The sequence below is a fragment of the Pseudomonas inefficax genome, from assembly GCF_900277125.1.
GTDB classification, from domain to species: Bacteria; Pseudomonadota; Gammaproteobacteria; order Pseudomonadales; family Pseudomonadaceae; genus Aquipseudomonas; species Aquipseudomonas inefficax.
The window spans coordinates 1-55,478 of sequence record NZ_OPYN01000060.1; the positions used below are offsets into that span (position 1 = coordinate 1).

Sequence of the window (55,478 nt, forward strand, 5' to 3'; positions counted from 1 at the left end):
CAATACACCAGCCAGCGCTTCCAGTCCGAGCTGCTTGAGCATGGGATAACGCAGAGCATGAGCCGCAGGGGACAATGCTGGGACAACGCACCGACAGAGCGTTTCTTTGGGACGCTAAAGTCAGAATGGGTGCCGCCCAAGGGCTACAAGGAAGTTGAAGAGGCCAAGCAGGACATGACCAGCTTCTTCATGCGATACAACCGAATCAGGCTCCACAGCTACAACAACTACTTGTCGCCAATAGCTATGGAGCAGCAGGCGGCTTGATCACCGTAACTGGTGTCCGGAAATACTTGACCAGAACACCTTGTGTCGCGATGGGCTGCGCAGCAGCCCCGGGATGCCGGAACCGTGCGCATGCCGTTAAACTGTCATCTCCCCAGCAATGGACAGGAGATCCGGCGTGACCTCACCCCGCAGTTTCCCCAGTGACCTCTGCCTCGACAGCCCGCGTCTGCAATTGCGCCCCATGCGCCATGCCGATGCCGCGCAATGGCTGGCGATCATGGCCGATCCCGAGGTCATGCGCTATTGGCACCATGCCCCTTGGCAAAACCTGGCCGAAGCCGAAAGCGCCCTGGCTGCCGACCGCGAAGCCTATGCCAATGGCGACCAGCTCAAGCTCGGCATGTACCGCCGCGACAACGGCGAACTGATCGGCATGGTCCAGCTGTTCAATATCGACGATGTGTCCCGCCGTGGCGAGATCGGTTACTGCCTGGCCAGTGCAGTGCAAGGCAGGGGGTACATGGACGAAGCCTTGACCTGTTTCATCGATTACCTCGCCCATACCCTGCACATGCGCCGCCTGGAGGGCGAGATCGACCCGCGCAACCTCGGCTCGGCGCGCACCCTGGAGCGCCAAGGGTTCGTCCTCGAAGGCACTTTGCGCGCGCGCTGGTGCGTCGCCGGTGAGCTGTCTGACTCAGGCATCTACGGCCTGTTGCTGGAGCCGCCGGTTGCCTGATCGGCCTGCCACCCCATAGAAGGTTTGGAAGCGGGGCGAGGCCTGGGTTATGGTCGCAGCCTGTCCCGTTTCCCTCAGGAATCCCCTTTGCCCGTCTTCTACCTGAGCATCAGCCTGGCGCTGTACCTTTTCGCCCTGTTCTTCGACGGCGCGCTGATGAGCGGTGACCGCCACATGCCGGCCCTGCAGATGCTGCTGTACGGGCCATGGGGCATGCCCTTCGGCCTGTACCAGTGGTTCGCCAACCCGCTGCTGGCCCTGGCGATTCTGGCCCATCGACGCTTCCGGCGGCTAGCGTTGCTGGCTGGTTTGGTGGCGGTGTATCTGGCTGCCAGCAGTTTCGGAATCGACCGCTTGCCGGACAACCAGAGCTACGCGTTTCATGAGCTGACCGGCCTGGGTGCCGGTTTCTACCTGTGGCTTGCGGCGATGGTGGTGTTCTGCCTGGGGCAGGCCTGGCATTGCTGGAAGGCACGCAGCGCCGATGACATGCCCGGCTGGAGCTGGCTTGATGTGGTGCTGATTGCGGCGCTGGGTGTGGCGTTTTATGCGGCTACGCAGATGCCAGCGTTGCGCTTCGAGCCGGGCAACGTACTGATGCCGCCGGAGCCGCCGCAGACGCTTTGATATTCACCAAGGGAGCATGAACATGAGCAAGCGTTACCTGACCGGCCTGGGACTGGCCTTTGTACTGCCCTTGGCCATGGCGGAGGACTACACGCCGGGTTACCAGCAATGCATGGACCAGGCTTCGAGTACCGTGGCCATGGGTGGATGTATCAAGGCCGAGACACAAATGCAGGACCAGCGGCTGAACCGGGTTTACAAGCAACTGATTGGCAAGCTGGACGCCGCGCAGCAGAAGAGCCTGCGCGATGTGCAGCGCAAGTGGATTGCCTACCGCGATGGCAACTGCCAGTTCCAGGTGCAGGCCAGCGGCGGGACCATGGCGCAACTGGAAGGCGGGACATGCCTGATGAACATGACCCGCGACCGGGCTGCGGAGCTGGAGCGGGTGCTCAGCCCGGGGCAGTGAGTCCGCCTGATCCGGCCTCTTCGCGGGCTCGCCCGCTCCCACAGGTACTGCGCAGGTCTTGAGAGCAGCGCCGTCGGGGTGGGAGCTGGCTCGCCGGCGACGGGGCGCGAAGCGGCCCCTGTACTACTTGCGCGGTTCGCGCAGGGCCCGGGCCTTGAGATACTCGCGCACTTCCAGGGCATCCCCGGCAAACTCGATGCGTTCTGCCTTCGCGGCCCGCTGGTAGGCATACATCGGGTCGTAGTACTCGTTCAACAACCCTTCGATCCAGCCCCGATGCAGGTCCACCGCACCACTGCGCTGCTGCTCTTCCAGCGCCTCGCGCAGGATCTCCGACAAGCGCTGATAACGCTCGCCCCCCAAGCGCTTGTAGATATTGGCCATGCTCTGCAACATGCGCTCGGCAAACAACCGGCGGCCATCCTCCTCGCCATGCACGCTGACAAACTCGGCACTCAGGTTGACCACGTAGTCGCGCAGGATGCGCTCCACCCGGTTGGCGAAGCTGTCTTCCAGCCACACCAACGGGTAATGCTGCATCCCCTGATACAGCTCCAGCGGCACCGTGCAACTGCCCACGATGCGGCCTTCATCCTCCAGCACGAACTGCTCGATGCCACGGGCGCGCTTCTTCAATACGTCAATGGCCAGCTGGTTCTCGAAATCGATCTGCGCCGGCTGCGCGGTGGCGCGCTTGCCGAAGCTGGAACCGCGATGATTGGCATGGCCTTCCAGGTCCAGCACGTTATCCAGCTGGTGCAGCACGTCGGTCTTGCCGGTGCCGGTCAGGCCGCCCACCAACACGAAATCGCATTGCTCCACAGCCTGCTCGGTGGTCTCCAGCAGGAAGGTACGCATGGCCTTGTAGCCACCTTTGACGCGCGGGTACTGGATACCCGCTTCGTCGCGCAGCCAGGCCTGCACGATCTGCGAGCGCAGGCCGCCACGGAAGCAGTACAGGTAGCCTTCCGGGTGAGTCTGGGCGAACGCTGCCCAGGCCTCCAGGCGTGCCTGCTTGGTGGCGCCGCTGACCAATTGGTGGCCAAGGGCGATAGCGGCGGCCTGACCCTTCTGCTTGTAGCAGGTGCCGACCCTCTGCCGCTCCTGGTCATTCATCAGCGGCAGGTTGACGGCACCGGGAAAGGCGCCCTTGGCAAATTCGACAGGTGCACGCATGTCCATCATCGGCACGTCGTCGAGGAACAACTGGCGGAAGTCGGTGCAGTCGGGGCGCATCAGATCACCTCGACCGCGTGGCTCTGTCGCTCGACCAGCTTGCCGATCGGCGCCAGTTGCAGGCCCAGTTCGGCGGCCACCGCCAGGAACTCGGCTTCACCCTCCGGAGTAACCGCCACCAGCAGGCCGCCGCTGGTCTGTGGGTCGCACAGCAGGTGCTTCTGGTCGTCGCTCAGGGCGCCGATCTTGTGGCCGTAGCTGTCGAAGTTGCGCAGGGTGCCGCCAGGGATGCAGCCCTCGGCCAGGTAATGGTCGACGCTGGGCAGGCGCGGAACGGCGGCATGGTCCAGGTGCGCGGTAAGGCCACTGCCTTCGGCCAGTTCCACCAGGTGGCCGAGCAGGCCGAAACCGGTGACGTCGGTCATGGCCTTGACCCCGTCGAGCTTGCCGAAGCGGCTGCCGGGGGTGTTGAGGGTGCACATCCAGTCGCGGGCCAGGCCCTGGTCCTGCGGGCGCAGCTTGGCCTTTTTCTCGGCGGTGGTGAGGATGCCGATGCCAAGTGGCTTTGTCAGGTACAGGCGGCAGCCTGCGCTGGCGGTGTCGTTGCGCTTGAGGTGGCGCTTGCTGACCACACCTGTGACGGCCAGGCCGAAGATCGGCTCGGGGGCGTCGATCGAATGGCCACCGGCCAGCGGGATGCCGGCTTCGGCGCACACCGCTCGGCCACCGCGGATCACTTCGCGGGCCACTTCCGGCGGCAGCACGTTGACCGGCCAGCCGAGGATGGCAATGGCCATCAGCGGATCGCCGCCCATGGCGTAGATGTCGCTGATGGCGTTGGTGGCGGCGATGCGGCCGAAGTCGTACGGGTCATCGACGATCGGCATGAAGAAGTCGGTGGTCGAGACCACGCCGCGCTCGTCGTCCAGCGCGTACACTGCAGCGTCGTCACGCGAGGCGTTACCCACCCACAGTTTCGGGTCCAGGGCCTGGGTGCCGCTTTCAGCGAGGATCACATCCAGCACCTTGGGGGATATCTTGCAGCCACAGCCGGCACCATGGCTGTACTGGGTCAGGCGAATCGGCTCGCTCATAAGTACCTCAGCAGGTCAAATTGTCGCGCGATTGTAGCAAAGCTGGCCTTTGCGCCTGCGCCTCTTATAATTCCCGTCGTCGGCCCATAGGCCGACCTTTCCCCGCTATTGAACCGGAGAACACCCATGCTCAAACGCCCTCTGGCGCTCGCCGCCGGCCTCGTGCTGTCTTGCTGTGCCGTTGTCACCCAGGCCGCCGACACCCTGCGGGTCAGCGCCATCCCTGACGAAGCGCCGACCGAACTGCAGCGCAAGTTCAAACCGTTGGGCGAGTACCTGGCCAAACAGCTGGGCATGGAGGTGAAGTTCGTGCCGGTGGCCGATTACCCGGCAGTAGTCGAATCGCTGGCTTCCAACCGCCTGGACATGGCCTGGCTGGGGGGCTTCACCTTCGTGCAGGTGCACTTGAAGGACCCTGCCGCCACGCCGCTGGTGCAGCGTGAACAGGATGCGCAGTTCACTTCCAAGTTCATTACCGCCAACCCCGACGTGAAGAGCCTGGCCGACCTCAAGGGCAAGTCGTTTGCCTTCGGTTCCATTTCGTCCACCTCGGGCAGCCTGATGCCGCGTTACTTCATGCTCAAGCAGGACAACATCAAGCCTGAAGACTACTTCGGCCGTGTTGCCTACTCCGGCGCCCACGATGCCACCGTGGCCTGGGTGCAGGCCGGCAAGGTCGATGGCGGCGTGCTCAACGCCAGCGTGTGGCAGAAGCTGGTGGATGCCGGCAAGGTCGATACCGCCAAGGTGAAGGTGTTCGCCACCACGCCGACCTACTTCGACTACAACTGGACCGTGCGCGGCAACATGGACCCGGCGCTGAAAGAGAAGATCAAGAAAGCCTTCCTCGGCCTCGACCCGGCCAACCCGGAGCACAAGGCGATCCTCGACCTGCAGGCAGCCAGCCGTTTCATCGAGACCAAACCTGAGAACTACGTGGGCACCGAGCAGGCTGCACGCGAGGCCGGCCTGCTCAAGTGACATCGACAGTGGCTTCCAACGTGGCTATCCATCTGCACGGTGCCGGGCTGCGCCATGGCCAGGTGCGTGCACTTGATGACGTAAGCCTGAGCATCGGCCAGGGCGAACGCGTCGCCATCATCGGGCCGTCGGGAGCGGGCAAGTCCAGCTTGCTGCACCTGATGGCGACCGCCGTCCAGCCCAGCAGCGGGCGCCTGGAGCTGCTCGGCGAGCAGCCCTGGGCGTTGTCCGCCAGGGCCCGCCAGCGCCTGCGTGCGCGGGTAGGCCTGGTGCACCAGGCTCCGCCCTTGCCGCCGCGCCAGCGGGTGGTGACGGCGGTGCTGGCCGGCCGCCTGGGGCAGTGGGGCGTGCTGCGCGGTCTGCTCAATCTGCTGTACCCAAGTGATGTGCCGGGGGCGCGCCAGGCACTGGCCGAGCTGGGGCTGGCCGACAAGCTGTTCGTGCAGTGCGGGCAATTGTCCGGTGGCCAGTTGCAACGGGTGGGTATTGCCCGCGTGCTGTACCAGCGGCCGCAGGTGTTGCTGACCGATGAGCCGGTTTCGGCCATGGACCCGGTGCTGGCCGACCACAGCCTGGCCTTGCTCAACCGCCACGCTCAGGCCAATGGCGTGACCCTGGTGGCGAGCCTGCATGCCGTGGACCTGGCGCTGGCGCACTTCCCCCGGGTGATTGGTATCCGCGAAGGGCAGGTGGCGTTCGACTGCCCGGCGCAAGCGGTGACCGAGCAGCTGTTGGACGCGCTGTACGCCAACGAACAACTGGCTTCACCACCGAGCCAGGGGGCGGCCCTGACCGTGCAGATTCCGCGATGCTGAAGCTTGATGCCCGCGACCCGGCGCTGCTGCCGCGGCTGCTGCTGACCCTGCTGGCGGTGGCGGTGTTGTGGCCTGGCATCCGCTTGAGCGAACTGAACCCCGCGGTGCTGCTGAAGGCGGAGAACCGCCAGCAGATCGCCAGTTTTACCAGCGCTTTCTGGCCGCCGGCACACGATGCCGACTTCCTTTCGCTGCTGTATGAAGCCACCTTGCAGACCTTGGCCGTGGCTACGGTCGGCATGGCGTTGGCGTTGCTGCTGGCGGTCCCTGCCGGGTTACTGGCCAGCCGTGCCTTGTCGTTGCGCGCCGCCTCCCGTGGCGGTCGCGCCGGTTTGTGGTCGCGCCTGCTGCGCCTGCCGGTACGCTGGTTGCTGATTTTCCTGCGCAGTGTGCCGGAAATCGTCTGGGCGTTGTTGTTCGTGCGGGCCGTAGGGCTGGGGCCGACGGCGGGCGTGCTGGCCATTGCCATCACCTACAGTGGCATGCTCGGCAAGGTCTATGCCGAGATTTTCGAGTCGGTCGACCAGCGCCCGGCCCATGCATTGCTGCAGGCGGGTAGTGGCCGCCTGGCTGCATTTCTCTACGGCATCCTGCCCAGTGCGGTGTCCGAAGTGGTGTCCTACACCGTGTACCGCTGGGAGTGCGCGATACGCGCCTCGGTGGTGATGGGCTTTGTCGGTGCTGGTGGGCTGGGGCAGCAGATCGACCTGTCGATGCGTATGTTCGCGGGAGCGGAAGTGGCAAGCATGCTGCTGACGTTCCTGGTGCTGGTGATGCTGGCCGACCTGCTCAGCCGCTTCCTGCGTTGGAGGCTGGCATGAACCGGGTCATCAATTGGCTGGTACTGGGCGCTATCGTGGCTGCGGTGATGGCCTCGTTCGCTTACCTGGAGCTGGACTTGCAGGCGCTGGTCGGCAACGGCGGGCTGGGGCAGATGGGCGAATATGCCGGGCGTTTCCTGCACCCGGACCTGTCTGCCGGGCACTTGCGCGCGGTTGCGCACGGGGCGCTGGAAACCCTGGCCATGTCGGGCCTGGGCACCTTGCTGGCCATGCTGTTGGGCATGCTGCTGGCGCTGCCGGCCGCTGGCCGGTTCGGTTGGCCGTTGCAGGCCTGCGCGAGGTTGTTGCTGAATGCCCTGCGGGCCATCCCGGAACTGGTATGGGCCGCGCTGACGGTACTGGCGGCCGGACTTGGGCCGAATGCCGGTACTCTGGCATTGGCGCTGCATACCGCTGGCGTGCTGGGGCGGCTGTTTGCCGAGGCGCTGGAGAACGCACCGCCGGAGCCGGCGGCAGCCATCCGCTTGCAGGGTGGTAGCCAGGTTGCGGCATTCTGCTTCGGCACCTTGCCCAATCTGTGGCCGCAACTGTTGGCCTACAGCCTGTATCGGTGGGAGAACAACATCCGCATGGCCAGCGTGCTGGGTTTTGTCGGGGCTGGCGGGCTGGGCCAGATGCTGTACACCACCTTGAGCCTGTTCCAGGAGGCCCAGGCCAGTACCGTGATCATGGGGATGCTGGTGCTGGTGTTGCTGGTGGATGCATTGAGTGATGTGTTGCGCCAGCGTTATGTGCGGGCCTGACAGATAGCCGGGGCCGCCTTGCGGCCCTAACGCGACACAAGGCCGCTCCTACAGGCGAAGCGCCGCTTGGATGCTTGCGCGGTCCTTGTAGGAGCGGCCTTGTGTCGCGATAGGGCTGCAACGCAGCCCCCGAATCCCTCAGGCACCAACAACGTCCGCGCACTGCGCCTCCCGCTGCATCGACTCCAGGTTCCGCTCGATCGTCTCGCAAATGCTGTCCATCTGGATCTGGTGCTCACTGAAGCGAAACGGGCTCTGCAAATCGGTCCCGATCCGCTCGATGGCCAGCAGCATGAAGCCCACCACCGTCGATGCCAGCGGCGTGAACCAGCCCAGCGATTCCACCAGCCCCACCGGCACGATCAGGCAGAACAGGGTGATGAACAGCCGTGGAAAGTACACGTAAGGGTAGGGCAGCGGCGTATTGGCGATCCGCTCCATGCCACCCTGGGCATTGGACAGGTCGACCAGTGTCGACTCCAGCCTTGCCAGGCGAATGCTGTCCAGCCGCCCGGCCTGGTATTCCCGCGCCAGCAGCGCCGCCGACCCACTCAGAATGTCGTTGGCGAAGTTGTTCGAGCGGTTGCGTCGCTCGAATTCCGCCGGCGGGATGAACGCCATCAGTTCATCCGGGCAACGCTCACCCTTCAGGTGTGCCGCCAGGCAGTTCACATAGGCGATGTGCCGGCGCAGCAGGGTGGCCTTGACCGGGTTGAGGCCGTCACCCGGGTCATCGATCAGGGTCAGTGTCTGCCGTGCGAAGCTGCGCGAGCTGTTCACCAATGCCCCCCACAACGTGCGCGCCTCCCACCAGCGGTTGTAGGCGCTGCTGTTGCGAAAGCTCACCAGCACCACCAGCGCCGAGCCGAGCAGGGTCAATGGAATCAGCGGCAGGCTGAACTTGCTGTTGAAGAACAGCATGAAATCGATGGTAACCAGCACATCCCAGATCAGCAGCCAGAACAGCGACCAGCCGATATAGCCGATGGTTTTCACAGCCAGGCGGTACTTGCGGGTGATGATGTCTTTCACATGGGGTACCTCGAAACGCGGGGGATGCAGGATCGGACGTCGAGGGATGGGCATGGTTCGGTGTGGTTCGTCAGGGGTTGTTACTAGACATGTTCACAGAAAGCCCGAGCGTGCGGCGCTCACCCAGTAGCGACGTCTGGCAGTGACGCTTGCAGGTCACTGCCGCCGTGATCTTACGGAGATTGACGCCTAGCAGAAGCTACTGCACCGGATCACTCACCGGCTTGGCAAAGATGGCCTTGAGTTCGCTGGTCATCGGGAACTCCAGGTTCAGGCCTTTAGGCGGAATCGGCTGTTCGAACCAGCGCTGGTAGATCCCGTTGATTTCCCCTGAGCTATACAGCTCGCCCAGCGACGCGTTCACCAGGGCGAGGAACTGCGGGTCATCCTTGCGCACCATGCAGCTGTAGATTTCCCGCGATTGCTCCTCCCCGACCACCACCCAGTTGTGCGGATCACGGGCCTTGGCGCGTTCTCCGTAGAGCAGCGCATCGTCCATGTAGAACGCCGCCGCTCGGCCGGATTGCAACATCTGGAAGGCTTCACCGTGGTCCTTGGCGCTGATCACGTACATGTCCATCTTGTTATCGACGTTGTAGCTTTTCAGATAGCGTTCGTTGGTGGTGCCAGCGGTGGTTACCACGTTCTTGCCGCGCAGGTCGGTGAAACTCTTGATCCCGCTGTCTTTGGCCGTCAGCAATTGGCCTTTGACATAGATGAACCCGTAGGAAAACGCCACCTGCTTCTGTCGCTCTGCGGTAACGCCGGTCGAGCCGCACTCCAGGTCAACGGTACCGTTCTGTACCAGCGGAATGCGGGTTTGCGATGTCACCAGGTTGTACTTCACCTTGAGCTGCGGCAACGCCAGCTTCTGCCGCACGCGCTCGACGATCCTGCTCGCCAGGTCTACCGAGTAACCCATGGGTTGGCCGGAGTGGTCGCCCACGTAGGAGAACGGCACCGAAGCATCGCGATAGCCCAGGGTGATGCTGTTGGCTTTGGCGATCTTGCTTAATGTTGGGCCCAGCGCTGCTTCATCGGCATGGGCCTGAGTAGCCAGTAAAAGGGCAAGGGTGCAGCCGATCAACGTGATTTTTTGCATTGTTGTTCTCCGTTGTGGGTAAGGGGTGCAGCGACATGTCGGTAATCAAGGATATTTCCAGGCTGAGGGGTCAGGCCGCGCGGGGCGTGAAACCCTGCAGGTCGATGGAGGGGCGGCGCTGGCTGATCAGTTCACTGAGCAAGCGTGCGCTGGCGCAGGCCAGGGTGAAGCCAAGCGCACCATGGCCGAGGTTGAGCCACAGGTTGCGATAGGCCGTTGCGCCCAGCAGCGGCACGCCGCTCGGGGTGGCCGGACGCATGCCGGCCCATTCGATGGCATGGTCGTAGTCACCGGCATTGGCGAAGGTTTCGCGTGCCTGGCGTTTGAGCAGCGCCAGGCGCTTGGGGGCCAGCGACGCATCGAAGCCAACGATGTCGACCATCGCTGCCACGCGCAACTGCTCACCGATACGGGCATAGACGATCTTGCGGTCGTAATCGGTGATGCTCAGGTCCGGCGCCCGGTGTTGCGTGCCGATCGGTACTGTCAGGCTGTAACCCTTGAGCGGATACAGCGGCAGGTCGATGCCCGGCAGTGCCAGCATCGTACTGCGATGGCCGGCGGCAACCACCAGTTGCTCCACCGGCAGCACTTCGTCGCCCAGTTCGATTGCATTCACCACGCCATGCGCGTGGCGAATACCGGTCACGGCCTGGCCCAGGCGGAATTCGCAACGCCCCGACGCCCGCAAGCGCGCGGCCAGTTGCTGGCAAAAAGCGTGGCAATCACCCACTTCTTCATCCGGGGTATGGATGGCGCCGACAAAGGGCGCCTGCGCCAGGGCCGGGTCGAGGCGGGCGCAGTCTGCGTGCGACAGCACCTGTTGTTGCTGGGGGGCAGCAAGGTTCTTGCGCGCATGGTCGAAGCTGCTGGCCTGACGGAAGGTGACCAGCTTGCCATTGCGCCGCCAGTGGAAACCCTCCAGGCCATCTTCTTCACGCCAAGCCTGCAAGGTGGCCTGGCTCAACAGCGCCAAGCGCAACAGGTGGCCCGCATTGGCGCGGTTGACCGAGGAGCGGCAAGCAGCGATGAAAGCAGCCATCCAGCGCCACTGCGCAGGGTCGAAGCGCGGGCGCAATTTCAGTGGCGAGTCACCGCGCAGCATCCAGCCTATGGCTTGCAGCGGCACACCGGCGTCGGCCAACGGCGCCACGTAGCGATAGGACAACTGGCCACCGTTGGCGAAGCTGGTTTCATTGCCCAGCGCGTCGCGAGCCTCGATCAGGGTCACATCGAAGCCGTCGCGCACCAACGCATAAGCCGTTGCCAGGCCAATGACGCCGCCACCGATGATGCTTGCATGCTGAGCCATGTCAGTCCTTGAATCGTTGTTGGAACGAGCCTGAGGTTAGGGCCAGGTGACAGGTGGCGAAAAATGAATAAAGATCGCTGAGCCATAAACAAAGGTTATGGACTTGCCATGCGTCTTCGCCATATCGAGATTTTCCAGGCTATCCGCCAGACCGGCTCGGTCAGCGGTGCCGCGCAGTTGCTGCACGTTTCCCAGCCTGCGGTGACCAAGGTGCTGCAACACGCCGAGCAGCAACTGGGTTTCCCATTGTTTCTGCGAGTGCGCGGCAAGTTGCAGCCCACGCCCGAAGCGCTGGAGCTGGAGCGTGAGGTGGACAAGGTCACCGAGAGCCTGCAAGGGGTGCGACGCCTGGCGCAAAGCCTGCGCCGCAAGCCGGGCCACAGCCTGCGCATCGGTGCGACCCCGGCACTGGCCCTGTCGCTGCTGCCGCCGGCGATTCACGAGTGGGTCCAGCGTTATCCGGACATCGCCTGCGAGCTGTCCAGTGCTCACAGCCGCGAACTGGTGCAGAACCTGCTGATGCGCGAGATTGATGTTGCCCTGACCCTGCAACAACCCGATCACCCCGCGCTCAGCGCCCAGGCGCTGGCCAGCGGGGTGTTGGTGGCGTTGGCACCGGCAGGCTACTGGCCGTTGGAAGATGAAGGCAAGCCGCTGTCGTTGACGGCCTTGGCCGATGCGCCCTTGATCGGGCTGTCCAGCGCCGACCCGCTGTCGGTCCGCCTCGACAGCTACCTCAAGGCGGTCGAGCCGCCGCCACGGGTCAGCATTGCGGTGCAGACCTATTCACTGGCTCGGGCGATGGTCGAATCCGGTGCAGGGCTGGCGGTCATCGACCCGTTCACCGCGCTTGGCGCATCGCCCGCGGCCACCACCATTCGGCCCCTGGCCCCGGCGCTGCCGATCACCTTGTATGCGGTGACCCGCACTGCCGAACCGCCACCGCATACCCTGCGTGAGCTGCTTAGCCTGTTCAGCAGCCGTGCGCAGGGGCAGCTGGATCGTTGGTGCTACTGATGGACATGACAGAAAAGTTGACGCGATCCCTGTAGGAGCGGCCTTGTGTCGCGAAAGGGCCGCAACGCGGCCCCAGGATTGATGCGCAAAAATTGGAATTGCTGGGGCTGCTTTGCAGCCCTTTCGCGACACAAGGCCGCTCCTACATGGCTGGGCGCGGCCAGATCGTAGGCGAAAAAAAACCGACCATAAGGTCGGTTTTTTCCGGATCTTGGTGCCCGAGGGAGACTCAAATTCTGTGCTCTAGGCTATGAAAAATGCGGTATTGGTTAGGGTTCTTCGTATGTCTACTCACAGTTCTACTCACAATTTGCTGAGTGACCGGTCTCCTCACATTTGAGGAGACCCTATAATCCTGGTGAAACTCATGGAATTCATCACGGACGGAAATCATGGCTGAGCAGGAAAGCTGGATAAGCGCGGTACTGGGTTTTGGGGGAATGCTTGCCACCTTCGTGACGGCCGTTGCCACCATATTCTTGTGGCGGGTGACCAAACTACTTGCCAAAGAAACCACCCGGATGGCAGAAGCGTCTGATCAGCCCCATGTGGTCGCGACCCTCAGCCCAAATCGCTGGTCTCTGCGGCACTTCGACTTGGTTGTGGATAACACTGGAAATGCTACGGCCTACGACATCAAAATTCAGTTTGATCCCCCGCTTCAAAATGGAGAGGCCCGCAGGGAGGATACGAAAATTCCTTTTGAGCGCGTTAGCGTTTTGAAGCCAGGTCAGGGCTTGCGAAGCTACCTTGCCGACATCAGCGTCTTAGAGGGCAAAGCTTTCAATGTCTCGATTTCGTGGCGCCGAGGCGATAAGGAGAAGCCGAGGGAGTCCAATGTGTACACATTGACCATGGCGGATTACATGGGGACAAGCGAACTTGGACGAGACCCTCTGATCGACATGGCACGTAGCCTTCAAAAGGTGGAAAAAAGTCTAGGATCCATGGTGCGTTCAAAGCACCTGAAGGTCGATGTCTATACGTCCGCTGATCGTATGCAGGAGCGGCAAGATACGCTTGATACCCTTGAACGGATGGACGCAAGGCGATCCTCTGAAAAGCCCAGGCCGACGTTGAATGATAAATCTATACCACGAGCTGATTTGTAGAGCGTGACCGCACCTAGTCACGCTGTTTAGGTGTCCTATATGGAATTCTGGGATATATGCGAAGAATAGTGGTCGACACAAATTTTTTGGAGAGGCCGGAGCTTCGAAGCTACCTTAAAAGGAACCCGCAAAACTATGCGGTGATTGCGGATTATACAGCGATAGAGATGTATAAGTGCGGAGAGCTGACGGCACTTAGTAAGCGGGTTTCGATTATTCGTGACTATGATTCGCAAATAGGAATAATTAAAAGCACTTATCATGCCTGTGCAGTGCGTGGCCGCAGAGCTGGTTTGCAGAATCGTTTAATAGATGGCTTTCAAACATCCATTTTTCCTGAATTCATCAGGTTGCTTGACTCCGCTATAGCAGGGGATGTTCAGACCCTGGATGCGTTTGGCGAGCATGTGAAAGCTGCCAAAACCCAGATGCAGAGTCTGCTTGCGGGATCTGAAATCGTAATAAATGGTATGGTTGAGATGTACAGCAATTTCTCAACGGCAGACCTGCAAAAAATTAGGGCCGGTCGGGGAATTGATGTGGCCCTATCTGCTCGGGGTACTAGCGATATACTTGCGATGGCTTACAGTTTCTTTAGCGGTCATCCCAATGTTCGCGTCATTCCAAACGCTACTGAGCTGCCATACACCTATTTGTTTAGAGTGGCAGTTTCCGCGTACTTTTATACATTAGACAGAGCAAAAGATGGCATAGCATCAAACCTGTCACCTGCGAAGGTTCGTAATGACATGATAGACATTTACACCCTGGCCTACGGAACGCTTTTTGATGGTTTATTCTCGGGGGATGAACGAGCAAGCAGAGTGTTTCGATTAGTCAAAAAATATCTTGAAATCCGTAAAGTCGTTTGATGACTTGGTGTCCTTAGATCTAGCCTTCCTTATTAGCTTGCGCACGGCGCTATTTAGATGGAATTTTTATGAGTCAGAACTTAACTGGACTGTTCTTGGGCGCGGGCGCTTCGTTCGATGTTGGAATGCCTCTTGTTTGGGATCTGACTAAAAAAACAAAAAACTGGCTGACGCCAGAAAAATTGCGCAGATTCAATGAAGGCTGGAAAAGGCAAGGTGGTGGGGTTTCAAATTCGATTATTGAGGAATTGATAGGTGTTATGTCGAGGGAAGACTTGCATTATGAGAGTGTTCTCGGATATCTAGAGGTTCAATCTAAACGACACGGTGGTGACTCTGCAGGGTACCACACGATGTATTCGTGGATGGTGGAGATGGTTTATATGCAGCTGTATTTACAGCATGTAAATGGATCTCAATTTATTATAGATCATCTTGATCTCTATAGAGGGATAAATGCCCTTTATGAAAATAACACACCGTTATGGGTGTTTTCACTAAATCACGACTCCATTGTGGAGATGATTGCCAAAAATCTCTCTATTCCGTTGTATTCAGGTTTTACAGACGCATTGGTTGAGCTACCTCGACGGAACGCCGCAGGGGAAATAATTGGTACTCTTTTGGCTGAATCAATCTCTAAAAATGAGTTGGATAACGGATGTATGCGGTTCCCCAATCCGCCGGAGCCTGGGATATACTTGCTCAAGCTTCACGGATCTCTTGATATATTTGTCCATAATGACAATTCTGATTTGGTAAAAATTCTTCCCCAAGGTGATACACCTGAGGCTGTCATTGACTCTCTGCGGGCCGCTAACGAAGAGTTGGTTTATGTAGATCAGCGTGCGCCTGGCGGTAAAGCCAAAGTGCTAAACGAGATAGCCTACGCTGACTTTGATGGAGAAATGCAATTTCTCCGCAGAACCCTACTTTCTGGAGCTCAGAAATTTAATGAGCGGTCTTCTCAGGTTCTTCCTAAGTCGATGCTAAAGCACTTCAGAAGTAATATAAATTTCGTCCGCGAGTTGATTTGTGTTGGTTACGGATTTGGTGATCTGCACATTAATGAGATTATGAAATCTTGGTTGGAGTTTTCTGCGGATAGGACTATCAAAATCGTAAGTCCAGGCGCGAGGTCGATTCCGTCCTTTCTCTTGCATCTTGCTCCGCAGGTTGAGTTAGTTTCGAGCGGGGCTACGGAATTTTTTGATGAAATAGCGGGAATAAAGAGGTCTGAAAAAGAGTTGCTAGCGAAAAGAATTTTCCTGGCGACTCGTAGACTTGGACCTCTCAAAAGTGCGGAAGCGCTTAAGTTTTTTGAGGCGAGTGAGCGCGATAGGCATCTCGCTGCCGTCGCGGAAATGGTGTTATCGATTAAAGACGGAGAAGATCCGGAAAGCATTTTAAAGAGAACTGAAGACGTCGTAGTTTCGGAAATCGAATCGAGTCGACGTTTTTTAGAACATCTTGAATCTCTGTCCTGAGTCACACGGGGGTGTACTCAAAAGTGAGGCCACCCTACTTACCCGGGATTTGGGGTGTTTACAGGTGACTCAGGCTCACATCAAGCCTTGTCCTGCGCCACGATTGAAGCCGAGATGATAGCCCCGCCCCAGCGGCGATGGCCGATGCAGATCGGTACCGGTAGACCGCTAGCTGTAGTGTTTTTGGCACTGCCAAAGGCGTAGCTCGCCAGGTTCTCGGGCGAGCCGCTATGGCTTAGCCCGCTGGCTTGTGGGCTGAGCATCTGCAGCACTCCACCGGCCACGTTAGCAATACCAGCGCCCATCAAACCGGCAGCGAGGCCGCCCGAGGCGAACGAAGCGGCGACGATCAGAGCCGCGCCGAGAACGGTTTGCAGCAGTCCGCTACGCTTGCTGCCGTGAATGACTGGGACAAACCAGAGCTCACGTGCCCCGCCTCGATCCAGATCACCCTCACCAATATTTTTGCCATTCTTGAAGACGGCGAAGCGCAGGCCCCGGCCTTCTGCATCGGTCAGGTCCCGGGCGAAGCCTGGATAGTTTGCATCCAGCGCTTTGGCGGCCTCTTTCGCATCACCGCGCTCCAGCAAGAAGTGGTGATGCTTGCCGTACTTCTTACCCAAGAAGCCGCCCAGGCGGATCTTGGTCTTTGGTGCGTAATCAATCGCGGTTGCAGCCATTACACGGCCTCCTGTGGGATAGCCAGGTGGACGCCCAGGCGCCGGGCAAGCATCTCGCGACACTGCAACGCCTCCAGGCGGATGGCGGCTTCACGGCCAGGATCAGGGTTCCAGTTGGGCGCATAGCTGCACATGGAAGCGCGAGCGCCGCGCAGGGTGCCACGCAGCAAGTCGGCGGATATCCGCGCCTCCTCCTCGGTGAAGAACACGCCATCGAGCTTCACCCTTTGGCCGGCCTGGACATGATCGACTTCCCAAAGCAAATAGCAGGGGCCGCCTTTGTCCAGGGTGAACGTGGCCACATCACAGGCTCGTGCGAAACGCTCTTGAAAGGTGAGTGGAGCTGGTTGAATGGTCATCAGCGGTAAGCCTCCAGGTGTTAACTCGTCGGTGTTAAAGCGTTAACTTTTCGAGGTTAAAGCTGTTAACCCGGTTAACATCCGCCAGAGGGCCCTATCGCCGTCTATGTCGCTGTTTCCGTGGCTTACAGCCCCATGCACGTTCGGCATGGGTGTTAACGTCGCTTTAACATTTTTTGTTAAAGGGGGAAAAAATCTGCACGTGGGGTCGGAGGCGGTCTAGGTCAGCGAACCTTCTAGACTTTCGACCCGCCCCCCTCAGTAGTCCGGCGCTTTGTACGGCGGCGCCGACCGGATCTGTTCCAGCGCTTCTGCTGCGCTCAGGCCGCTGGCCAACAGTCGATCGATCTCTTTGCTCAACCGCTCACGCTCCTCCATCTGGCGCAGCAGGGCGCGGCTGTGGGCGATCTGGTTGAGGGCTCGTTGAACTGGCTTGGGTAGATGGGTATGGCTCATGGTCTTCTCCGGTGCGAATGAAAAGGCCCGCGAGTGCGGGCCAGTGTCGAATCACCCCACAAAGGAAAGAAGGGCTCCGACTGCTGCGGTTATGGGTTACGTGGCACTCACAGCTAACCCACGCTTACACTTACGGAGTCGGTGCGCCGGTCAGCGTCACCAGGCGGGTGGCAGTAGGAGCGAACACCGCGAGGCCGGCGCGCAGCTCTGCCAGGATGGTCACCATGTTGCGGCGGAAGTTGTCACCGTCGTGGCGGCTCGCCTCCACGGTCACTTCCTGACGGTCTAGCAACGCGGCCACGCTGGTATCGAGAATCAGCGCCTCGCCTTGCGGCATGCCGTTGGTGACGACCACAGGTGTGCCCCACAGGCTGGGTGGCGCTGGGTCGCGGGGGGTGCCAATCACATACTGGCCGTCGCCATCCTCGGCACGTTCGCTTTCAATGGCGAACCAGTCACGCGGGTTCATCACGATAACGTTTGGGTTCCAACCTTCGGCCTTGAGGTCAGTGAGGGCAGCGCCGATGCGGTCAGCCGGTTTGCCGGTGGTGATGCCGGCAGTGGTGGCCTGCTTCTTGAACCCGAGGATTTCACCGGCGCCGCCGTCGCCGTTGATGAGTTCGGCTTCCAACTTCTGGCGCACGCCCACGCTCATCAGCGTGTTGATCTGTCCCTCAAGCTGGTCATTGTCCTGCAGCACCTGGAGGCTCGCCGGAATCCAGGTGGCGATGGTGGCGATTTCCGCCCGCTCCATTTTGGTGGGCATCGACCCTTCGGCCTTCTCCTCGCCTTCCTCTTTCTGGTAAGCCGCGCCGTTGATGTAGCCGTCCAGGCGAACGAACTCGTAGGTGGCGCTGGTGACCGGCACGATCGGCAGCACATCCAGCAAGCTCAGCCGCGGCTGCGGGATGCCACGGATGCCAGCGCCATCACGCTGTGGGGCAGTTGGGTAGCTGGTCGAGCCAGTGACGCCCTTGTTGGGATTGGTGATCGCTGCACGCACGCCGACTTTGCAACTGATTTGGCCAGTGGACTTCATCCCGGCCCTGAAGCCGGTGATGCCATCAGCGGCGACGACCTGGGCGGTCACCACATTGGAGTCGGTGGAGTCGTCATTGGCGCCTCGGCGGGCGCTGACATTCACCATCTTCTGCTCGATTTCTTGAAGGCGGGCGCCGAACTCGGTTTGTTTCTCTGCAGAGGAGGATTTGAAGTCAGCGATCTGCGTGCCGATGTTCTGCAGCGTTTGATTCAGCTGGGTCATGTCCTGCTGATAGGGATCTGGCATAGGGTTCTCCGGGGTGTGTAAACGATGCCGTCTACCCTATGCGCGCACGCACACCCCGGTCAGCGGTTAACTTCGACGTCCTCAGTCGGTATCCGTCGCAAAGCGCACTATGTCGGCTATTTTGTAGAACCGCCGATTGCCACGGCGCACGAATGGCAGCGGTGAACGACCCTCTGCAGCCAGGCGGCGCAGGTAGCTGGGGGCATATCCCAATAGGTCTGCCGTGGCTGGCTCGGGCACCAGGCCACCAATCAGCGGGGTGATGCCGGCCTGGGCCAGCCGCTCGGTAACGTCCTGTTCAACGTCCACCATGATTTACATGCTCCTCTGTGATGCATCCGGGTTTTCGCTAGAGGCCCCGTGGTCTGTGGCCTGTGTCGGATTTTGTGGGATTGCGTATCTCGGGTATGTCTCGCCTGTGAGTGCGCTCAACCCAAGCCCGTCTAAATGGTCGTGCCAGCGCTCCAGTGCTTGGCGCTTGAGGGCTTCGGCGGTGGTGTGGATGTAGGTCGCGTCCATGTTGCGCAGGGCGTGGTTCACCAGCATCTCGCCCACCAGGTAATCCACACCCAGGTCCATCCAGCAGGTGCGGGCGACCTTGCGCACATCGTGGCTGGTCCACTGGCGGTCGCTCAGTTCGGCAAATACCTGGCTTGCTACCGTCGCGCTAAGGGGGCCGCGCCGGCTGGCTGGGAACAGGTAGGCGCCGTGATAGCCCTGGGCGGTTTGCTGGGCTTGATAGCGGCTCAACAGTGCACAGGCTTGGCGGGTCAGCGGCAGGGTGTGGTTCTGCTTGGTCTTGGTGTCGTCGGCGGGGATGAACCACTGGCCGGCCTGCAGATCGACGTTGCGCCACAGCGCGCTGCGCGTCTCGCCCAGGCGGGTGCCGTGACACAGCATCATCAGCGCCAGCAGGGCGTCACCGGGCCGGGTATTGCTCCAGCTCGCCAGCTTGGCCAGCAGATCGGGCAAGTCTCGCTCCCGCAGCCGTGACGACTTCGGCTTGATCCGCACTCCGACGAAATCCCCAAAGCGCAGCGAGCCCATGGGGTTCTGCTCGATCATCCCAAGCCGATGTGCCTTGCGCATGGCCACCGCCAGCACGTTGAACACCAGGCGCACGAACGACAGGGCATAGCGCTCTTGCAGTGGCCACATGAGCCGCTGATCGAGCGTGGCCTTGCTCACCTCGGCCAGTGGCAAATCATGCAGCCGTGGCGTTAGGTGGCAGGTGATGGCCGACTTCGCGCCGGCCTTGCGCTTGGCCGACAAATTGCGGTCGCGCAGCATCCGATCCAGGTACCAGTCCAGCAGCTCACCGGTACTGCTCCAGGTGCTGGTCAGCGAGGTGGCCTCGGCGTCTGCGGCGCGGCGCCCTAGGATGGCCGGCAGCGCGGTCAGCATGGCCTTGGTGGTCAAGCTGGGAAAGTCGCCGGCCTTGCCCCACTTGCCCCTGACAACAACGTGCCAGGCGCCCCGGGTGCGGTCGACGGTGGAATAGCGGAATCGCAGTTCGGGATAGCGCGGGTCACGCAATTGGCGCACCGGCTGGCCGGCCTGCTTGCGGATCTCGGCGTCAGTGAATGTGATGTGTTTGGTGGTCATGCTATGTCCTCAAACTGAGGGTGTCGGTTCACCGAACGAGGCCAGATGATCCGAATCGGACCAAATGAGCCGATTCGGCTCAGGGCGCCACTGTGTAGAAAGCAACAGACCGTGGCGTTTCCTACACAGTGGCGAACGTGGTCGGGCGATCCGGTACGGTGGGGAAATCCCTTGTTTTGCCAAAGCGCGAATTCCCGCCCACCTCGTCGAGCGCTCGCCGATTGCTCGTCTAGGTGTTCACCGAGCCTTGTCACGGTCCTACCTCCGCACCTGGCCAGCGCACACGAACGTCGGCCAGCGCTTCGTCGCGGGTGATCGGCTCACTGATCATGGTGAACGGTCGGCACCCAGGCACCAGCACCGTCCAGTTGCAGCGGCGTTCCAGACCGTCATTCGCGGCTAGTTCGGCCAGTAGTGCCAGCCGGTTAGCTTTGACGTACTTGCGCACATCGTCGGTCAGCTTTGATGCGGGGGAGATCCGCACCCGCATACCTTGCTTCTTTGCGGAAAATCCGCGTTCCAGCAGGTAGTCGAGCGCGGCCATCACAGGTCCTCCGCGTCATCATCCAGCGATGGCAAGGACGTAGCATCCGGCAGATGAACATCGAGTGGCACTGGTGCCCTTTCGTCCATTCGTGCCCTTTTTTCCCATTCGTGCCTTTGTTCTTTCTCCGGCACGAATGGGGCACCAGTGGGCACGAATGGCGCAAACGCCGAAAATGCGCCTTCGGCTTGAGGTAGGGACCAGAGGGTTCGAATCTCCTTCCCAAAGCCCTCGCGAACGGTTACGACGGATAATTTTTCGCGTGCGGTGCGAGTCTGCTTCGCGCTGTATCCGTTTTCCGTCATTAGGCTTTTGGCCTGCTTTCCTACCATCGGGCCGTCTTTGAGGATTCGCCGAAGTGCCTCTGACGGATCATCATCACTCAGGCGCGTGTCATCCTCAGTGCTCTCAACGTCGCCTAGGATCTCCCTGGCCGAACCTTCGATTAGGTCGCCCCAGGCAACGCGGGTGGTCGTAATTTCCCCGTCGATGGTGAAAGTCTCAATGGTGTATGAGACGCCACCTTCATCTGTGCCGATATTCGACTTTGCCCGCGCCAGTACACGCAGGTCTGAATCTTCCTGCTTGGCTGCCACTAACACCGTACGTGCCAGCGCCGAGAAAGCCTGAGAACCGATAACGCGGTCAGTCGGTGACGAGCCGGCGCCACCTTTGGCGAAATGAGAAATTCCCACGATGGCGCAAAGGTTCTGCTCAGCAAAGTCCACCACGCTCTGCAGCGCCCGACGCACGTCATTGGCCTTGTGCATGTCACCCTTCACAGCGCTGACGATGGGGTCGAGCATCAGAAGGGAGACGCCACCAATGTCGCTGGCTGTTTCTCGCAGCAGACCAATGTCGTTGGCCGGGTCGAATGGATCTGTGTCGCCCTGGGCGTTAGTCCGCCCCTGGATGATGTAGACCCGGCTCATGTCAGCGCCAGCAGCGGTCAAACGGGGAATTAGCGTATCGGCGGGGTCATCTTCGCTCGACCAGATCAGGGCATTTCCTGGCTCGCTGCAGCGACTTCCATCAGGCCAGCATCCGCCAGTAGTGATGGTGGCGATCAGGCCAATCAGCAGAGTCGTTTTCCCGGTGCCCCCAGCGCCGGCGAGGATGTGCAGCTTTCCTTTGGCCAGCCAACCAGGCCACAGCCAGCGGATAGGGACGGCCTTGATTGTCGACGCCTTAACCGCATTGACGCGCCATAGGGGTGTGACGTTTTCACGATTGATGGGGCTAAGTGGCTCGGTCCATTCTTGTGCGAAACGATCTGTAGTCATTTGACCCCCAGGCGCTGCTTGGCGAGGTTGAAGCGCACCAGGTCATCACCTGCCAAGCTCCCTCGCTGCTGGAGTGATTGGCCTATCCGAAACACCATGCGCTCATGTTCAATTGCAGCCTTACTTGGCCCGCGCCGAGGCTGCTTGTCGCCAGGGAACAAGTCCCGCAACTCCAGGCCAATTGCCGAGACAATCTCTTTAGTTGAGCAACCGGCCCAGCACTTGAGTAAAACAACGCCCTGCGAGGTCTCAGTAATTGCCAGAGTCGGGTGTTTGTCATCATGTGCAGGACAGCAAGCTTTCCACTTGTTGGCGCCAGCAGACTTAACTTTGTCCAATCGGTTAAGCAGTTTATCCAGGCAAGCCGATCCCATCGGCGCAAGTGCACCGTTTTGAATGTTCATGGTTAGGCTCCGGGTTTAACTTCGGATAAATGGTAAGTCGCGGCAGCGCCAGTGTCGGACAAGTTGCCGACTAGACTGCCCAGGCTTTCGAGAAGCCAGCCTATATCAGTGACCGCCGCAGGGCTCAGACCGGTTTCACCGTTCGATGCTGTACAAGCCAACAAGTGGCCTATGCCTGATATCCCATGTGCGAGCACCGACACACAGCTTTCAGTTGCCTGCTCTGTCGCTTTCAGCTGACCGGGAGTCATGTTCTTCAGCGCTTCGTGGCGTGGCAGGAGATCGCTCCAGTAGCTCATCGAACACCCCCGACTTCGTTTGCGCCGTAGCTATAGCCGATATACCGGTGCCGCCAGCAAAAGTTCTGCGAACCGAGTTTGACGTTATCGAGCTGCGCGTAAAGGTCTTTCGAGATCGGATGCTGCTGCCCAAGAGCCGGGATAATCATCGCAGTGAGGATACGTTCGAGCTTTTTGAACGCCTCCCTTGCCTGGTTTTGATGATGGCATTCGAAATCGGCGAGAACGGCCGGCTCCAGCAGGGTTTGCTCAGGACCGCGAATCATTGCTCACCCCCTTGGGCTTCCAGGGTGCGGGCTTGATCCATGTGGTGGTTGTAGCGCTTCAAGCGGACAGAGAGAGACGAGTTTGCGCGGAGGGCGCAGAGGGCTATCTTGCGGTGAGCAAGGGCGCGGATTTTGGACGGAATGAGGGCGTGCATGGGTGTAGCTCCTATACCTGTTGAGGAGCTGCCACGTTTCGTCGCCAAACGAATTAGGGTGGCAGCTGTACGCAGGTTGGCGAACCGGGGGTATAGGAACCCGGCAGACCCGAAGGTCTCCCACGCACAGCCGCCATAACGCGAATCTGCGGGCACAAAAAAAGCGCCTGCAAACGTAATAGGGGCGCTGTTGCGCCTACACCCAATCGGGTCGCCAAACCCGGTCGCTGAATTTGCAGCGACAGGCGAACGATAGCCGCGAAGCTCATCGCAAGCAACCGATTTCTTCATTCGTGCCCATTGGTGCCCCATTCGTGCCGGGCAAGAAACAAGGGCACGAATGGAAAAAAAGGGCACGAATGGGCGAAAGGGCATGAATGGGGCGACAAGGATCATCACGCCACCTCGCCACGGCTGGCTGCGATCTGCTCATCGCACCAGGTGTGAATCTCGGCCTCGATCCACACGACGCACTTCGGGCCGAGGGTGATTTGCTTGGGGAAAGCGCCAGCGGCGATACGGCGGTAAATCTCGGTGCAGGACAGGCCGGTGATCGACTCAACGTCCTGGCGCTTGATGAAGCGGCGAGCGGGCGGGGTGGTGTTGGTAAGAGTAGCCATCGTCTGCGCCTCCTTGGGCATGGTTGGATGGCTATGGATTTAATAGGTAACCAAACTAGTTTTCGATCCAAATACTGACCATCAAAATGTTCCGGAATTTATTGGAAGTGAATTTATTCCGGATCTTTTAATTAGCCAAAATCCTCCGCAGCAAAAGGTTTCAAGCCGTCGATCAACGAATTTAGGTCCGAAGCCAGTGGCTTCACGGTTTTCCGCAGACGGTCTTCGCCGAACGTATCAGCGGAGACTGCATTTGCCATCACTCGGTCTGGGATGTGGTTGTCAGTCTCCAAAGACCACAAGTAAAGGTCCAGGTAAGGCAACAAACCGTAATCACCCCACCAGTCAAATGCTGGTTTTTTCGGGGCGCTTGCACCTTTCGGGCAATTGGTTCTTTCTTTTTTCAGCCATTCTTTGAATGATTTAAGAATGGCAGCGTCCGGCGCGTTAAGGTCAACAGTAATTGCTGGGCTATGCCACTTCCCGTTAATTTTCCTATCGATTTTTATCTCGATATGTGGCGTGCGTGAGAAAAGATCGTATTTGTCTTCCCTGGAAAGCAGCTCCGTCAATGTATTGCTTTGACTTTCCTCGTCTGATTTCAAGTCGATTTCATTTTCTGGATATGCGGACAGTTCCCCATTTTCAAGATAATCCCATAGGGTTAGGGTTGAACTATCCACATCGCCATCTTCAACAGAAAATTGATCAGATATTTTTTGGCGCAGCATGTCGTATAGCGTGAGCGGCTTTATGGCTTGTTGATCGGCAAGGTCGTCACTGGAAATAGAGCGGCATGCTGAATCCCAGTAGAAGTTACCAGGCAGGTAGCAATCGATAGGGTTGTCGCGAACTTGATTGAGAACGTCCACCATGTCGAGAATGTACATGGCTTCCGTAGAACCTGATTTTCTCAGCTCTCGAAGCTTTGGTATAGCCGTTAGATAATCAAGCTTGAGCATGGGCAGCATGGGGAACATGGGGAACATGGTTGCTCGTAACTGAATGTGAAACAACCAATCTTTTGCCGAAAACTCAGACGTCGCCTTGTAGTTGTTCAAGTCGAACCAAGTCGGTAAATCTTTTACGGTGTCAATCTTAGCCATGTCTTATACCTCGTCTGAAGGTTAGGCTGATCGGCCTATGCAGATAACGTTGGCATTCGCGCATAGTGCGTCGATCGCGTCAGCCCATGCCTGCATCATCACGCGTCGTTGATCCAGATAGTGTGCATGGTTGTAGGTGTCGCGGATCGAGTCTTGATCGCCATGGGCCAGTTGCCGCTCAATCCAGTCGCGGTTGTAGCCTCGGGTGTTGAGGCTGGTGCTCAATAAATGACGGAAGCCGTGGCCGGTCTGGCGCCCCTCATAACCCATTGTCGAAAGTGCCTTGTTTACCGTGTTCTCGCTCATTGGCCTGGATCGATCATTGCGCCCAGGGAAGGCGAGGGGATAGGTGCCGGTCAGTTCATGCAGGGTACGCAGCAGGACCACGGCCTGGCGTGGTAGTGGGACGATATGAGGGCGCCGTGCCTTCATCCTTGCTGCAGGGATCGTCCAGGTAGCTGACTCCAGGTCGAACTCGTCCCAGGGCGCCAGTCGCAGCTCGCCGGGCCGCACCGCGGTCAGCAGCAGCAGGCGAATGGCGATCTTGCTGGTGATATCGCACTGGGCCGCGTCCAGTTTCTCCAGCAGCTCAGGCAACTCGCCTTCTGATACGTGCGGATGGTGGCGAGTGCGCGGGGCGTGCGCGGCTACCACGTCCAGATCGGTGGCGGGGTTGCCAGGAACCACGCCCTTGGCCAACCCGAAACGGAATATCTGGCTCAGCCACTGGCGAACCTTGCGGGCGACGTTGAATGCCTCGCGCCGCTCGATCTTGCGCACCAGGTCGACCAGCTCAGGGCGTTGCACCTCGGCAGCGGGCCGTTTGCCAATCACCGGGAAGATGTCCGACTCCAGATACTGCAGCGCTTTCGATGCGGTGGCTGGCGCCCATCGTGGCTGGTTGTAGTCGTACCATTCCCGCGCTAGCACCTCGAGCGTCAGCACCTGGGCGGCAGCAGCGGCCTTTTCCTGCTGTTTATGTGCACTTGGGTCTATGTCCTGTGCCAGCAACTTTCGCGCAGCATCCCGGCGCTCGCGGGCTTGGGCAAGTGTGACGGCGGGGTAGGCGCCCAGGCCTAGCATCTTGGCCTTGCCCTCGAATCGGTAGCGAAGGCGCCAGAGCTTCCCGCCAGCGGTCGTCACCTCAAGGCAAAGGCCCTGGGCGTCAGCGAGGCGATAGAGCTTGTCGCGGGGTTTGGCGGTGCGGATGGCGGTATCTGTGAGCGCCACGGCTATTCCCTTGCAGTGCCGAACCGCGCTGGATTGCGGTCGGTGTGTGAGTAGGATTCTGGACCGAACTCGTCCTACTCACAAATCTACTCACATACTTTGGGGCTTACAAGGGAATCACTGGGAACGATTGGCACAAAAAAACCGGCTCAGTGGCCGGTTTCTCTGGTGTTCCGGGTCTGGTAGGGACCGCTTGGAACTATGTGATGGTGCCCCGAGGGAGACTCGAACTCCCACTCCTTTCGAAAACGGATTTTGAATCCGCCGCGTCTACCAATTCCGCCATCAGGGCATGTGGCGCGCAGTATAGAGAGCCACCGCTGGTCGGTCAATCGGCTTTCATGGTCAATTTTCACACATTGGGCTAAACTTCCCGGCCCTGCCGAACCGAACATCATCATGCGCGTCGCCGATTTTTCCTTCGAACTCCCCGATTCCCTGATCGCCCGCCACCCGTTGGCCGAGCGCCATGGCAGCCGTCTGCTGGTGCTCGATGGGCCAACCGGCGCGCTGGCGCACCGGCAATTTCCCGATCTGCTCGAGTACCTGCGCCCGGGCGACCTGATGGTGTTCAACAACACCCGGGTCATCCCGGCGCGCCTGTTCGGCCAGAAAGCCTCCGGCGGCAAGCTGGAAGTGCTGGTCGAGCGTGTGCTCGATAGCCACCGGGTGCTGGCCCATGTGCGTGCCAGCAAGGCGCCGAAAGAAGGCGCGGTGATCCTCATCGATGGCGGCGGCGAGGCCGAAATGGTCGCGCGCCATGACACGCTGTTCGAGCTGCGCTTCACCGAAGAGGTGCTGCCATTGCTCGACCGTGTCGGCCATATGCCGTTGCCGCCTTACATCGACCGCCCGGACGAGGGCGCCGACCGTGAGCGCTACCAGACCGTGTACGCCGAACGCGCGGGGGCGGTCGCCGCGCCCACCGCTGGCCTGCACTTCGACGAGGCGCTGCTGGAAAAGATCGCCGCCAAAGGCGTCGAGCGCGCTTTCGTCACCTTGCACGTGGGCGCGGGCACCTTCCAGCCAGTGCGGGTCGACAAGATCGAAGACCACCACATGCATAAAGAGTGGCTCGAAGTGGGCCAGGATGTGGTCGATGCCATCGAAGCCTGCCGCGCCCGCGGCGGCCGGGTTGTCGCGGTGGGCACCACCAGCGTGCGCTCGCTGGAGAGCGCGGCGCGCGATGGCGTGCTCAAGGCCTTCAGCGGCGACACTGACATCTTCATCTACCCGGGCCGGCCGTTCCATGTGGTCGACGCGCTGGTCACCAATTTCCACCTGCCGGAGTCCACGCTGCTGATGCTGGTCTCGGCCTTCGCCGGCTACCCCGAGACCATGGCCGCCTACGCGGCAGCGGTCGAGCAGGGGTACCGCTTCTTCAGTTACGGTGATGCCATGTTCATCACCCGCAATCCGGCGCCACGCGGGCCCGAGGATCAAGCATGAGTCGCACCTGTCGAATGTCCTTCGAACTGCTGGCCACCGACGGCAAGGCCCGTCGTGGCCGCATCACCTTCCCACGTGGCACCGTGGAAACCCCGGCGTTCATGCCGGTGGGCACCTATGGCACGGTCAAGGGCATGCTGCCGCGCGACATCGAGGCCATCGGCGCCGAGATGATCCTGGGCAACACCTTCCACCTGTGGCTGCGCCCGGGCACCGAGGTGATCAAGAAGCACAACGGCCTGCACGACTTCATGCAATGGAAAGGCCCGATCCTCACCGACTCCGGTGGCTTCCAGGTGTTCAGCCTGGGCGCCATGCGCAAGATCAAGGAAGAGGGCGTGACCTTCGCCTCGCCGGTCGATGGCGCCAAGGTGTTCATGGGCCCGGAAGAGTCGATGCAGGTGCAGCGTGACCTGGGCTCGGACGTGGTGATGATCTTCGACGAGTGCACGCCGTACCCGGCCGAGCACGATGTGGCGCGCGCATCCATGCAGCTGTCACTGCGCTGGGCCCAGCGCTCGAAGAACGCCCACGCCGACAACACCGCGGCGCTGTTCGGTATCGTCCAGGGCGGCATGTACCAGGACTTGCGCATGCGTTCGCTGGAGGGCCTGGAAAACATCGGCTTCGACGGCCTGGCCATCGGTGGCCTGTCGGTGGGCGAGCCCAAGCACGAAATGATCAAGGTGCTGGATTACCTGCCGGGCCAGATGCCTGCTGACAAACCTCGTTACCTTATGGGGGTAGGCAAACCGGAAGATCTCGTTGAGGGTGTGCGCCGCGGCGTCGACATGTTCGACTGCGTGATGCCGACGCGTAACGCGCGCAACGGTCATCTGTTCGTCGATACAGGGGTGATCAAGATCCGCAATGCGTTCCATCGCCACGATGATTCGCCGCTGGATCCGACCTGTGACTGCTACACCTGCACCAACTTCTCCCGCGCCTATCTCCATCACCTGGACAAGTGCGGCGAAATGCTGAGCAGCATGCTGAATACCATCCACAACTTGCGCCATTACCAGCGCTTGATGGCCGGTTTACGCGAGGCTATTCAACAGGGTAAATTGGCCGCCTTTGTCGACGCCTTCTACGCCAAGCGCGGGCTTCCTGTGCCGCCTTTGGACTGACTGTCCGCATTCATTATTAGAAAATTACATTAGGAGTGCCCAATGAGCTTCTTGATCCCCGCCGCATACGCGGACGCTGCTGCACCTGCCGCCGGCCCAGCCGGTACCGGCTTCGAGTGGATTTTCCTGGTCGGTTTCCTGGTCATCTTCTACCTGATGATCTGGCGCCCGCAGGCCAAGCGTGCAAAAGAGCAGAAGAACCTGCTGAGCAACTTGCAGAAGGGTGACGAAGTTGTCACCAACGGCGGCATCGCCGGCAAGATCATCAAGGTTTCCGATGATTTCGTGGTACTGGAAGTTTCCGACAACGTCGAGCTGAAGTTCCAGAAGGGTGCCATCGCGGCCACCCTGCCAAAAGGTACGCTCAAGGCTATCTGAGTTACCGGTTTTTCTTTCCAGTCGGGGCGCGCAACGCGCCCCGCGTCTTGAACGGGCGGCGTGATGCTGAACAAATATCCTCTGTGGAAATATGCACTGATCGTGCTGGTACTGGTGGTCGGTTTCATTTATTCCGCTCCCAACCTCTACCCGGATGATCCGGCGGTACAGATCAGTGGTGCCAGCTCGGCGCTGCAGGTGAACCAGGCCGACCTCGACCGCGTCAGCAAGGCGCTGGGCGATGCCAACATCGCCGTCAAGGGCGCCAGCCTGGGTGAGAAGGGCAGCGGGCTGATCCGCCTGACCAATCAGGAAGACCAGCTGCCAGCCAAGGATGTAGTGCGCAAGGCACTGGGCGATGATTACGTCGTGGCCCTGAACCTGGCCCAGACTACCCCGCAATGGCTGCGCAACCTGGGCGCAAGCCCGATGAAGCTGGGCCTGGACCTGTCCGGTGGTGTGCACTTCCTGCTGGAAGTGGACATGGACAAGGCCATGAGCGCCCGCATGAAAGTCTACGAAGGCGAGGTCAAGACCTTGCTGCGCAAAGAGCGCGTCCGCTACCGCAGCCTGCCTCAGCAGGATGGCGGCATCATGCTGGGCTTCGCTGACGATGCTACCCGCGAGCAGGCACGTGCCCTGATCCGCAAGAATTTCAATGATTTCGACCTGACCACCACCGAGCGTAACGAGCTGGCGGTGCTGCGTCTGGCGCTGACCCAGGCGAAAGTCGCCGAGATCCGCGAATACTCGATCAAGCAGAACCTCACCACCGTCCGCAACCGTGTCAACGAGCTGGGCGTGGCAGAGCCGCTGGTACAGCGCCAGGGCGCCAACCGCATCGTGGTCGAGCTGCCGGGCGTGCAGGACACTGCCGAGGCCAAGCGTATCCTGGGTAAAACCGCCAACCTGGAGTTCCGCTTCGGTGCCGAACCGGGCGCGTCCAAGGCCACTACCGAGGTGTTCGAGTTCCGTGAAGGTGGCCGTTCCGCTGCGGTCGAGCGCGGCCTGATCATCACTGGCGACCAGGTAACCGACGCCCAGGCGAGCTTCGACGAACAAGGCCGTCCGCAGGTGAACATCCGTCTGGATGGTCACGGTGGCGAGCTGATGACCCGTGCTACCCGCAGCAACGTGGGCCGCAGCATGGCGGTGATCTTCATCGAGCAGAAGCCGGTTACCCGCTACGTCAAGCAGACCGTCGACGGCGTCGAGAAGGACGTTGCCGTACAGAGCTTCCAGGAAGAGAAGAAAATCATCAGCCTGGCGACCATCCAGTCGCCGCTGGGCAGCCAGTTCCGCATCACCGGCCTGAACGGCCAGGGCGAATCGTCCGAACTGGCCCTGCTGCTGCGTGCCGGTGGCCTGGCTGCGCCGATGTACTTCGCTGAAGAACGTACCATCGGCCCAAGCCTGGGTGCCGACAACATCACCAAGGGTATCGATGCGTCGCTGTGGGGCATGCTGTTCGTCTCGCTGTTCATCATCGCCATCTACCGTGCCTTCGGTGTGATCGCCACCGTCGCCCTGGCGGGCAACATGGTCCTGCTGCTGGCGCTGATGTCGCTGCTGGGCGCCACCCTGACCCTGCCGGGTATTGCCGGTATCGTCTTGACCATGGGTATGGCGGTGGACGCCAACGTGCTGATCTTCTCGCGTATTCGCGAAGAGCTGAACGCCGGCATGTCGGTGCAACGCGCCATCCACGAAGGCTTCAACCGCGCCTACACCGCGATCATCGACGCCAACCTGACCAGCCTGCTGGTCGGCGGCATCCTGTTCGCCATGGGTACCGGCCCGGTCAAGGGCTTCGCGGTCACCATGTCCCTCGGGATTTTCACCTCGATGTTCACCGCCGTCATGGTGACCCGTGCAATGGTCAACCTGACCTGCGGCGGGCGTGACATCAAGAAGCTGTGGGTTTGAGGGAGCTGCGATGAAAACCATCAACTTCATGGGCGTGCGCAATGTCGCGTTCGCCGTTACCGTGCTCCTCACCGTGCTGGCGCTGTTCAGCTGGTGGCAGAAGGGCCTGAACTTCGGCCTGGACTTCACCGGCGGTACGCTGATCGAGCTGACTTACGAGCGCCCGGCCGACCTCAAGGCGGTGCGTGCCGAGCTGGTCAATTCCGGCTTCCACGAGGCGGTGGTGCAGAGCTTCGGCGCCACCACCGACCTGCTGGTGCGCATGCCGGGCGATGACCCACAGCTGGGCAACAAGGTAGCTGAAGCCCTGCAGAAAGCCGGCGGCGACAACCCGGCCAAGGTCAAGCGTGTCGAGTTTGTCGGCCCGCAGGTGGGTGAAGAACTGCGCGACCAGGGTGGTATGGGCATGCTCCTGGCACTGGGCGGCATCCTTATCTACCTGGCCTTCCGCTTCCAGTGGAAGTTCGCCGTGGGCGCGATCGTCTCGCTGATCCACGACGTGGTGGTGACCCTGGGTATTCTGTCGTTCTTCCAGATCACCTTCGACCTGACGGTGCTGGCGGCAGTGCTGGCGATCATCGGCTACTCGCTGAACGACACCATCGTCGTGTTCGACCGGGTGCGCGAAAACTTCCGTGTCATGCGCAAGGCCTCGCTGATCGAGAACATCAACGTTTCCACTACCCAGACTCTGCTGCGGACCATCGCCACCTCGGTTTCGACCTTGCTGGCCATTGCCGCGCTGCTGTTCTTCGGTGGCGACAACCTGTTCGGCTTCTCCCTGGCCCTGTTCATCGGCGTCATGGCCGGTACCTATTCGTCGATCTACATCGCTAACGTGGTACTGATCTGGCTGAACCTGAGCAGCGAAGACCTGATCCCGCCGGCCAAGACCGACGGTGTGGACGACCGTCCGTAAAGCGTGTTCCACGCCGTTTGGCGGCCAGAAAGGCGCGAGTATTGAACTCGCGCCTTTTTTTTTACTCCAAGGCTGGGAGAAGGCGGGTCGGACCCGCGGGTTTTGATCAGGAGGTTCATGTGAACAAATCAATGCTGGTGGGTGCGGTACTGGGTGCTGTCGGTGTGACTGCCGGAGGTGCTGTCGCGACCTACAGCTTGGTCAACAAGGGGCCTGAGTATGCGCAGGTCACCGATGTGCAACCGATCAAACAACAGGTAAAAACCCCCCGTGAGGTCTGCAAGGACGTCGCTGTGACGCGGCAGGCGCCGGTCAAGGACCAGCACCAGATCGCAGGTACCGTGGTGGGCGCCATTGCCGGTGGCCTGCTGGGTAACCAGATTGGTGGTGGTAGCGGCAAGAAGATCGCCACCGTGGCCGGTGCGGTCGGTGGTGGTTATGCCGGCAACAAGGTGCAGGAGGGCATGCAGGAGCGTGACACCTACACCACCACTCAAACCCGCTGCAACACGGTCAACGACATCAGTGAGAAAGTGGTGGGCTACAACGTGAAGTACACCATTGGCGACAAGGTGGGGCAGGTGAAGATGGATCACGAGCCCGGGTCGACCATTCCAGTGGACAAGAACGGCAAGCTGATCCTGAGCGAAGCCGGGCAGTAATTTGAGTTGCCTGTGCCGGCCTCTTCGCGGGTGAACCCGCTCCCACAGTGATCGCACAATCCTGTGGGAGCGGGTTCACCCGCGAAGAGGCCGGTACAGGCAATGAAAAACTATCAGGTATAAAAAAGCACCCCGAGGGGTGCTTTTTTGTTTTCCGGCAATCCGCGCTTAGCGCTTCATGTTCTCTGGCAGGTGCGGCTGGATAGCAGTCAGCACGGCCTTGAAGCACTTGATGTTGCCCGCAACGATATGGCCCTTCTCGAGGAAGTCGTGGCCACCGTTGAAGTCGCTCACCAGGCCACCTGCTTCCTGAATCAGCAGCACGCCAGCCGCCATGTCCCATTCGGACAGGCCCGACTCCCAGAAAGCGTCGAAACGGCCGGCGGCCACGTAGGCCAGGTCCAGGCTGGCGGAGCCGGCGCGGCGGATGCCGGCGGTCTGGCCAGTCAGGGCGCGGAACATGCCCAGGTAGTTGTCCAGGTCGGCCATCTGGCTGTCACGGAACGGGAAGCCGGTACCCAGCAGGGCGCCTTCCAGGCTGGTGCGGGAGCTGACACGCAGGCGGCGGCCGTTGAGCTGGGCGCCACGGCCACGGCTGGCAGTGAATTCTTCCTGGCGAACCGGGTCGACGATCACGGCGTGCTCAAGGCGGCCACGGTATTTGCAAGCGATGCTGACCGCGAAGTGCGGGATGCCACGCAGGAAGTTGGTGGTGCCGTCCAGTGGGTCGATGATCCACAGGTAATCCTTGCCTTCTTCGCCGCTACCCGCGTGCAGGCCGGTTTCCTCGCCCTGGATGGAGTGGTTCGGGTAGGCCTTGCGCAGGGCGTTGACGATGCTCTGCTCGGCGGCGCGATCGACTTCGGAAACGTAGTCCTTGGCCTCTTTCTCATCGACCTTGATGCTATCCAGGCGTTCGATGGAGCGGAAAATCAGTTCACTGGCGCTGCGAGCGGCGCGCAGGGCGATATTCAGCATAGGCTGCATGGGCGGGTCACCTGGAGATGTTAAAGAAGAAAGCCGATCATTCTAGCAGAAAACTTTGGCGGCAGAAGTGTCACATTTGCTTTCGTGGCGTTACGTCTGTCGGTTCTGTAAGATCGAACGCCCTGATTCCTGCATCTGTGAGCACAACACCTTGCTGCAAAATATTCGTGTTGTTCTGGTCAATACCAGCCACCCCGGCAACATCGGCGGCGCTGCACGTGCCATGAAAAACATGGGCTTGTCGCGTCTGGTGCTGGTGCAGCCGAAAGAGTTCCCCGCCGTGGATGCCAGTGCCCGAGCCTCGGGTGCCGACGATGTGCTGGACAACGCCCAGGTGGTCGACAGCCTCGAGCAGGCGCTGGTCGGTTGCAACCTGGTGATGGGCACCAGCGCCCGCGAGCGGAGCATCCCCTGGCCGCTGATCGGCCCGCGCGAATGCGGGGCCAAGGCGGTGGAGCATGCCAACGGTGGCGAGGAAATCGCCCTGGTGTTCGGCCGTGAGCACGCCGGCCTGACCAACGAAGAACTGCAGCGATGTCACTTCCACGTGCACATTCCCTCCAACCCCGACTTCAGCTCGCTGAACCTGGCTGCCGCCGTGCAGGTGCTCTCTTATGAGGTGCGCATGGCCTGGCTGGCCGCCGGTGCAGCACCGGGCAAGGTCGAGAAGGTTGACGCCAGCGAGCTGGCGACCATGGACGAAATGGAGCTGTTCTACGACCACCTGGAGAAAACCCTGGTGGGTATCGGCTTCCTTGACCCCGAAAAGCCCAAGCACCTGATGCCGCGCCTGCGCCGGCTGTATGGGCGGGTGGCGGTCGAGCGTTCGGAAATGAGCATTTTGCGCGGCATCCTCACCGAGACCCAGAAAGTGGTCCGGGGCGAGCCGCATAAACGGAAGGACTGACAGATGTTCGAACGCCTGCGTGAAGATATTCAAAGCGTATTTCACCGTGACCCGGCCGCGCGCAACGCCTTCGAGGTGCTGACCTGCTACCCGGGCATGCACGCCATCTGGCTGCACCGCCTGGGCAATGCCCTGTGGAGGCGTGATTTCAAGTGGCTGGCCCGCCTGGTGTCGAACTTCGGCCGCTGGCTGACCGGCATCGAGATCCACCCCGGAGCCACCATCGGCCGGCGTTTCTTCATCGACCACGGCATGGGCATCGTCATCGGCGAAACCGCCGAGATCGGCGACGATGTCACCCTGTACCAGGGCGTGACCTTGGGCGGCACCAGCTGGAACAAAGGCAAGCGCCACCCCACCCTGGAAAACGGCGTGGTGGTAGGGGCGGGGGCCAAGGTGCTCGGGCCGTTCACCGTCGGTGCCGGGGCCAAGATCGGTTCCAATGCGGTGGTGACCAAGGCGGTGCCGGCCGGCGCCACGGCGGTCGGCATCCCTGGGCGAATCATCGTCAAGAGCGAGAACGATGAGGTCGAGGCCAAGCGCAAGGCCATGGCCGAGAAGATCGGCTTCGATGCCTATGGTGTCAGTGGCGACATGCCCGACCCGGTGGCTCGTGCCATCGGCCAGATGCTCGATCACCTGCAGGCAGTCGACGAGCGGTTGGAGGGCATGTGCGGCGCCCTGACCAAGATGGGCAGCGATTACTGCGCCAAGGAGCTGCCGGCCCTGCCGGAAGATGACTTCAACGAAGTTGCCCAGGTGGCTGAGCGCGACACGCAATCGCATTGATTGCGCCGCGCTGAAATCACGGTGACATACGGGGCGTGTGCTCACGCCCCCTGTCTGCTACAATCGCGCCCGCCTCCCCGATGCAAACCCGACTAAAGCACTAGGTCTAATAGTTGACTTAAATGCTCGGGAATCGCATACTCGCTCACATCCTGTAACTCCCGTGGTACCCAATAGCCATGCGACTGACTACCAAAGGCCGATACGCCGTGACCGCCATGCTCGACCTGGCGTTGCACGCGCAGCATGGGCCGGTGTCTTTGGCCGACATTTCCGAGCGCCAGGGCATTTCCCTCTCTTATCTGGAACAGCTGTTCGCCAAGCTGCGCCGCAGCAGCCTGGTATCCAGCGTGCGTGGTCCAGGCGGTGGCTACCAGCTGTCGCGGGGCATGGAAACCATCCAGGTGGCCCAGGTCATCGATGCGGTCAACGAATCGGTCGACGCCACCCGTTGCCAGGGGCTCGGGGACTGCCATGCCGGTGACACCTGCCTGACCCACCACCTGTGGTGCGACCTCAGCCAGCAGATCCATGAATTCCTCAGCGGTATAAGCCTGGCCGACCTCGTCATGCGCCGCGAGGTGCAGGAAGTCGCCCAGCGTCAGGACCTGCGTCGTGTCGCAGGCCGTACCGCCCAGCTGGACAAGATTGAGACGTCCGCCGTCGATTGATCCCACCGGGACGACGAGCGACGCCACCGCCTGATAGGAGAGACAAATGAAGTTGCCGATCTACCTCGATTACTCCGCGACCACCCCGGTCGACCCACGCGTGGCCCAGAAGATGGCCGACTGCCTGCTGGTCGACGGGAACTTCGGTAACCCGGCTTCGCGCTCCCACGTCTTCGGCTGGAAAGCCGAGGAAGCGGTCGAGAACGGTCGTCGCCAGGTTGCCGAGCTGATCAACGCCGATCCGCGCGAAATCGTCTGGACCAGTGGTGCCACCGAGTCCGACAACCTCGCACTCAAGGGCGTCGCGCACTTCTATCAGACCAAGGGCAAGCACATCATCACCTCCAAGATCGAGCACAAGGCGGTACTGGATACCGCTCGCCAGCTGGAGCGTGAAGGTTTCGAAGTCACCTATCTCGAGCCAGGCGAAGACGGTATCGTCACCCCGGCCATGGTCGAGGCGGCGCTGCGCGACGACACCATCCTGGTTTCGCTGATGCACGTGAACAACGAAGTCGGCTCGATCAACGATATCGCCGCCATCGGTGAACTGACCCGCTCGCGCGGCGTGCTGTTCCACGTTGATGCCGCGCAGTCGGCGGGCAAGGTCGAAATCGACTTGCAAAAGCTGAAGGTCGACCTGATGTCGTTCTCGGCGCACAAGGTCTACGGCCCGAAAGGCATCGGCGCGCTGTACGTCAGCCGCAAGCCGCGTGTACGCCTGGAAGCCATCATTCACGGCGGTGGCCATGAGCGCGGCATGCGTTCGGGCACCCTGCCGACTCACCAGATTGTCGGCATGGGCGAAGCCTTCGCCATCGCCAAGCAGGAAATGGCCGCGGAAAACGTGCGCATCAAGGCCCTGAGCGACCGCTTCTTCAAGCAGGTCTCGGACCTCGAAGAGCTGTACGTCAACGGCAGCAAGACTGCCCGCGTACCACACAACCTGAACCTGAGCTTCAACTACGTCGAAGGCGAATCGCTGCTGATGTCGCTGAAGGACATCGCCGTATCGTCCGGTTCGGCCTGCACCTCCGCGTCGCTCGAGCCGTCCTACGTATTGCGCGCCCTGGGCCGCAACGACGAGCTGGCGCACAGCTCGATCCGCTTCTCCTTCGGCCGCTTCACCACCGAGGAAGAAGTCGACTACGCCGCGCAGAAAGTCTGCGAGGCCGTGAACAAACTGCGTGAGCTGTCGCCGCTGTGGGACATGTACAAAGACGGCGTTGACATCTCCAAGATCGAGTGGGCCGCCCACTAAGCAGTCGCCGGCAAGAGCGGCTCCCTGATGAGGAAGGAATTGCACCATGGCATACAGTGAAAAGGTCATCGACCACTACGAAAACCCGCGCAACGTCGGCAAGATGAATGCCGAAGACCCGGACGTCGGTACCGGCATGGTCGGCGCCCCGGCCTGCGGTGACGTGATGCGCCTGCAGATCAAGGTCAACGAGCAGGGCGTGATCGAAGACGCCAAGTTCAAGACCTACGGCTGCGGTTCGGCCATCGCTTCCAGCTCCCTCGCCACCGAGTGGATGAAGGGCAAGACCCTGGACGAAGCCGAAACCATCAAGAACACCCAGCTGGCTGAAGAACTGGCGTTGCCGCCGGTCAAGATCCACTGCTCGGTACTCGCCGAAGATGCCATCAAGGCAGCCGTACGCGATTACAAGCAGAAGAAAGGCTTGATCTAAGCCGCCTGTTGCGAGGTAAGGAGTCCAGATGGCTATCAGCATGACAGAAGCCGCCGCCAACCATGTGCGGCGTTCCCTGGAAGGGCGCGGCAAGGGCGAAGGCATTCGCCTGGGCGTGCGCACCACCGGTTGCTCGGGCCTGGCCTACGTGCTGGAGTTCGTCGACGAGCTGGCGGACGAAGACCAGGTGTTCGAGAACCATGGCGTCAAGGTGATCATCGATCCCAAGAGCCTGGTCTACCTCGACGGCACCGAACTGGACTTCGTCAAGGAAGGGTTGAACGAAGGCTTCAAGTTCAACAACCCCAACGTGCGCGGTGAGTGTGGCTGCGGCGAAAGCTTCAACGTTTGAGGCTGGCTGTGGGTACTCCTTGTCATTTCGCATTGTTTGACCTCCAGCCAAGCTTCCGCCTGGACCTCGACAAGCTGGCCACTCGCTACCGCGAGCTGGCCCGCGAAGTTCATCCAGACCGCTTTGCCGACGCCTCCGAGCGCGAGCAGCGCGTGGCGCTGGAAAAGTCCGCGGCCCTCAACGACGCCTACCAGACCCTGCGCAGTGCGCCGCGTCGAGCCCGCTACCTGCTGGCCATCGGCGGCCACGAAGTGCCTCAGGAGGTCACGGTCCACGACCCTGACTTTCTGTTGCAGCAGATGCAGTGGCGTGAAGAGCTCGAAGAACTGCAGGACGAAGCCGACCTCGATGGCGTGGCCGTGTTCAAGAAGCGCCTGAAGGTCGCCCAGGACACGCTGAACGAGGACTTTGCCGCCTGCTGGGACGCCCCAGGCGAGCGCGAAAAGGCCGAACGCCTGATGCGCCGCATGCAGTTCCTCGACAAGCTCGCCCAAGAAGTGCGCCAACTGGAAGAGCGCCTCGACGATTAACCCGGTGCTGCCCGTGATGGCACCTAAGGTATTCAGATAAGCATGGCCCTACTGCAGATTGCCGAACCCGGTCAAAGCCCTCAGCCGCATCAGCGCCGCCTGGCGGTGGGGATCGACCTGGGTACTACCAACTCCCTGGTCGCCGCACTGCGCAGCGGCCGTAGCGAGCCCCTGCCCGACGCGCGGGGCAATGTCATTCTGCCGTCCGCGGTGCGCTACCTCGAAGGGCGCAACGAAGTGGGGCAGGCTGCACGCGATGCCGCTTCCAGCGACCCGCTGAACACCGTGCTATCGGTAAAGCGCCTGATGGGGCGCGGCCTCGCCGACGTCAAGCAACTGGGCGAGCAGCTGCCGTACCGCTTCGTTGGCGGTGAGTCGCACATGCCGTTCATCGACACCGTGCAAGGGCCGAAAAGCCCGGTGGAAGTGTCGGCCGATATCCTCAAGGTGCTGCGCGAGCGTGCCGAAGCCACCCTCGGTGGTGAGCTGGTGGGGGCGGTGATCACCGTGCCGGCCTATTTCGATGACGCCCAGCGCCAGGCCACCAAGGACGCTGCGCGCCTGGCCGGCCTGAACGTGCTGCGCCTGCTCAACGAGCCGACTGCCGCTGCCGTGGCCTATGGCCTGGACCAGAACGCCGAAGGCGTGGTGGCCATCTATGACCTGGGCGGCGGTACCTTCGATATTTCCATCCTGCGCCTCACTGCCGGCGTGTTCGAAGTGCTGGCTACCGGTGGCGATACCGCCCTGGGCGGTGACGACTTCGACCACGCCATTGCCGGCTGGATCATCGAACAGGCCGGTCTGTCGTCCGACCTCGACCCGGCCACCCAGCGCCAGTTGCTGCAAACCGCCTGCGCCGCCAAGGAAGCCCTGACCGACGCCGATGTGGTCGACGTCAGCCATGGCACCTGGCAGGGCCAGCTGAGCCGCGCCGGTTTCGAAGCGATGATCGAGCCGCTGATCGCCCGCAGCCTCAAGGCCTGCCGCCGCGCCGTGCGCGACAGTGGCGTCGAGCTGGGAGAAGTCAGCGCCGTGGTCATGGTCGGTGGTTCGACCCGTGTACCGCGAGTGCGCGAAGCGGTCGGCACGCTGTTCGGGCGCGCCCCGCTGACGTCGATCGACCCCGATCAGGTGGTGGCTATCGGTGCTGCCATCCAGGCCGACACCCTGGCCGGCAACCACCGCGAAGGCGGCGAACTGCTGTTGCTCGATGTCATCCCGCTGTCGCTTGGCCTTGAAACCATGGGCGGGCTGATGGAGAAGGTGATCCCGCGCAACACCACCATCCCGGTGGCGCGAGCCCAGGAATTCACTACCTATAAAGATGGCCAGTCGGCCATGATGATCCACGTGCTGCAGGGCGAGCGCGAGCTGATCAGCGACTGCCGCTCGCTGGCGCGCTTTGAGCTGCGTGGCATCCCGGCGATGGTCGCCGGTGCGGCTAAAATCCGCGTCACCTTCCAGGTCGATGCCGACGGCCTGCTCAGCGTCGCTGCCCGCGAGCTGGGTTCGGGCGTGGAAGCGAGCATTCAGGTCAAACCGTCCTACGGCCTGACCGACGGCGAAATCGCCCGCATGCTCAAGGACTCCTTCGAACACGCCGGTTCCGACAAGCAGGCCCGTCAGCTGCGCGAGCACCAGGTCGACGGCGAGCGCCTGCTCGAAGCGGTACAGGGCGCCCTGGACGCTGATGGCGAGCGCCTGCTCAGCAGTGACGAGCGTGATGCCATCGAATTCCAGATGCAGGAATTACGTGATTTGCTGGCCGGCACCGATGGCGCAGCCATCGAGCAACAGACCAAGCGTCTGTCGCAAGTGACCGAAGCCTTCGCCGCCCGTCGCCTTGATTCGACGGTCAAAGCCGCACTGGCCGGGCGCAACCTGAATGAGATCGAGGAGTAACCGATGCCGCTGGTGACATTCCTGCCGCACGAGAAGTTCTGCCCTGAAGGGCTGACCGTGGAAGTCGAACCCGGGACCAACATCCTGGAGCTGGCTCACGACCATCACATCGAGATGGAAAGCGCCTGTGGCGGGGTCAAGGCCTGCACCACTTGCCATTGCATCGTGCGCAAGGGCTTCGATTCGCTTGAAGAAGCCGACGAACTGGAAGAGGACATGCTGGACAAGGCCTGGGGCCTGGAGGCTCAATCGCGCCTCGGCTGCCAGGTGGTTGTCGCTGACCAGGACCTGGTCATCGAGATCCCCAAGTATTCGCTCAACCACGCCGCCGAAGCGCCGCACTGAGGTTTGCCCCATGAGCCTGAAATGGATTGATGTACTTGAGATCGCCATTCAGCTTGCAGAAAGCAAGCCGGAAGTCGATCCTCGTTATGTGAATTTCGTCGATCTGCACCGTTGGGTACTGGCCTTGCCAGAATTCAGCGACGATCCGTCACGCGGCGGTGAGAAAGTGCTCGAGGCCATCCAGGCGGCCTGGATCGAAGAAGCCGACTGAACGCGTCCTGCAGGTTAGGCAATCCCCTGGAACCCGCGTATAATTCGCGGGTTTAATTTTTCGCAACACTCATATTTCTGGAGTTTTCCATGGCTGTTCAACGTACTTTCTCCATCATCAAGCCTGACGCCGTTGCCAAGAACGTCATCGGCGAGATCACCACTCGTTTCGAGAAAGCCGGCCTGCGCGTCGTCGCTTCGAAAATGAAGCAACTGTCCAAAGCCGAAGCCGAAGGCTTCTACGCCGAGCACAAAGAGCGCGGCTTCTTCGCTGACCTGGTTGCCTTCATGACTTCCGGCCCGGTCATCGTTCAGGTTCTGGAAGGCGAAAACGCCGTTCTGGCCAACCGCGAGCTGATGGGTGCCACCAACCCTAAAGAAGCTGCTGCCGGTACCATCCGTGCTGACTTCGCCGTTTCCATCGACGAAAACGCTGTTCACGGTTCCGACTCGGAAGCTTCGGCTGCCCGCGAAATCGCTTACTTCTTCTCCGCTACCGAGCTGTGCGACCGCATTCGCTAAGCGAAGCAGGTCTTGGGTGATTCCATGAGTGACATGACTGGCAAGATCAACCTGTTGGGCCTGACCCTGCAGGAAATGGAAAAATTCTTCGAGTCGATCGGAGAGAAGCGTTTTCGTGCCGGTCAGGTCATGAAATGGATTCACCACTTTGGCGTCGACGATTTCGCCGCCATGACCAATGTCGGCAAGGCCTTGCGCGAAAAGCTCGAGGCCGTTGCCGAGATTCGGGGCCCGGAAGTGGTCAGTGAAGACATTTCCGCCGACGGTACCCGCAAGTGGGTGGTCCGCGTTGCCTCCGGCAGCTGCGTCGAAACCGTCTACATTCCTACCGACGATCGCGGCACCCTGTGCGTGTCGTCGCAAGCCGGCTGTGCCCTGGACTGCAGTTTCTGCTCCACCGGCAAGCAAGGCTTCAACAGCAACCTCACCGCCGCCGAAGTGATCGGCCAGGTGTGGCTTGCCAACAAATCCTTCGGGACCGTTCCGGCCAAGATCGACCGCGCTATCACCAACGTGGTCATGATGGGCATGGGCGAACCCCTGCTGAATTTCGACAATGTCATCGCCGCCATGAAGATCATGATGGAAGATCTGGGCTATGGCATTTCCAAGCGTCGCGTCACCCTGTCCACCTCGGGCGTGGTGCCGATGATCGACGAGCTGGCCAAGCACATCGACGTGTCGCTGGCCCTGTCCCTGCACGCACCGAACGACGAGCTGCGCAACAAGCTGGTACCGATCAACAAGAAGTACCCGCTGAAGATGCTGCTGGAATCTTGCATGGGCTACATGTCCACCCTGGGTGGCAAGCGCGTGCTGACCATCGAGTACACCCTGCTCAAGGACGTCAACGACCAGCCTGAGCATGCTGCGCAAATGATCGAGCTGCTGCGCGACGTGCCATGCAAGATCAACCTGATCCCGTTCAACCCGTTCCCGCACTCCGGCTACGAGCGGCCGAGCAACAACGCCATCCGCCGCTTCCAGGACCTGTTGCACCACGGTGGTTTCAACGTCACCACCCGTACCACCCGTGGTGAGGACATCGACGCTGCCTGTGGCCAGCTGGTCGGCCAGGTCAACGATCGCACCCGCCGCAGCGAGCGCTACATCGCTGTGCGCCAGCTGTCCGCGGACGCCGAGCTGCAAGACAGCCCCGCCAGCCACTGACCGGGACCTTTGCCCATGAGCCTGCGCGCCGCGCTGTCGATCCTTGCGCTTTCGCTGCTGGCCGGCTGCGTGTCGGGCGGCGCGAGCGACCCCCTGGCCAGCCGCCAGGGCAGGGCAGAGGCGGGGCGGGCCTACGTGCAGCTTGGGCTGGGTTATTTGCAACAGGGGTTGACCGAGCAGGCCAAGGCGCCGCTGGGTAAGGCCCTGGCCCTGGATAGCGCTGATGCCGACGCCCACGCCGCCCTGGCGCTGGTCTTCCAGGCCGAAGACGAGCCTGCGCTGGCCGAAGCGCACTTTCGCAAGGCACTGCAGGCACGCACGGACGACACGCGAATTCGCAACAATTACGGCAGTTTCCTTTATGCTCAGGGGCGATTTGCCGAGGCCGAGCAGATGTTTCGCCTGGCCAGCGCCGATACCCTGTATCCTGAGCGTTCACGCGTGTACGAGAACCTGGGCCTGACCGCCCTTAAGCTCGAGCGCCGCGACCAGGCGCACGCGTATCTGCTGAAAGCTTTGCAACTCAACCAGCGGCAACCGAAAGCGTTGCTGGAAATGGCTGAGTTGTCCTACGAAAACAGGCATTATGTGCCGGCCCGGGACTACTACGATCGTTTCAGCCAGTTGAGCGACCACGATGCCCGTAGCCTGCTGCTGGGCAGCCGCCTTGCCAGGGTATTCGACGAGCAGGGCACACTGGCCGAGCTGGGCCAGCAATTACAACGACTTTATCCCGGTACGCCGGAATATCAGCAATACCTGTCGGAGCAACGATGAAAGCCGCGCATCCCGAAGTAGCAGTAGCGCCTGGCCAGAACCCCGGTGAGCTTTTGCGTCAGGCCCGTGAGAACCGGGACTGGTCACAAGCCGAGGTGGCCCGCAAGCTCAACCTCACTGTCAGTTCGTTGAACCACGTGGAAACCGGCGCCTTCGACAAGCTGCCGGGGCATACCTTCGCCCGTGGTTATATCCGCGCCTATGCCAAGCTGATGGACCTGGATCAGGCTGCCCTGGTGGACGCATTCGACCGTTACACCGGCACCCACGCCAAAGGCAGCGATGTGCACTCGCTGGGCCGTATCGAAGAGCCGGTGCGCCTGTCGCACAATATCCTGCGCGGCGTCAGCTTGCTGCTGCTGGTGGCGGTGGTCGGCGGCGGCTTCGTCTGGTGGCAGGACCAGGGCAGCCTGCGTGGCAAGGACCTGGCCAAGATCGCCCTGGAGCATGTCGAAGTCGAAAGCGCCGACGGTACCACCCAGATTCACCCGCTCGATGAGCCTGAAGACCAGGCTGTTTCCGCTGGGCAGCAGCCCGAGAGCGCGCCGCTGCCGCTGGAGCAGGGCGCTGCCGAGCAGCCTGCCGCCACCGAACCGGCACCGGCTAGCCCGGCACCTGCCGCTACCGCTGCTGCAGTGCCGGCACCGGCCCAGCAGGCGCCTGTGTCACCGGTCGCCAGCGCCCCTGCTGTCGCGCCTGCACCGGTAGCACCGGTAGCACCGGTTGCCCCGGCCCCGGCCCCGACGGCGGCTGCACCTGCTACGCCTGTAGCGACCGTGGCCGCCACCGAGCCTGCCGCCCCGGCCGCAGTGCCGGCTGGCAGCGCCAAGGTCGCCATCCAGTTCGTCGCCGATTGCTGGACCCAGGTCACCGACGGCAACGGCAAGGTGCTGTTCAGCGCCATCAAGCGCAAGGGGGACAACCTCGAGCTGACCGGCAAGCCGCCGTTCTCGGTACGCCTGGGCTTTGCCCGTGGCGCCCAGGTCAGCTACAACGGCCAGGCCGTCGATGTTGCCCCGTTCACCAGTGGCGAGACCGCTCGCCTGAAGTTGGGACAGTAATCATGCACGGCGAATCTCCGATCAAACGTCGCGAATCCCGCAAAATCTGGGTCGGCAATGTGCCGGTGGGTGGTGATGCCCCCATCGCGGTGCAGAGCATGACCAACACCGACACCAACGATGTGGCCGCCACCGTGGCGCAAATCCAGCGCCTGGTCGATGCCGGCGTGGACATCGTGCGCGTCTCGGTACCGGACATGGACGCCGCCGAGGCGTTCGGCCGCATCAAGCAGCAGGTCAGCGTGCCGCTGGTTGCCGACATCCACTTCGACTACAAGATCGCCCTGCGTGTGGCCGAACTGGGCGTCGACTGCCTGCGTATCAACCCGGGCAACATCGGCCGTGAAGACCGTGTGCGCGCGGTGGTCGATGCCGCCCGTGACCGCGGCATCCCGATCCGTATCGGCGTCAATGCCGGCTCCCTGGAAAAGGACCTGCAGAAGAAGTACGGCGAACCGACCCCGGCGGCGCTGGTCGAGTCGGCCCTGCGTCATGTCGAGCACCTCGACCGCCTGGACTTCCAGGACTTCAAGGTCAGCGTCAAGGCCTCCGATGTGTTCATGGCCGTCGAAGCCTACCGCCTGCTGGCCAAGCAGATCGTGCAGCCGCTGCACCTGGGCATCACCGAAGCCGGTGGCTTGCGTTCGGGGACGGTGAAATCCGCTGTCGGCCTCGGTATGCTGCTGGCCGAAGGCATTGGCGATACCATTCGTATCTCGCTGGCGGCCGACCCGGTCGAAGAAGTGAAAGTCGGCTACGACATCCTCAAGTCGCTGCACCTGCGCTCGCGCGGCATCAACTTCATCGCCTGCCCGAGCTGCTCGCGGCAGAACTTCGATGTGGTCAAGACCATGAACGAGCTGGAAGGGCGCCTGGAAGACCTGCTGGTGCCGCTGGACGTGGCGGTGATCGGTTGCGTGGTCAACGGCCCGGGTGAAGCCAAGGAAGCGCATGTCGGCCTGACTGGCGGTACGCCGAACTTGATTTACATCGATGGCAAGCCGGCACAGAAACTGACCAACGACAACCTGGTCGACGAGCTGGAAAAGCTCATCCGCCAGAAAGCGGCCGAAAAGGCCGAAGCCGACGCGGCGCTGATCGTCCGTGGCTGACACACAGAATTCGTAAGGACTTTTCGTGAGCAAATCGCTGCAAGCCATCCGTGGCATGAACGACATCCTGCCAGAACAGTCGCCGCTGTGGCGCTACTTCGAAGGCACCGTGGCCGCCCTGCTGGACTCCTACGGGTACAGCCAGATCCGCACGCCGATCGTCGAGTTCACCGAGCTGTTCAAGCGCTCCATCGGTGAAGTGACCGACATCGTCGAAAAAGAGATGTACACCTTCGAGGACCGCAACGGCGATTCGCTGACCCTGCGCCCCGAAGGCACCGCCGCCTGCGTGCGTGCCGTGCTCGAGCATGGCATCACCGGCAACGGCCAGGTGCAGAAACTGTGGTACATCGGCCAGATGTTCCGCCACGAACGCCCGCAAAAGGGCCGATACCGCCAGTTCCACCAGATCGGCGTGGAAGTGTTCAACCTGGACGGCCCGGACATCGACGCCGAGCTGATCATGCTGACCTGGCGCCTGTGGGGCCTGCTGGGCATCCAGGATGCGGTCAAGCTGGAGCTCAACAGCCTGGGCACCAGCGAAGCCCGTGCACGCTACCGTGACGCGCTGGTCGAGTTCCTCTCGGCGCGCCTGGAGCAACTGGACGAAGACAGCCAGCGCCGCCTGAAGAGCAACCCGCTGCGCATCCTCGACAGCAAGGACCAGAACACCCAGGCGGTGCTGGTCGGTGCGCCGAAGCTGGAAGACTACCTGGACGAAGAGTCGCGCGTGCACTTCGAGGGCCTCAAGGCCCGCCTGGATGCTGCCGGCATCCCGTTCGTGATCAACACCAAGCTGGTGCGCGGCCTGGACTACTACAGCAAGACCGTGTTCGAGTGGGTCACCGACAAGCTCGGCGCCCAGGGCACCGTCTGCGCCGGCGGCCGTTACGACGGCCTGGTCGAGCAGATGGGCGGCAAGCCGACCCCGGGCGTCGGTTTCGCCATGGGCATCGAGCGCCTGATCCTGCTGCTGGAAACCCTGGGCAAGGTGCCCGAGTCCATCAGCCGCCAGATCGACGTCTACCTGTGCGCCTTTGGCGAACAGGCGGAGCTGGCCGGCCTGCGCCTGTCCGAAGGACTGCGCGACCGTTTGCCGGGTCTGCGCCTGGCAGTCAACGCCGGTGGTGGCAGCTTCAAGAGCCAGTTCAAGAAAGCCGACAAGAGCGGCGCGCTGTTCGCACTGATCCTCGGTGACGACGAGCTGGCCAAGCAAGAAATCGGCTTCAAGCCCCTGCGTGGTCAGGGTGAACAACAGAACATTGCCTGGGATGCTCTGGCAGAGCACCTGGAAACCGCGATCGCGCAGGCGTAACGCGGTTCAACAAGCGAATAGGCGAAAAGGAGTATTGGGGTGTCGAGTACCGATGATGAACTGGCAGGGGTCAAGGACTGGTGGAACCGCAACGGCAAGCCGCTGCTGACCGGTGCCCTGCTGGCTGGCGTGGTGGTGTTGGGCTGGAATACCTGGCACAAGTACCAGAACAATCAGTCGCAAGGTGCCTCGCAGCTGTACCAGGCCTTGCTGGAAACCAGCCTGACGCCGACCGGCCAGCCTGACGCGACCAAGGTCGCGGAACTGGCCGGCAAGCTCAAGAGCGAGTTCGGCGGTACCGCCTACGCCCAGTACGGCAGCCTGTTCGTGGCCAAGGTCGCGGTCGAGAGCGGCAAGCTCGACGACGCTGCTGCCGAGCTGAAGAGCGTGCTGGACAAGCCGGCCGATGCCACCCTGGGTGAAATTTCGCGTCAGCGCCTGGCTCGTGTGCTGGCTGCCCAGAACAAGGCCGAGGACGCTCTCAAGCTGCTCGACGGCGACGCCGAAAAAGCCTTCCTGGCCAGCCGCGAAGAGTTGAAAGGTGACCTGCTGGTGCAACTGGGCCGCGCCGACGACGCGCACAGCGCTTACGAGAAAGCCAAGGCTGCGTTGTCCGATGAGGCGGCGGTCGGTGGCCTGCAATTGAAGCTGGATGACTTGGCCAAAGGGGACGCGTAAGTGATCGGTTGGAAACATGCAGCAGTGCTGACCCTGGCCGTACTGGCCGCAGGTTGCAGCAGCAACAGCAAGAAGGAACTGCCCCCGGCCGAGCTGACCAAGTTCACCGAGGAAGTGGTGCTGAAGAAGCAGTGGAGCCGTTCGATCGGTGACGGCCAGGGCGAGACCTACAACACCCTGGTACCGGCCATCGAGAATGACCGTATCTACGCCTCCGACGTCAACGGCGAAGTCTTTGCCCTCGACCGCATCACCGGCGACGTGGTGTGGAAGCAGGACCTGGAGCTGCCGGTGTCCGGCGCTGTCGGCGTGGGCTACGGCCTGGTCATGATCGGCACCCTCAAGGGTGAAGTCATCGCGCTGGACTCCAGCACCGGTGAGGAGCGCTGGCGCTCCCGCGTGACCAGCGAAGTGCTGGCCCCGCCGGCCAACAACGGTGAGGTGGTGGTGGTGCAGACCCAGGACGATCGCCTGATCGGCCTGGATGCCGCCACTGGCGACCGCCGCTGGATCTACGAAAACACCCCGGCCGTGCTGACCCTGCGTGGCACCGGCGCGCCGATTGCCACCAACCGCCTGGCCGTCGCCGGCCTGTCCACCGGCAAGGTGGTGGCGGTGGACATCAACAACGGCGTGCCGGTGTGGGAAAGCCGCGTGGCGATTCCGCAGGGCCGTTCCGAGCTGGACCGTGTGGTCGATATCGACGGCGGCCTGCTGCTGTCGGGTGGTACCCTGTACGTCAGCACCTACCAGGGCCGCGTCGCGGGCCTGGACCTGGAAAGCGGCCGCGTGCTGTGGCAGCGTGATGCCTCCAGCTACGTGGGTGTCGCCCAGGGCTACGGCAACGTCTACGTCAGCGAAGCTTCCGGTACTGTCGAAAGCGTCGACGAGCGCTCGTCCAGCGCCCTGTGGACCAATGACACCATGGCTCGCCGCCAGCTGACCGCACCTGAAGTGTTCTCCAGCTACGTGGCGGTGGGTGATTTCGAGGGTTACCTGCACCTGCTGAGCCAGGTCGATGGCCGCTTCGTCGGCCGTGAGCGTATCGACAGTGATGGCCTGCGTGCCCGTCCACTTGTGGTCGGCGACACCATCTACGTCTTCGGCAACAGCGGCAAGCTCGAGGCACTGACCATCCGCTGAAGCTATGCTTGAAGCCTTGGCGGGCTTCAAGCCGCGGCGTAGGACACGCCGCCCGAACTCCGGCCGCTGCCTTGCAGCGGCCTTTGCATTTTCAAGAATTCAAGAGTGGAGAGCCGAATGGTTCCCGTAATCGCCCTGGTGGGCCGCCCGAACGTCGGCAAATCCACCATGTTCAACCGCCTGACCAAGACCCGCGATGCCATCGTCGGTGACCTGTCGGGCCTGACCCGTGACCGCCAGTACGGTGATGCCAGCTGGCAGGGTCGTTCCTTCATCCTGATCGACACCGGCGGTATCACCGGTGACGAAGTGGGCATGGACGAGAAAATGGCCGAGCAGTCGCTCATGGCCATCGAAGAAGCCGACTATGTGCTGTTCCTGGTCGATGCCCGCGCCGGCATGACCGCTGCCGACCAGATGATCGCCGAACACCTGCGCAAGCGGAACAAGGAAGCGATCCTGGTTGCCAACAAGATCGACAACATCGATGCTGACGTCGCCCGCGCCGAGTTCTCGCCGCTGGGCATGGGCAACGCCATTCCGGTGGCTGGTTCCCAGGGCCGTGGCATCAACGCGCTGATGGAAGCCGTGCTTGGCCACATCCCGCGTGACCAGGTCGAGGAAGCGCTGGACGCCGAAGTCGCCGAAGGCGAAGAAGCGGTGCGTATCCCGGGCCCGAGCGAGAAGGATGGCATCAAGATCGCTATCATCGGCCGTCCCAACGTCGGCAAGTCGACGCTGGTAAACCGCATGCTCGGCGAAGAGCGCGTGGTGGTGTACGACCAGCCGGGTACCACCCGCGACAGTATCTACATTCCGTTCGAGCGCGATGACGAGAAGTACACCTTCATCGACACCGCAGGTGTGCGCAAGCGCGGCAAGATCCATGAGGAAGTCGAGAAGTTCTCGGTAGTGAAGACGCTGCAGGCGATCAAGGACGCCAACGTGGTGATCTTCGTCATGGACGCCCGCGAAGGCGTGGTGGACCACGACCTGAACCTGCTGGGCTTCGCCCTGGAGGCTGGCCGTGCCATCGTCATCGCTTTGAACAAGTGGGATGGCATGCAGCCGGGCGAGCGCGACTACGTGAAGACCGAGCTGGAGCGCCGGTTGTTCTTCGTCGACTTCGCCGACATCCACTTCATCTCCGCCCTGCATGGCACTGGCGTGGGCAACCTGTACAAGTCGGTGCAGGCCGCGTTCAAGTCGGCGGTGACCCGCTGGCCGACCAGCCGCCTGACGCAGATCCTCGAAGATGCCGTGAGCGAGCACCAGCCACCGCTGGTCAACGGCCGCCGCATCAAGCTGCGCTATGCCCACCTTGGTGGTGCAAACCCGCCGCTGATCGTGATTCACGGCAACCAGACCGACAAGATTCCGAAGTCGTACTCGCGTTACCTGGAGAACACCTACCGGCGCGTGTTGAAGCTGGTCGGTACGCCGATTCGCATCGAGTACAAGGGCGGTGAGAACCCGTACGAGGGCAAGAAGAACACCCTCACCGACCGCCAGGTCAACAAGAAGCGCCGCCTGATGTCGCACCACAAGAAGGCCGAGAAGAAGCGCCGCGACAAGCGCTGATTCCGCGTCGGCTTCTTCGTGGCGGTTCGACGCCTCGATGAGCCCGCTCCCACAGGTCCCACACAGTTCTCGAATTCTGTGCAGTACCTGTGGGAGCGGGCAAGCCCGCGAAGAGGCCCTTTGATCCAGCGCAAATCCCCCTATTGTTTCAACCTTTTTCCTGACCGCTCGATCCGCTATGCTCGGACTCCACCCCGTGCCGGATACACCCCAGGAAAGAGGGCTCCATGATCCGCAGCAAACTGCCGAACGTCGGCACGACCATCTTCACCACCATGTCCCAGCTCGCCGTGCAGACAGGCGCGCTCAACCTTTCGCAAGGTTTCCCCGACTTCAACGGCCCGCAGGCGCTGCTCGATGCAGTTGGGCGGCATGTGGCCGCCGGGCATAACCAGTATTCGCCGATGACCGGCTTGCCGGCCCTGCGCCAGCAGGTGGCGGCCAAGGTCGCGCGGCTGTATGGCGCGCAGGTGGATGCCGACCAGGAAGTGACCATCACCCCTGGCGCCACCGAAGCGATCTTCTGCGCCATCCAGGCGGTGGTGCATGCTGGTGACGAGGTAATCGTCTTCGACCCTTGCTACGACAGTTACGAGCCGTCCGTGGAGCTGGCTGGTGGCCGCTGCGTGCATGTACAACTGAGCGATGGCGATTTCCGCATCGACTGGCAGAAGTTCAGCGATGCCCTCAGCCCGCGCACGCGCATGGTCATCCTCAATTCGCCGCACAACCCCAGCGGTGCGCTGATTACCCGTGACGACCTCGACCAATTGGCCCGGCTTATCGCTGACCGCGATATCTACCTGGTCAGCGATGAAGTGTATGAACACCTGGTCTACGACGGTGTACGCCATGCCAGCGTGTTGGCCCACGAGCAACTGTATCAACGCGCCTTCGTGGTCAGCTCGTTCGGCAAGACTTATCACGTCACCGGCTGGAAGACCGGCTACGTGATCGCCCCTTCGGCGCTGAGTGCCGAGCTGCGCAAGGTGCACCAGTACGTCAACTTCTGCGGTGTAACCCCGCTGCAATGCGCGCTGGCCGATTTCATGGCCGAGCACCCCGAGCATGTCGATGAGCTGCCGGCCTTCTACCAGGCCAAGCGAGACTTGTTCTGCGGCTTGCTGGAGGGCTCGCGTTTCCGTTTCTCCCGCACGGCGGGTACCTATTTCCAGCTGGTGGACTATTCGCAGATCCGCCCGGACCTGAATGATGTCGACATGTCGCTGTGGCTGACCCGTGAGCACGGCGTGGCGACCATCCCGGTGTCGGTGTTCTACCAGCAATCCATCCCCGAGCAACGCCTGGTCCGCCTGTGCTTTGCCAAACGAGAGGAGACGCTGCGTCAGGCAGCGGAAAGACTATGCGCGATCTGAGTGAACTGCCGAACCTGAAAGTGGCCCTGGTGCAGACCACCCTGGCCTGGCACGACCGCGAGGCCAACCATGCGCACTTCGAGGTGCTGCTGGAGCAGGTGGGTAATGTGGACCTGGTGATTTTGCCGGAAATGTTCACCACCGGCTTCTCGATGCAGTCCGAAAGCCTGGCCGAGCCGGAGAATGGCCCGACCTACAAATGGCTGAAGGCCCAGGCGAAGAAGTACGACACGGTGATTACCGGCAGCGTGATCATCCAGGCCGCCGATGGCAGTCACCGCAACCGCCTGCTGTGGGCCCGCCCGGACGGCGAGATTCTGCACTACGACAAGCGTCACCTGTTCCGCATGGCCGGTGAGCACAAGCATTACACCCCGGGCGAGCGCCAGGTGCAGTTCGAGCTCAAGGGCTGGCGGATTCGTCCGCTGATCTGTTACGACCTGCGCTTCCCGGTGTGGAGCCGCGATGCCCAGGACACCGACCTGTTGCTGTACACTGCCAACTGGCCGGCTGCGCGCCGCCAGCACTGGAACCGCCTGTTGCCGGCGCGGGGTATCGAGAACCTGTGCTATGTGGCGGCGGTCAACCGGGTGGGCACCGACGGCAAGGGCTTTGCCTATTCCGGCGACAGCCAGGTGCTGGACTTCCAGGGCGAGAGCCTGCTCAGTGCCGGGGAGGCCGACGGGGTGTTCACCGCGGTATTGAGTGCGGCGGAGCTGGCGGCATACCGTGCTAAATTCCCGGCCAACCTGGATGCCGATACCTTCGAATTGCACTGATAGCCAGTACCGGCCTCTTCGCGGGTAAACCCGCTCCCACAAGGTCCTCACAGATTCCGAAACCTGTGCAATACCTGTGGGAGCGGGTTTACCCGCGAAGAGGCCGGTGCGGGCCTGCATCAGTTATGAATCAGTACACATCCCGCCGATACCGCCCATCCTCGATCAGCTGCTGCACAGCGGCCTCCCCTAGGATGCCGTTGAGCGCCGCGTCCACCCCAGCCGCCATCCCTTGCAGGCTGCCGCAGACATACACACAGGCGCCTTCCGCGACCCAGCGCTTGAGTTCCCCAGCCTGCTGCAGCAACACATCCTGCACATACACCTTGTCGGCCTGATCCCGCGAAAACGCCAGGTCCAGCCGGGCCAGGTCGCCGCTGTCCAGCCAGCCTTGCAGCTCGTCACCACACAGCAGGTCATGCGCCCGGTTACGTTCGCCGTACAGCAACCAGTTACGCTGCTCGCCAGCATTCACCCGTGCCCGGAGTAGGCTGCGCAGGCCGGCCAGGCCGGTGCCGTTGCCGATCAAGATCATGGGAGCTGCGCTTTCCGGCAGGTGGAAGCTGCTATTGCGCCGCAAGCGCAGGCTCAGCATGCCATTCAGCGGCAGGTACTCAGTCAGCCAGCCGGAGCCCAGGCCCAGATTGCCGTCGGCATGGCGCTCCTGGCGCACGATCAACTCCAGCACGCCATCGCTGGCGATCGAGGCGATCGAGTACTCGCGGCTGCCGATCGGTACCAGTGCGTCGATCAGTGCTTGTGGCTGCAAGCCGATCAGGTGGTCGCGGCGGGCCGGCAACTGGCGGCCGGCCAGGGCCTGGGCGAGGGTTTCACCCAGGCCATTCACTTGCACCTTGGCCCCGGCGTCCAGCGCCATGCCATCGAGGAAGGCGTCGATCCTCGCCTGGCCGTTGAGCGGCAGGATCTCCACCAGGTCGCCGGCTTCCCAGCTGGCGGGCTGTTCCGGTCGCAGGCCCAGCAGGTACACCGGCTGGCCTTGGCTTCCTGGGTTGAGCAGTTCGCGGCGCACCAGCGACCAGTTGCCAAAGACCGGTGCCTGCCAGGCGGCCACCGGCTGTGCGCCGGTCAGTTGCGCCAGTTCCTGCTGCCACTGCTGCAGGGCGGCCTGGTCGGCATTGTCCACCTCCACCGCGCTGAACGCACTGCTGGCGCCACGCTCGCCCAGCCATGCCTGCAAGCGGCGGGCGAAGCCGCAGAAGTGCGGGTACTGGCGGTCACCGAGGGCAAGCAGGGCATAGCTGAGGTTGTTCAGCGCCCAAGGCTGGCCCAGTACTTTGCGCTCGAAGGCGCGGGCACTGTCGGGGGCTTCGCCGTCGCCGAAGGTGCTGACCACGAACAGCGCACGGCGGGCCTGACGCAGGTCGTTTTCACCCAGTTCAGCCAGGGCGCGCACTTGCACCGGCAGGCCCGCCGCCTGCAGCTGGCCGGCGCTCTGCCAGGCCAGTTGTTCGGCAAGGCCGCTCTGGCTGGCGAAGCCAATCAGCCAGCTATCGCCGCTGGCAGTGTTGTTGGCAACGTTGCCACGGGCGGCGCGTACCTGGCGCTTCTTGCGGCGGCGGTCGAGGTACAGCAGCCAGCCGGTGACGAAGAACAGCGGCATGGTCAGGCTGGCGATGGTGACGATGATGCGCCCCGGCAGGCCGAAGTATTCGCCGACATGCAGGGCGTAGACGCTCTGCAGCAGCTGGGCCTTGAAGGATTTGTCGGTGTAGCGGTCATGTCTTTTCACCTGGCCGCTGGCCGGGTCCAGCACCAGGGTGTTGAACGCACGTGGGTGGTCGGCGTTGTCCAGCAGGTAGAACAGGTTGGCCGGCTGGCCGCCTACCGGCGGCAGGCGCAGGTTGTACATGGCCAGGCTCGGGCCTGCAGCGTCCTTGAGGTTGGCCCAGATTGCGTCATAGTCGACCACCAGCGGTGGGGCGTTCTTGTCGATTTTCTGCGGCCCGTGGCGGCCACGGCCTTCACCGCGCTTCTGCTGCTGGCCGGCGGCCGGCGTGTCGGCAAGCAGCTTGTTCAAGCCTTCGCGATACCATTCGTAGGACCAGAACAGCCCGGTCAGGGCGAACAGCAGGTAGAACATCAGGCACCAGGTGCCGGCCACGGCGTGCAGGTCCCAGTTGAAGGCACGGCCTTTCTTGGCCCAGTCGAAGGTCAGCCAGGTGCGCCAGTCCAGCGCCTTGCGTGGCCAGCGCAGGTACAGGCCGGAGAGGCAGAAGAACACCAGCATCAGGGTGCAGGCACCGGTGATCTGCCGGCCGGTGTCGCCCATGGCCAGGAAGCGGTGCAGGTTGAGCATGAGGTTGAAGAAGCCTTGCCCGGCCACTTCACCCTTTAGCTCGCCGGTATAGGGGTCGGCAAAGCGCAGCTGGCCGCGGCGCTCGCCCGGTGGCGGGGTGAAGGCGACCCGTGCGGCGTTGCCTTCGCGTACATCGACCCACAGCATCGCCACCTTGTCGTGTTGCTGGGCCTCGACTCGCTGGACCAGCTCGGCCGGCCGCAGCACGCCCTCCGGGCGCACCTGGACCTTCAGGACATCGGCATTCAGCGCGCGCAGCAGTTCTTCCTGAAACGAGTACAAGGCCCCGGTGATGCCCATCAAGGCCAGCACCAGGCCAGCGGTGATGCCAAAGAACCAGTGCAATTGGAACAGCGTCTTCTTCACCACATGATCACCTTGTGTTTCTGCCGCATACCGCGCGGCGTGCATTATGCCTTGATACGCAAACGCCCCGCTCACGGGAATGAACGGGGCGGGCTAGTCAGTCAGGCTTGTGTTGTCTGTACCGGCCTCTTCGCGGGTGAACCCGCTCCCACAGAGATATCACTGGACCTGAGGCCAGTGGAGTACCTGTGGGAGCGGGTTCACCCGCGAAAGGGCCGGCACAGGCGCAGCCCATTCAACAGATCAACCCCATCCCGGCATCAGAAGTGGAAGCTGGTGGTCAACAGTGCAGTCCGCCCGGCGGCCTGGTTGGCGTAGTGCCCACTGTAGGCCTTGTCGTAGTAGACCTCGTTGGTGAGGTTCTGCACGTTCAACTGCAGGTCGATGTGCTTGGTCAGCTTGTAGCTGGCCATGGCGTCGTAGCGCCAGTACGAGTCGACCATCACGCTGTTGGTGGTGTTGCCGAACACTTCATCGACGTAGAAGGCACCGCCACCAATGGTCAGCTTCGGCGTGACGTTGTAGGTGGTCCACAGGGTCAGGC

General features: G+C 61.6%; 61 protein-coding genes and 1 tRNA gene (1 of these 62 running past the window's edge). 39 read left to right on the forward strand and 23 right to left on the reverse strand.

All coding sequences use genetic code 11. The features are described 5' to 3' along the window. The 4 genes from JV551A3_RS06010 to JV551A3_RS06025 all read left to right on the forward strand — a co-directional run. A partial coding sequence (locus tag JV551A3_RS06010) for an integrase core domain-containing protein (protein WP_137010652.1) occupies positions 1-267 on the forward strand: 267 nt, incomplete at its 5' end. A gap of 136 nt (positions 268-403) precedes the next feature. After that, positions 404-967 carry a GNAT family N-acetyltransferase gene (locus JV551A3_RS06015; protein WP_133978440.1) on the forward strand — a complete coding sequence of 188 codons (564 nt, stop codon included), beginning with the start codon at positions 404-406 and terminating at the stop codon, positions 965-967. An 87-nt stretch (positions 968-1,054) separates the two neighbouring features. Next, positions 1,055-1,594, forward strand: a complete 540-nt coding sequence (locus JV551A3_RS06020) for a hypothetical protein (RefSeq protein WP_133970471.1) — start codon at positions 1,055-1,057, stop codon at positions 1,592-1,594. 22 nt (positions 1,595-1,616) lie between these two features. Next, positions 1,617-2,003 carry a lysozyme inhibitor LprI family protein gene (locus tag JV551A3_RS06025; protein WP_133970470.1) on the forward strand — a complete coding sequence of 129 codons (387 nt, stop codon included), beginning with the start codon at positions 1,617-1,619 and terminating at the stop codon, positions 2,001-2,003. A 123-nt stretch (positions 2,004-2,126) separates the two neighbouring features. Here the strand turns inward: JV551A3_RS06025 and mnmH are convergent, their stop codons facing one another. Next, complete coding sequence (mnmH, locus tag JV551A3_RS06030) at positions 2,127-3,239, reverse strand: tRNA 2-selenouridine(34) synthase MnmH (RefSeq protein ID WP_133970469.1); 1,113 nt, start codon at positions 3,237-3,239, stop codon at positions 2,127-2,129. Continuing rightward, entirely contained in the window at positions 3,239-4,273 is a 1,035-nt protein-coding gene (gene selD, locus JV551A3_RS06035; RefSeq protein WP_133970468.1) for a selenide, water dikinase SelD, read from the reverse strand. Before selD ends, mnmH begins: the two co-directional genes overlap by 1 nt. A 126-nt stretch (positions 4,274-4,399) precedes the next feature. Here selD and JV551A3_RS06040 point away from each other — a divergent pair, with 126 nt between their 5' ends. The 4 genes from JV551A3_RS06040 to phnE are packed head-to-tail and all read left to right on the forward strand — an operon-like array spanning position 4,400 to position 7,654. Beyond that, positions 4,400-5,254 carry a putative selenate ABC transporter substrate-binding protein gene (locus JV551A3_RS06040; RefSeq protein ID WP_133970467.1) on the forward strand — a complete coding sequence of 285 codons (855 nt, stop codon included), beginning with the start codon at positions 4,400-4,402 and terminating at the stop codon, positions 5,252-5,254. 20 nt (positions 5,255-5,274) lie between these two features. Then, positions 5,275-6,069 carry a phosphonate ABC transporter ATP-binding protein gene (locus JV551A3_RS06045; protein WP_133970466.1) on the forward strand — a complete coding sequence of 265 codons (795 nt, stop codon included), beginning with the start codon at positions 5,275-5,277 and terminating at the stop codon, positions 6,067-6,069. Next, the gene (locus tag JV551A3_RS06050) at positions 6,063-6,890 is read left to right on the forward strand and encodes a PhnE/PtxC family ABC transporter permease (RefSeq protein ID WP_133970465.1); all 828 of its coding nucleotides are present in this window, start codon (positions 6,063-6,065) and stop codon (positions 6,888-6,890) included. The genes JV551A3_RS06045 and JV551A3_RS06050 overlap by 7 nt, the downstream gene beginning before the upstream one ends. Further along, positions 6,887-7,654 (forward strand): phosphonate ABC transporter, permease protein PhnE, encoded by a 768-nt coding sequence (phnE, locus tag JV551A3_RS06055; protein ID WP_015269003.1) that lies wholly within the window; start codon positions 6,887-6,889, stop codon positions 7,652-7,654. Before JV551A3_RS06050 ends, phnE begins: the two co-directional genes overlap by 4 nt. 138 nt (positions 7,655-7,792) lie before the next feature. On the opposite strand, the gene JV551A3_RS06060 is transcribed toward phnE, so the two are convergent. From JV551A3_RS06060 to JV551A3_RS06070, 3 genes are all read right to left on the reverse strand, one after another. Then, entirely contained in the window at positions 7,793-8,686 is an 894-nt protein-coding gene (locus JV551A3_RS06060) for a bestrophin family protein (protein WP_133970464.1), read from the reverse strand. A 199-nt stretch (positions 8,687-8,885) separates the two neighbouring features. Then, a complete protein-coding gene (locus JV551A3_RS06065) occupies positions 8,886-9,788 on the reverse strand; it encodes a transporter substrate-binding domain-containing protein (RefSeq protein ID WP_133970463.1) in 903 nt (300 codons plus the stop codon). Positions 9,789-9,858: 70 nt separating this feature from the next. Continuing rightward, positions 9,859-11,100, reverse strand: coding sequence for a D-amino acid dehydrogenase (locus JV551A3_RS06070; protein ID WP_133970462.1), 1,242 nt, complete (start codon positions 11,098-11,100; stop codon positions 9,859-9,861). Positions 11,101-11,208: 108 nt separating this feature from the next. Here JV551A3_RS06070 and JV551A3_RS06075 point away from each other — a divergent pair, with 108 nt between their 5' ends. The 4 genes from JV551A3_RS06075 to JV551A3_RS06090 all read left to right on the forward strand — a co-directional run bounded on the left by JV551A3_RS06075 (position 11,209) and on the right by JV551A3_RS06090 (position 15,588). After that, positions 11,209-12,117 carry a LysR family transcriptional regulator gene (locus tag JV551A3_RS06075; RefSeq protein ID WP_133970461.1) on the forward strand — a complete coding sequence of 303 codons (909 nt, stop codon included), beginning with the start codon at positions 11,209-11,211 and terminating at the stop codon, positions 12,115-12,117. Between the two features lie 392 nt (positions 12,118-12,509). After that, complete coding sequence (locus JV551A3_RS06080) at positions 12,510-13,229, forward strand: hypothetical protein (protein WP_133970460.1); 720 nt, start codon at positions 12,510-12,512, stop codon at positions 13,227-13,229. Positions 13,230-13,285: 56 nt separating this feature from the next. Further along, positions 13,286-14,101, forward strand: coding sequence for a hypothetical protein (locus JV551A3_RS06085; protein WP_133970459.1), 816 nt, complete (start codon positions 13,286-13,288; stop codon positions 14,099-14,101). A gap of 68 nt (positions 14,102-14,169) precedes the next feature. Continuing rightward, positions 14,170-15,588: a hypothetical protein gene (locus tag JV551A3_RS06090; RefSeq protein ID WP_133970458.1), complete on the forward strand. Its 1,419-nt coding sequence runs from the start codon at positions 14,170-14,172 to the stop codon at positions 15,586-15,588. Positions 15,589-15,668: 80 nt separating this feature from the next. Here the strand turns inward: JV551A3_RS06090 and JV551A3_RS06095 are convergent, their stop codons facing one another. From JV551A3_RS06095 to JV551A3_RS06170, 15 genes are all read right to left on the reverse strand, one after another. Next, a complete protein-coding gene (locus JV551A3_RS06095) occupies positions 15,669-16,268 on the reverse strand; it encodes a tail assembly protein (RefSeq protein ID WP_133970457.1) in 600 nt (199 codons plus the stop codon). After that, entirely contained in the window at positions 16,268-16,570 is a 303-nt protein-coding gene (locus JV551A3_RS06100; RefSeq protein WP_235874545.1) for a hypothetical protein, read from the reverse strand. Before JV551A3_RS06100 ends, JV551A3_RS06095 begins: the two co-directional genes overlap by 1 nt. A 315-nt stretch (positions 16,571-16,885) precedes the next feature. Then, positions 16,886-17,083, reverse strand: coding sequence for a hypothetical protein (locus JV551A3_RS06105; RefSeq protein WP_133970455.1), 198 nt, complete (start codon positions 17,081-17,083; stop codon positions 16,886-16,888). Positions 17,084-17,213: 130 nt separating this feature from the next. Then, positions 17,214-18,371 carry a phage major capsid protein gene (locus JV551A3_RS06110; protein WP_235874546.1) on the reverse strand — a complete coding sequence of 386 codons (1,158 nt, stop codon included), beginning with the start codon at positions 18,369-18,371 and terminating at the stop codon, positions 17,214-17,216. Positions 18,372-18,452: 81 nt separating this feature from the next. Next, positions 18,453-18,683, reverse strand: a complete 231-nt coding sequence (locus JV551A3_RS06115; protein WP_081874717.1) for a MerR family transcriptional regulator — start codon at positions 18,681-18,683, stop codon at positions 18,453-18,455. Between the two features lie 3 nt (positions 18,684-18,686). Beyond that, on the reverse strand, positions 18,687-19,976 hold the full coding sequence (locus JV551A3_RS06120) for a tyrosine-type recombinase/integrase (RefSeq protein ID WP_133970454.1): 1,290 nt from the start codon (positions 19,974-19,976) through the stop codon (positions 18,687-18,689). A gap of 250 nt (positions 19,977-20,226) precedes the next feature. Then, entirely contained in the window at positions 20,227-20,520 is a 294-nt protein-coding gene (locus tag JV551A3_RS06125) for a hypothetical protein (protein WP_047594653.1), read from the reverse strand. Continuing rightward, positions 20,520-21,803, reverse strand: a complete 1,284-nt coding sequence (locus JV551A3_RS06130; RefSeq protein ID WP_133970453.1) for an AAA family ATPase — start codon at positions 21,801-21,803, stop codon at positions 20,520-20,522. The genes JV551A3_RS06125 and JV551A3_RS06130 overlap by 1 nt, the downstream gene beginning before the upstream one ends. Then, complete coding sequence (locus JV551A3_RS06135; RefSeq protein ID WP_133970452.1) at positions 21,800-22,207, reverse strand: virulence-associated protein E; 408 nt, start codon at positions 22,205-22,207, stop codon at positions 21,800-21,802. The genes JV551A3_RS06130 and JV551A3_RS06135 overlap by 4 nt, the downstream gene beginning before the upstream one ends. A 2-nt stretch (positions 22,208-22,209) precedes the next feature. Beyond that, positions 22,210-22,506 carry a hypothetical protein gene (locus JV551A3_RS06140; protein ID WP_133970451.1) on the reverse strand — a complete coding sequence of 99 codons (297 nt, stop codon included), beginning with the start codon at positions 22,504-22,506 and terminating at the stop codon, positions 22,210-22,212. Beyond that, positions 22,503-22,772: a hypothetical protein gene (locus JV551A3_RS06145; RefSeq protein WP_133970450.1), complete on the reverse strand. Its 270-nt coding sequence runs from the start codon at positions 22,770-22,772 to the stop codon at positions 22,503-22,505. Before JV551A3_RS06145 ends, JV551A3_RS06140 begins: the two co-directional genes overlap by 4 nt. Positions 22,773-23,322: 550 nt before the next feature. Next, a complete protein-coding gene (locus JV551A3_RS06155; protein ID WP_133970449.1) occupies positions 23,323-23,547 on the reverse strand; it encodes a helix-turn-helix transcriptional regulator in 225 nt (74 codons plus the stop codon). Positions 23,548-23,678: 131 nt separating this feature from the next. Continuing rightward, complete coding sequence (locus tag JV551A3_RS06160) at positions 23,679-24,653, reverse strand: DUF6387 family protein (protein WP_133970448.1); 975 nt, start codon at positions 24,651-24,653, stop codon at positions 23,679-23,681. A 21-nt stretch (positions 24,654-24,674) separates the two neighbouring features. Further along, positions 24,675-25,883 carry a tyrosine-type recombinase/integrase gene (locus JV551A3_RS06165; protein WP_133970447.1) on the reverse strand — a complete coding sequence of 403 codons (1,209 nt, stop codon included), beginning with the start codon at positions 25,881-25,883 and terminating at the stop codon, positions 24,675-24,677. A gap of 207 nt (positions 25,884-26,090) precedes the next feature. Continuing rightward, positions 26,091-26,175 (reverse strand) — tRNA-Leu (locus JV551A3_RS06170). 107 nt (positions 26,176-26,282) lie between these two features. Here JV551A3_RS06170 and queA point away from each other — a divergent pair. From queA to JV551A3_RS06200, 6 genes are all read left to right on the forward strand, one after another. Further along, a complete protein-coding gene (gene queA, locus JV551A3_RS06175) occupies positions 26,283-27,332 on the forward strand; it encodes a tRNA preQ1(34) S-adenosylmethionine ribosyltransferase-isomerase QueA (protein ID WP_112250695.1) in 1,050 nt (349 codons plus the stop codon). A gap of 14 nt (positions 27,333-27,346) precedes the next feature. Continuing rightward, the gene (gene tgt / locus JV551A3_RS06180) at positions 27,347-28,462 is read left to right on the forward strand and encodes a tRNA guanosine(34) transglycosylase Tgt (RefSeq protein WP_166674218.1); all 1,116 of its coding nucleotides are present in this window, start codon (positions 27,347-27,349) and stop codon (positions 28,460-28,462) included. A gap of 42 nt (positions 28,463-28,504) precedes the next feature. Then, the gene (gene yajC, locus JV551A3_RS06185) at positions 28,505-28,840 is read left to right on the forward strand and encodes a preprotein translocase subunit YajC (protein WP_016713216.1); all 336 of its coding nucleotides are present in this window, start codon (positions 28,505-28,507) and stop codon (positions 28,838-28,840) included. A gap of 63 nt (positions 28,841-28,903) precedes the next feature. Beyond that, positions 28,904-30,766, forward strand: coding sequence for a protein translocase subunit SecD (gene secD, locus JV551A3_RS06190; RefSeq protein WP_133970445.1), 1,863 nt, complete (start codon positions 28,904-28,906; stop codon positions 30,764-30,766). A gap of 10 nt (positions 30,767-30,776) precedes the next feature. After that, entirely contained in the window at positions 30,777-31,685 is a 909-nt protein-coding gene (secF, locus tag JV551A3_RS06195) for a protein translocase subunit SecF (protein WP_013971011.1), read from the forward strand. Positions 31,686-31,804: 119 nt separating this feature from the next. Beyond that, positions 31,805-32,347 carry a glycine zipper 2TM domain-containing protein gene (locus JV551A3_RS06200; protein ID WP_085623867.1) on the forward strand — a complete coding sequence of 181 codons (543 nt, stop codon included), beginning with the start codon at positions 31,805-31,807 and terminating at the stop codon, positions 32,345-32,347. A 168-nt stretch (positions 32,348-32,515) separates the two neighbouring features. Here JV551A3_RS06200 and suhB read toward each other — a convergent pair whose 3' ends face one another. Next, positions 32,516-33,334, reverse strand: coding sequence for a type III secretion system regulator SuhB (suhB, locus tag JV551A3_RS06205; protein ID WP_003257850.1), 819 nt, complete (start codon positions 33,332-33,334; stop codon positions 32,516-32,518). Between the two features lie 151 nt (positions 33,335-33,485). On the opposite strand from suhB, the gene trmJ reads away from it, so the two are divergent. The 21 genes from trmJ to JV551A3_RS06310 all read left to right on the forward strand — a co-directional run bounded on the left by trmJ (position 33,486) and on the right by JV551A3_RS06310 (position 52,251). Continuing rightward, the gene (gene trmJ / locus JV551A3_RS06210) at positions 33,486-34,241 is read left to right on the forward strand and encodes a tRNA (cytosine(32)/uridine(32)-2'-O)-methyltransferase TrmJ (RefSeq protein WP_031325634.1); all 756 of its coding nucleotides are present in this window, start codon (positions 33,486-33,488) and stop codon (positions 34,239-34,241) included. Positions 34,242-34,244: 3 nt separating this feature from the next. Further along, positions 34,245-35,030 carry a serine O-acetyltransferase gene (gene cysE / locus JV551A3_RS06215; protein WP_133970444.1) on the forward strand — a complete coding sequence of 262 codons (786 nt, stop codon included), beginning with the start codon at positions 34,245-34,247 and terminating at the stop codon, positions 35,028-35,030. Positions 35,031-35,209: 179 nt separating this feature from the next. Beyond that, on the forward strand, positions 35,210-35,701 hold the full coding sequence (gene iscR / locus JV551A3_RS06220; RefSeq protein ID WP_008092572.1) for a Fe-S cluster assembly transcriptional regulator IscR: 492 nt from the start codon (positions 35,210-35,212) through the stop codon (positions 35,699-35,701). A 46-nt stretch (positions 35,702-35,747) separates the two neighbouring features. Further along, positions 35,748-36,962 carry an IscS subfamily cysteine desulfurase gene (locus JV551A3_RS06225; RefSeq protein WP_013971017.1) on the forward strand — a complete coding sequence of 405 codons (1,215 nt, stop codon included), beginning with the start codon at positions 35,748-35,750 and terminating at the stop codon, positions 36,960-36,962. 46 nt (positions 36,963-37,008) lie between these two features. After that, positions 37,009-37,395, forward strand: coding sequence for a Fe-S cluster assembly scaffold IscU (iscU, locus tag JV551A3_RS06230; protein ID WP_003248539.1), 387 nt, complete (start codon positions 37,009-37,011; stop codon positions 37,393-37,395). 28 nt (positions 37,396-37,423) lie between these two features. Next, positions 37,424-37,747 carry an iron-sulfur cluster assembly protein IscA gene (gene iscA / locus JV551A3_RS06235; protein WP_003257854.1) on the forward strand — a complete coding sequence of 108 codons (324 nt, stop codon included), beginning with the start codon at positions 37,424-37,426 and terminating at the stop codon, positions 37,745-37,747. A gap of 8 nt (positions 37,748-37,755) precedes the next feature. After that, positions 37,756-38,277, forward strand: coding sequence for a co-chaperone HscB (hscB, locus tag JV551A3_RS06240; protein WP_133970443.1), 522 nt, complete (start codon positions 37,756-37,758; stop codon positions 38,275-38,277). A 42-nt stretch (positions 38,278-38,319) separates the two neighbouring features. Further along, the gene (hscA, locus tag JV551A3_RS06245) at positions 38,320-40,182 is read left to right on the forward strand and encodes a Fe-S protein assembly chaperone HscA (protein ID WP_133970442.1); all 1,863 of its coding nucleotides are present in this window, start codon (positions 38,320-38,322) and stop codon (positions 40,180-40,182) included. Between the two features lie 3 nt (positions 40,183-40,185). Next, positions 40,186-40,527, forward strand: coding sequence for an ISC system 2Fe-2S type ferredoxin (gene fdx, locus JV551A3_RS06250; protein ID WP_025337773.1), 342 nt, complete (start codon positions 40,186-40,188; stop codon positions 40,525-40,527). Positions 40,528-40,537: 10 nt separating this feature from the next. After that, positions 40,538-40,738, forward strand: a complete 201-nt coding sequence (gene iscX / locus JV551A3_RS06255; protein WP_003257859.1) for a Fe-S cluster assembly protein IscX — start codon at positions 40,538-40,540, stop codon at positions 40,736-40,738. 89 nt (positions 40,739-40,827) lie between these two features. Beyond that, the gene (gene ndk / locus JV551A3_RS06260) at positions 40,828-41,259 is read left to right on the forward strand and encodes a nucleoside-diphosphate kinase (RefSeq protein WP_023382208.1); all 432 of its coding nucleotides are present in this window, start codon (positions 40,828-40,830) and stop codon (positions 41,257-41,259) included. Between the two features lie 24 nt (positions 41,260-41,283). Next, the gene (rlmN, locus tag JV551A3_RS06265) at positions 41,284-42,429 is read left to right on the forward strand and encodes a dual-specificity RNA methyltransferase RlmN (RefSeq protein WP_133970441.1); all 1,146 of its coding nucleotides are present in this window, start codon (positions 41,284-41,286) and stop codon (positions 42,427-42,429) included. A gap of 15 nt (positions 42,430-42,444) precedes the next feature. Beyond that, a complete protein-coding gene (gene pilW / locus JV551A3_RS06270; protein WP_133970440.1) occupies positions 42,445-43,206 on the forward strand; it encodes a type IV pilus biogenesis/stability protein PilW in 762 nt (253 codons plus the stop codon). Further along, the gene (locus tag JV551A3_RS06275; RefSeq protein ID WP_133970439.1) at positions 43,203-44,267 is read left to right on the forward strand and encodes a RodZ domain-containing protein; all 1,065 of its coding nucleotides are present in this window, start codon (positions 43,203-43,205) and stop codon (positions 44,265-44,267) included. Before pilW ends, JV551A3_RS06275 begins: the two co-directional genes overlap by 4 nt. A 2-nt stretch (positions 44,268-44,269) precedes the next feature. Continuing rightward, the gene (ispG, locus tag JV551A3_RS06280; RefSeq protein ID WP_003257869.1) at positions 44,270-45,379 is read left to right on the forward strand and encodes a flavodoxin-dependent (E)-4-hydroxy-3-methylbut-2-enyl-diphosphate synthase; all 1,110 of its coding nucleotides are present in this window, start codon (positions 44,270-44,272) and stop codon (positions 45,377-45,379) included. A gap of 25 nt (positions 45,380-45,404) precedes the next feature. Beyond that, positions 45,405-46,694 (forward strand): histidine--tRNA ligase, encoded by a 1,290-nt coding sequence (hisS, locus tag JV551A3_RS06285; protein WP_133970438.1) that lies wholly within the window; start codon positions 45,405-45,407, stop codon positions 46,692-46,694. A 39-nt stretch (positions 46,695-46,733) separates the two neighbouring features. Further along, a complete protein-coding gene (locus tag JV551A3_RS06290) occupies positions 46,734-47,372 on the forward strand; it encodes a tetratricopeptide repeat protein (RefSeq protein ID WP_133970437.1) in 639 nt (212 codons plus the stop codon). Beyond that, a complete protein-coding gene (bamB, locus tag JV551A3_RS06295; protein ID WP_133970436.1) occupies positions 47,373-48,515 on the forward strand; it encodes an outer membrane protein assembly factor BamB in 1,143 nt (380 codons plus the stop codon). Positions 48,516-48,632: 117 nt separating this feature from the next. Beyond that, a complete protein-coding gene (gene der, locus JV551A3_RS06300; RefSeq protein ID WP_114167747.1) occupies positions 48,633-50,096 on the forward strand; it encodes a ribosome biogenesis GTPase Der in 1,464 nt (487 codons plus the stop codon). Positions 50,097-50,323: 227 nt separating this feature from the next. After that, the gene (locus tag JV551A3_RS06305) at positions 50,324-51,472 is read left to right on the forward strand and encodes a pyridoxal phosphate-dependent aminotransferase (RefSeq protein ID WP_133970435.1); all 1,149 of its coding nucleotides are present in this window, start codon (positions 50,324-50,326) and stop codon (positions 51,470-51,472) included. Next, complete coding sequence (locus JV551A3_RS06310; protein WP_133970434.1) at positions 51,460-52,251, forward strand: amidohydrolase; 792 nt, start codon at positions 51,460-51,462, stop codon at positions 52,249-52,251. The genes JV551A3_RS06305 and JV551A3_RS06310 overlap by 13 nt, the downstream gene beginning before the upstream one ends. Positions 52,252-52,381: 130 nt before the next feature. On the opposite strand, the gene JV551A3_RS06315 is transcribed toward JV551A3_RS06310, so the two are convergent. Both JV551A3_RS06315 and JV551A3_RS06325 read right to left on the reverse strand, forming a co-directional pair. Next, a complete protein-coding gene (locus tag JV551A3_RS06315) occupies positions 52,382-54,937 on the reverse strand; it encodes a PepSY domain-containing protein (RefSeq protein ID WP_133970433.1) in 2,556 nt (851 codons plus the stop codon). 257 nt (positions 54,938-55,194) lie between these two features. Further along, on the reverse strand, positions 55,195-55,478 hold the end of the coding sequence (locus JV551A3_RS06325) for a TonB-dependent receptor (protein ID WP_133970432.1). It continues 1,990 nt past the right edge of the window; 284 of the gene's 2,274 nt are visible here — the last part of the coding sequence; the start codon falls outside the window, past its right edge; the stop codon is at positions 55,195-55,197.

Coding starts and splice junctions, on each gene's coding strand:
- JV551A3_RS06025 (WP_133970470.1), top strand. CDS start 1,617: ATGAGCAAGCGTTACCTGACCGGCCTGGGACTGGCCTTTGTACTGCCC.
- mnmH (WP_133970469.1), bottom strand. CDS start 3,239: ATGCGCCCCGACTGCACCGACTTCCGCCAGTTGTTCCTCGACGACGTG.
- selD (WP_133970468.1), bottom strand. CDS start 4,273: ATGAGCGAGCCGATTCGCCTGACCCAGTACAGCCATGGTGCCGGCTGT.
- JV551A3_RS06040 (WP_133970467.1), top strand. CDS start 4,400: ATGCTCAAACGCCCTCTGGCGCTCGCCGCCGGCCTCGTGCTGTCTTGC.
- JV551A3_RS06050 (WP_133970465.1), top strand. CDS start 6,063: ATGCTGAAGCTTGATGCCCGCGACCCGGCGCTGCTGCCGCGGCTGCTG.
- phnE (WP_015269003.1), top strand. CDS start 6,887: ATGAACCGGGTCATCAATTGGCTGGTACTGGGCGCTATCGTGGCTGCG.
- JV551A3_RS06065 (WP_133970463.1), bottom strand. CDS start 9,788: ATGCAAAAAATCACGTTGATCGGCTGCACCCTTGCCCTTTTACTGGCT.
- JV551A3_RS06070 (WP_133970462.1), bottom strand. CDS start 11,100: ATGGCTCAGCATGCAAGCATCATCGGTGGCGGCGTCATTGGCCTGGCA.
- JV551A3_RS06075 (WP_133970461.1), top strand. CDS start 11,209: ATGCGTCTTCGCCATATCGAGATTTTCCAGGCTATCCGCCAGACCGGC.
- JV551A3_RS06080 (WP_133970460.1), top strand. CDS start 12,510: ATGGCTGAGCAGGAAAGCTGGATAAGCGCGGTACTGGGTTTTGGGGGA.
- JV551A3_RS06085 (WP_133970459.1), top strand. CDS start 13,286: ATGCGAAGAATAGTGGTCGACACAAATTTTTTGGAGAGGCCGGAGCTT.
- JV551A3_RS06090 (WP_133970458.1), top strand. CDS start 14,170: ATGAGTCAGAACTTAACTGGACTGTTCTTGGGCGCGGGCGCTTCGTTC.
- JV551A3_RS06095 (WP_133970457.1), bottom strand. CDS start 16,268: ATGGCTGCAACCGCGATTGATTACGCACCAAAGACCAAGATCCGCCTG.
- JV551A3_RS06105 (WP_133970455.1), bottom strand. CDS start 17,083: ATGAGCCATACCCATCTACCCAAGCCAGTTCAACGAGCCCTCAACCAG.
- JV551A3_RS06110 (WP_235874546.1), bottom strand. CDS start 18,371: ATGCCAGATCCCTATCAGCAGGACATGACCCAGCTGAATCAAACGCTG.
- JV551A3_RS06115 (WP_081874717.1), bottom strand. CDS start 18,683: ATGGTGGACGTTGAACAGGACGTTACCGAGCGGCTGGCCCAGGCCGGC.
- JV551A3_RS06120 (WP_133970454.1), bottom strand. CDS start 19,976: ATGACCACCAAACACATCACATTCACTGACGCCGAGATCCGCAAGCAG.
- JV551A3_RS06125 (WP_047594653.1), bottom strand. CDS start 20,520: ATGGCCGCGCTCGACTACCTGCTGGAACGCGGATTTTCCGCAAAGAAG.
- JV551A3_RS06130 (WP_133970453.1), bottom strand. CDS start 21,803: ATGACTACAGATCGTTTCGCACAAGAATGGACCGAGCCACTTAGCCCC.
- JV551A3_RS06135 (WP_133970452.1), bottom strand. CDS start 22,207: ATGAACATTCAAAACGGTGCACTTGCGCCGATGGGATCGGCTTGCCTG.
- JV551A3_RS06140 (WP_133970451.1), bottom strand. CDS start 22,506: ATGAGCTACTGGAGCGATCTCCTGCCACGCCACGAAGCGCTGAAGAAC.
- JV551A3_RS06145 (WP_133970450.1), bottom strand. CDS start 22,772: ATGATTCGCGGTCCTGAGCAAACCCTGCTGGAGCCGGCCGTTCTCGCC.
- JV551A3_RS06155 (WP_133970449.1), bottom strand. CDS start 23,547: ATGGCTACTCTTACCAACACCACCCCGCCCGCTCGCCGCTTCATCAAG.
- JV551A3_RS06160 (WP_133970448.1), bottom strand. CDS start 24,653: ATGGCTAAGATTGACACCGTAAAAGATTTACCGACTTGGTTCGACTTG.
- queA (WP_112250695.1), top strand. CDS start 26,283: ATGCGCGTCGCCGATTTTTCCTTCGAACTCCCCGATTCCCTGATCGCC.
- tgt (WP_166674218.1), top strand. CDS start 27,347: ATGTCCTTCGAACTGCTGGCCACCGACGGCAAGGCCCGTCGTGGCCGC.
- yajC (WP_016713216.1), top strand. CDS start 28,505: ATGAGCTTCTTGATCCCCGCCGCATACGCGGACGCTGCTGCACCTGCC.
- secD (WP_133970445.1), top strand. CDS start 28,904: ATGCTGAACAAATATCCTCTGTGGAAATATGCACTGATCGTGCTGGTA.
- secF (WP_013971011.1), top strand. CDS start 30,777: ATGAAAACCATCAACTTCATGGGCGTGCGCAATGTCGCGTTCGCCGTT.
- suhB (WP_003257850.1), bottom strand. CDS start 33,334: ATGCAGCCTATGCTGAATATCGCCCTGCGCGCCGCTCGCAGCGCCAGT.
- cysE (WP_133970444.1), top strand. CDS start 34,245: ATGTTCGAACGCCTGCGTGAAGATATTCAAAGCGTATTTCACCGTGAC.
- iscR (WP_008092572.1), top strand. CDS start 35,210: ATGCGACTGACTACCAAAGGCCGATACGCCGTGACCGCCATGCTCGAC.
- JV551A3_RS06225 (WP_013971017.1), top strand. CDS start 35,748: ATGAAGTTGCCGATCTACCTCGATTACTCCGCGACCACCCCGGTCGAC.
- iscU (WP_003248539.1), top strand. CDS start 37,009: ATGGCATACAGTGAAAAGGTCATCGACCACTACGAAAACCCGCGCAAC.
- iscA (WP_003257854.1), top strand. CDS start 37,424: ATGGCTATCAGCATGACAGAAGCCGCCGCCAACCATGTGCGGCGTTCC.
- hscA (WP_133970442.1), top strand. CDS start 38,320: ATGGCCCTACTGCAGATTGCCGAACCCGGTCAAAGCCCTCAGCCGCAT.
- fdx (WP_025337773.1), top strand. CDS start 40,186: ATGCCGCTGGTGACATTCCTGCCGCACGAGAAGTTCTGCCCTGAAGGG.
- iscX (WP_003257859.1), top strand. CDS start 40,538: ATGAGCCTGAAATGGATTGATGTACTTGAGATCGCCATTCAGCTTGCA.
- ndk (WP_023382208.1), top strand. CDS start 40,828: ATGGCTGTTCAACGTACTTTCTCCATCATCAAGCCTGACGCCGTTGCC.
- rlmN (WP_133970441.1), top strand. CDS start 41,284: ATGAGTGACATGACTGGCAAGATCAACCTGTTGGGCCTGACCCTGCAG.
- pilW (WP_133970440.1), top strand. CDS start 42,445: ATGAGCCTGCGCGCCGCGCTGTCGATCCTTGCGCTTTCGCTGCTGGCC.
- JV551A3_RS06275 (WP_133970439.1), top strand. CDS start 43,203: ATGAAAGCCGCGCATCCCGAAGTAGCAGTAGCGCCTGGCCAGAACCCC.
- ispG (WP_003257869.1), top strand. CDS start 44,270: ATGCACGGCGAATCTCCGATCAAACGTCGCGAATCCCGCAAAATCTGG.
- der (WP_114167747.1), top strand. CDS start 48,633: ATGGTTCCCGTAATCGCCCTGGTGGGCCGCCCGAACGTCGGCAAATCC.
- JV551A3_RS06305 (WP_133970435.1), top strand. CDS start 50,324: ATGATCCGCAGCAAACTGCCGAACGTCGGCACGACCATCTTCACCACC.
- JV551A3_RS06310 (WP_133970434.1), top strand. CDS start 51,460: ATGCGCGATCTGAGTGAACTGCCGAACCTGAAAGTGGCCCTGGTGCAG.